The sequence below is a fragment of the Actinomyces timonensis DSM 23838 genome (assembly GCF_000295095.1).
Classification (GTDB): Bacteria; Actinomycetota; Actinomycetes; order Actinomycetales; family Actinomycetaceae; genus Actinomyces; species Actinomyces timonensis.
The window spans coordinates 421,092-476,531 of record NZ_JH806634.1 but is presented as its reverse complement, the minus strand read 5'-3'; the positions used below and the strand labels follow the sequence as shown (position 1 = coordinate 476,531).

At 71.1% G+C, this 55,440-nt stretch carries 52 protein-coding genes and 3 pseudogenes (1 of these 55 cut by a window edge); 27 read left to right on the top strand and 28 right to left on the bottom strand.

What is annotated here, in order from left to right; all coding sequences use genetic code 11:
- Both cysK and epsC read left to right on the top strand, forming a co-directional pair.
- Window positions 1–75: the final stretch of a cysteine synthase A gene (gene cysK / locus A1QA_RS0112460; RefSeq protein WP_017179240.1), read on the top strand. 864 nt of this gene lie to the left of the window's left edge; the window shows 75 of its 939 coding nt (coding positions 865–939); the start codon falls outside the window, past its left edge; it ends in the stop codon at window positions 73–75.
- Window positions 76–247: 172 nt separating this feature from the next.
- On the top strand, window positions 248–823 hold the full coding sequence (epsC, locus tag A1QA_RS0112455; protein ID WP_017179239.1) for a serine O-acetyltransferase EpsC: 576 nt from the start codon (window positions 248–250) through the stop codon (window positions 821–823).
- A 55-nt stretch (window positions 824–878) separates the two neighbouring features.
- Here the strand turns inward: epsC and A1QA_RS0112450 are convergent, their stop codons facing one another.
- The gene (locus A1QA_RS0112450; RefSeq protein ID WP_017179238.1) at window positions 879–1,934 is read right to left on the bottom strand and encodes an Fpg/Nei family DNA glycosylase; all 1,056 of its coding nucleotides are present in this window, start codon (window positions 1,932–1,934) and stop codon (window positions 879–881) included.
- A gap of 2 nt (window positions 1,935–1,936) precedes the next feature.
- A complete protein-coding gene (locus A1QA_RS0112445) occupies window positions 1,937–2,413 on the bottom strand; it encodes a ribose-5-phosphate isomerase (RefSeq protein WP_017179237.1) in 477 nt (158 codons plus the stop codon).
- Between the two features lie 92 nt (window positions 2,414–2,505).
- Between A1QA_RS0112445 and A1QA_RS0112440 the strand changes: the two genes are divergently transcribed.
- The 4 genes from A1QA_RS0112440 to pepN all read left to right on the top strand — a co-directional run bounded on the left by A1QA_RS0112440 (window position 2,506) and on the right by pepN (window position 9,764).
- Window positions 2,506–4,617 (top strand): M13 family metallopeptidase, encoded by a 2,112-nt coding sequence (locus A1QA_RS0112440; protein WP_017179236.1) that lies wholly within the window; start codon window positions 2,506–2,508, stop codon window positions 4,615–4,617.
- Window positions 4,618–4,935: 318 nt separating this feature from the next.
- Entirely contained in the window at window positions 4,936–5,892 is a 957-nt protein-coding gene (locus tag A1QA_RS15160) for an LPXTG cell wall anchor domain-containing protein (protein ID WP_051000662.1), read from the top strand.
- A 134-nt stretch (window positions 5,893–6,026) separates the two neighbouring features.
- Window positions 6,027–7,007: an LCP family protein gene (locus A1QA_RS0112430; RefSeq protein ID WP_017179235.1), complete on the top strand. Its 981-nt coding sequence runs from the start codon at window positions 6,027–6,029 to the stop codon at window positions 7,005–7,007.
- 180 nt (window positions 7,008–7,187) lie between these two features.
- A complete protein-coding gene (gene pepN, locus A1QA_RS0112425) occupies window positions 7,188–9,764 on the top strand; it encodes an aminopeptidase N (protein ID WP_017179234.1) in 2,577 nt (858 codons plus the stop codon).
- Window positions 9,765–9,920: 156 nt separating this feature from the next.
- Here the strand turns inward: pepN and A1QA_RS0112420 are convergent, their stop codons facing one another.
- Window positions 9,921–11,267, bottom strand: a complete 1,347-nt coding sequence (locus A1QA_RS0112420; RefSeq protein WP_017179233.1) for a PTS transporter subunit EIIC — start codon at window positions 11,265–11,267, stop codon at window positions 9,921–9,923.
- Window positions 11,268–11,519: 252 nt separating this feature from the next.
- On the opposite strand from A1QA_RS0112420, the gene A1QA_RS0112415 reads away from it, so the two are divergent.
- From A1QA_RS0112415 to A1QA_RS0112400, 4 genes are all read left to right on the top strand, one after another.
- Window positions 11,520–12,311 (top strand): GntR family transcriptional regulator, encoded by a 792-nt coding sequence (locus tag A1QA_RS0112415; protein ID WP_017179232.1) that lies wholly within the window; start codon window positions 11,520–11,522, stop codon window positions 12,309–12,311.
- Entirely contained in the window at window positions 12,308–12,568 is a 261-nt protein-coding gene (locus A1QA_RS0112410; protein ID WP_017179231.1) for a PTS sugar transporter subunit IIB, read from the top strand. Before A1QA_RS0112415 ends, A1QA_RS0112410 begins: the two co-directional genes overlap by 4 nt.
- A 157-nt stretch (window positions 12,569–12,725) precedes the next feature.
- Window positions 12,726–13,010 (top strand): PTS sugar transporter subunit IIB, encoded by a 285-nt coding sequence (locus A1QA_RS0112405; RefSeq protein ID WP_279625151.1) that lies wholly within the window; start codon window positions 12,726–12,728, stop codon window positions 13,008–13,010.
- Window positions 13,007–13,474 carry a PTS sugar transporter subunit IIA gene (locus A1QA_RS0112400; protein WP_017179229.1) on the top strand — a complete coding sequence of 156 codons (468 nt, stop codon included), beginning with the start codon at window positions 13,007–13,009 and terminating at the stop codon, window positions 13,472–13,474. Before A1QA_RS0112405 ends, A1QA_RS0112400 begins: the two co-directional genes overlap by 4 nt.
- Window positions 13,475–13,562: 88 nt before the next feature.
- On the opposite strand, the gene malQ is transcribed toward A1QA_RS0112400, so the two are convergent.
- Window positions 13,563–15,749 (bottom strand): 4-alpha-glucanotransferase, encoded by a 2,187-nt coding sequence (malQ, locus tag A1QA_RS0112395; protein ID WP_017179228.1) that lies wholly within the window; start codon window positions 15,747–15,749, stop codon window positions 13,563–13,565.
- A 302-nt stretch (window positions 15,750–16,051) separates the two neighbouring features.
- A pseudogene (locus A1QA_RS0112390) lies at window positions 16,052–16,285 on the bottom strand (PTS sugar transporter subunit IIB); the annotation flags it as partial.
- Window positions 16,286–16,542: 257 nt separating this feature from the next.
- On the opposite strand from A1QA_RS0112390, the gene ptsP reads away from it, so the two are divergent.
- Window positions 16,543–18,240 carry a phosphoenolpyruvate--protein phosphotransferase gene (gene ptsP, locus A1QA_RS0112385; RefSeq protein WP_017179226.1) on the top strand — a complete coding sequence of 566 codons (1,698 nt, stop codon included), beginning with the start codon at window positions 16,543–16,545 and terminating at the stop codon, window positions 18,238–18,240.
- Complete coding sequence (locus A1QA_RS0112380) at window positions 18,237–19,193, top strand: acyl-CoA thioesterase (RefSeq protein WP_017179225.1); 957 nt, start codon at window positions 18,237–18,239, stop codon at window positions 19,191–19,193. Before ptsP ends, A1QA_RS0112380 begins: the two co-directional genes overlap by 4 nt.
- Window positions 19,194–19,206: 13 nt before the next feature.
- Here the strand turns inward: A1QA_RS0112380 and A1QA_RS0112375 are convergent, their stop codons facing one another.
- From A1QA_RS0112375 to sucC, 5 genes are all read right to left on the bottom strand, one after another.
- Entirely contained in the window at window positions 19,207–19,740 is a 534-nt protein-coding gene (locus A1QA_RS0112375; protein ID WP_154652408.1) for a hypothetical protein, read from the bottom strand.
- Window positions 19,741–20,186: 446 nt separating this feature from the next.
- The gene (ettA, locus tag A1QA_RS0112365) at window positions 20,187–21,869 is read right to left on the bottom strand and encodes an energy-dependent translational throttle protein EttA (RefSeq protein WP_017179222.1); all 1,683 of its coding nucleotides are present in this window, start codon (window positions 21,867–21,869) and stop codon (window positions 20,187–20,189) included.
- Between the two features lie 196 nt (window positions 21,870–22,065).
- Window positions 22,066–24,042 (bottom strand): phosphoribosylglycinamide formyltransferase, encoded by a 1,977-nt coding sequence (gene purN, locus A1QA_RS16610; RefSeq protein ID WP_017179221.1) that lies wholly within the window; start codon window positions 24,040–24,042, stop codon window positions 22,066–22,068.
- Window positions 24,039–24,977, bottom strand: a complete 939-nt coding sequence (sucD, locus tag A1QA_RS0112350) for a succinate--CoA ligase subunit alpha (RefSeq protein ID WP_017179220.1) — start codon at window positions 24,975–24,977, stop codon at window positions 24,039–24,041. Before sucD ends, purN begins: the two co-directional genes overlap by 4 nt.
- Window positions 24,978–24,980: 3 nt before the next feature.
- Window positions 24,981–26,255, bottom strand: a complete 1,275-nt coding sequence (gene sucC, locus A1QA_RS0112345) for an ADP-forming succinate--CoA ligase subunit beta (protein ID WP_017179219.1) — start codon at window positions 26,253–26,255, stop codon at window positions 24,981–24,983.
- Window positions 26,256–26,532: 277 nt separating this feature from the next.
- Between sucC and A1QA_RS0112340 the strand changes: the two genes are divergently transcribed.
- From A1QA_RS0112340 to A1QA_RS0112330, 3 genes are all read left to right on the top strand, one after another.
- Window positions 26,533–28,932: a 6-phosphofructokinase gene (locus A1QA_RS0112340; protein ID WP_017179218.1), complete on the top strand. Its 2,400-nt coding sequence runs from the start codon at window positions 26,533–26,535 to the stop codon at window positions 28,930–28,932.
- Between the two features lie 86 nt (window positions 28,933–29,018).
- Window positions 29,019–30,314 carry a chloride channel protein gene (locus A1QA_RS0112335; protein ID WP_154652407.1) on the top strand — a complete coding sequence of 432 codons (1,296 nt, stop codon included), beginning with the start codon at window positions 29,019–29,021 and terminating at the stop codon, window positions 30,312–30,314.
- 27 nt (window positions 30,315–30,341) lie between these two features.
- The gene (locus A1QA_RS0112330; RefSeq protein ID WP_082181250.1) at window positions 30,342–31,466 is read left to right on the top strand and encodes a cytochrome P450; all 1,125 of its coding nucleotides are present in this window, start codon (window positions 30,342–30,344) and stop codon (window positions 31,464–31,466) included.
- Window positions 31,467–31,470: 4 nt separating this feature from the next.
- On the opposite strand, the gene A1QA_RS14745 is transcribed toward A1QA_RS0112330, so the two are convergent.
- From A1QA_RS14745 to A1QA_RS0112315, 3 genes are read right to left on the bottom strand one after another with little or no spacing between them, the layout of a single operon-like run.
- Window positions 31,471–31,932, bottom strand: coding sequence for a hypothetical protein (locus A1QA_RS14745; protein ID WP_017179215.1), 462 nt, complete (start codon window positions 31,930–31,932; stop codon window positions 31,471–31,473).
- A complete protein-coding gene (locus A1QA_RS0112320; protein WP_017179214.1) occupies window positions 31,877–32,914 on the bottom strand; it encodes an AAA family ATPase in 1,038 nt (345 codons plus the stop codon). Before A1QA_RS0112320 ends, A1QA_RS14745 begins: the two co-directional genes overlap by 56 nt.
- Window positions 32,915–32,943: 29 nt before the next feature.
- Complete coding sequence (locus tag A1QA_RS0112315) at window positions 32,944–34,797, bottom strand: alpha-glucosidase (protein ID WP_017179213.1); 1,854 nt, start codon at window positions 34,795–34,797, stop codon at window positions 32,944–32,946.
- A 284-nt stretch (window positions 34,798–35,081) separates the two neighbouring features.
- On the opposite strand from A1QA_RS0112315, the gene A1QA_RS15155 reads away from it, so the two are divergent.
- The 3 genes from A1QA_RS15155 to A1QA_RS0112300 all read left to right on the top strand — a co-directional run bounded on the left by A1QA_RS15155 (window position 35,082) and on the right by A1QA_RS0112300 (window position 37,237).
- Entirely contained in the window at window positions 35,082–35,798 is a 717-nt protein-coding gene (locus A1QA_RS15155; protein ID WP_017179212.1) for a hypothetical protein, read from the top strand.
- Window positions 35,795–36,481 carry an OmpA family protein gene (locus A1QA_RS0112305; RefSeq protein ID WP_244266157.1) on the top strand — a complete coding sequence of 229 codons (687 nt, stop codon included), beginning with the start codon at window positions 35,795–35,797 and terminating at the stop codon, window positions 36,479–36,481. The genes A1QA_RS15155 and A1QA_RS0112305 overlap by 4 nt, the downstream gene beginning before the upstream one ends.
- 96 nt (window positions 36,482–36,577) lie before the next feature.
- Entirely contained in the window at window positions 36,578–37,237 is a 660-nt protein-coding gene (locus A1QA_RS0112300; protein WP_017179210.1) for a sugar O-acetyltransferase, read from the top strand.
- A gap of 83 nt (window positions 37,238–37,320) precedes the next feature.
- Here A1QA_RS0112300 and A1QA_RS0112295 read toward each other — a convergent pair whose 3' ends face one another.
- From A1QA_RS0112295 to A1QA_RS0112285, 3 genes are read right to left on the bottom strand one after another with little or no spacing between them, the layout of a single operon-like run.
- Window positions 37,321–38,196, bottom strand: a complete 876-nt coding sequence (locus tag A1QA_RS0112295; protein ID WP_017179209.1) for a carbohydrate ABC transporter permease — start codon at window positions 38,194–38,196, stop codon at window positions 37,321–37,323.
- Entirely contained in the window at window positions 38,193–39,221 is a 1,029-nt protein-coding gene (locus tag A1QA_RS0112290) for a carbohydrate ABC transporter permease (protein WP_017179208.1), read from the bottom strand. Before A1QA_RS0112290 ends, A1QA_RS0112295 begins: the two co-directional genes overlap by 4 nt.
- Window positions 39,222–39,278: 57 nt before the next feature.
- A complete protein-coding gene (locus tag A1QA_RS0112285; protein ID WP_017179207.1) occupies window positions 39,279–40,559 on the bottom strand; it encodes an ABC transporter substrate-binding protein in 1,281 nt (426 codons plus the stop codon).
- A 284-nt stretch (window positions 40,560–40,843) separates the two neighbouring features.
- Here A1QA_RS0112285 and A1QA_RS0112280 point away from each other — a divergent pair, with 284 nt between their 5' ends.
- Window positions 40,844–41,761 (top strand): cation diffusion facilitator family transporter, encoded by a 918-nt coding sequence (locus A1QA_RS0112280; protein ID WP_017179206.1) that lies wholly within the window; start codon window positions 40,844–40,846, stop codon window positions 41,759–41,761.
- A 102-nt stretch (window positions 41,762–41,863) separates the two neighbouring features.
- On the opposite strand, the gene A1QA_RS0112275 is transcribed toward A1QA_RS0112280, so the two are convergent.
- From A1QA_RS0112275 to A1QA_RS0112265, 3 genes are all read right to left on the bottom strand, one after another.
- Window positions 41,864–42,760: a CPBP family intramembrane glutamic endopeptidase gene (locus A1QA_RS0112275; RefSeq protein WP_154652406.1), complete on the bottom strand. Its 897-nt coding sequence runs from the start codon at window positions 42,758–42,760 to the stop codon at window positions 41,864–41,866.
- A gap of 77 nt (window positions 42,761–42,837) precedes the next feature.
- Window positions 42,838–45,759: a UvrD-helicase domain-containing protein gene (locus tag A1QA_RS0112270; protein ID WP_244266156.1), complete on the bottom strand. Its 2,922-nt coding sequence runs from the start codon at window positions 45,757–45,759 to the stop codon at window positions 42,838–42,840.
- 156 nt (window positions 45,760–45,915) lie between these two features.
- Complete coding sequence (locus A1QA_RS0112265; RefSeq protein ID WP_017179203.1) at window positions 45,916–46,203, bottom strand: hypothetical protein; 288 nt, start codon at window positions 46,201–46,203, stop codon at window positions 45,916–45,918.
- A 229-nt stretch (window positions 46,204–46,432) separates the two neighbouring features.
- Between A1QA_RS0112265 and A1QA_RS14735 the strand changes: the two are divergent.
- Window positions 46,433–47,122 (top strand): annotated as a pseudogene (locus A1QA_RS14735) (LacI family DNA-binding transcriptional regulator); the annotation flags it as partial.
- A gap of 25 nt (window positions 47,123–47,147) precedes the next feature.
- Here A1QA_RS14735 and A1QA_RS16355 read toward each other — a convergent pair.
- The 5 genes and pseudogenes from A1QA_RS16355 to A1QA_RS14725 form a co-directional block, all read right to left on the bottom strand.
- Window positions 47,148–47,489, bottom strand: coding sequence for a hypothetical protein (locus A1QA_RS16355; protein ID WP_017179201.1), 342 nt, complete (start codon window positions 47,487–47,489; stop codon window positions 47,148–47,150).
- Window positions 47,490–47,559: 70 nt separating this feature from the next.
- Window positions 47,560–48,063, bottom strand: a pseudogene (locus tag A1QA_RS16840) (sugar phosphate isomerase/epimerase family protein); the annotation flags it as partial.
- 52 nt (window positions 48,064–48,115) lie between these two features.
- On the bottom strand, window positions 48,116–48,895 hold the full coding sequence (locus A1QA_RS0112245; RefSeq protein WP_279625153.1) for a Gfo/Idh/MocA family protein: 780 nt from the start codon (window positions 48,893–48,895) through the stop codon (window positions 48,116–48,118).
- A 181-nt stretch (window positions 48,896–49,076) separates the two neighbouring features.
- On the bottom strand, window positions 49,077–49,838 hold the full coding sequence (locus A1QA_RS0112235) for a DNA alkylation repair protein (RefSeq protein WP_244266154.1): 762 nt from the start codon (window positions 49,836–49,838) through the stop codon (window positions 49,077–49,079).
- An 87-nt stretch (window positions 49,839–49,925) separates the two neighbouring features.
- Entirely contained in the window at window positions 49,926–50,351 is a 426-nt protein-coding gene (locus tag A1QA_RS14725; RefSeq protein ID WP_017179197.1) for a hypothetical protein, read from the bottom strand.
- A gap of 132 nt (window positions 50,352–50,483) precedes the next feature.
- On the opposite strand from A1QA_RS14725, the gene A1QA_RS0112225 reads away from it, so the two are divergent.
- A complete protein-coding gene (locus tag A1QA_RS0112225) occupies window positions 50,484–51,197 on the top strand; it encodes a helix-turn-helix transcriptional regulator (protein WP_017179196.1) in 714 nt (237 codons plus the stop codon).
- 215 nt (window positions 51,198–51,412) lie between these two features.
- Here the strand turns inward: A1QA_RS0112225 and A1QA_RS0112220 are convergent, their stop codons facing one another.
- The 3 genes from A1QA_RS0112220 to A1QA_RS0112210 all read right to left on the bottom strand — a co-directional run bounded on the left by A1QA_RS0112220 (window position 51,413) and on the right by A1QA_RS0112210 (window position 52,424).
- The gene (locus A1QA_RS0112220; protein WP_017179195.1) at window positions 51,413–51,811 is read right to left on the bottom strand and encodes a VOC family protein; all 399 of its coding nucleotides are present in this window, start codon (window positions 51,809–51,811) and stop codon (window positions 51,413–51,415) included.
- A gap of 90 nt (window positions 51,812–51,901) precedes the next feature.
- On the bottom strand, window positions 51,902–52,165 hold the full coding sequence (locus tag A1QA_RS0112215; RefSeq protein ID WP_017179194.1) for a Txe/YoeB family addiction module toxin: 264 nt from the start codon (window positions 52,163–52,165) through the stop codon (window positions 51,902–51,904).
- 1 nt (window position 52,166) lies between these two features.
- Window positions 52,167–52,424: a type II toxin-antitoxin system Phd/YefM family antitoxin gene (locus A1QA_RS0112210; RefSeq protein ID WP_017179193.1), complete on the bottom strand. Its 258-nt coding sequence runs from the start codon at window positions 52,422–52,424 to the stop codon at window positions 52,167–52,169.
- A 192-nt stretch (window positions 52,425–52,616) separates the two neighbouring features.
- Between A1QA_RS0112210 and A1QA_RS16085 the strand changes: the two genes are divergently transcribed.
- Genes A1QA_RS16085 through A1QA_RS14720 form a run of 6 tightly spaced genes read left to right on the top strand, consistent with a single transcriptional unit; the run spans window position 52,617 to window position 54,619 of the window.
- On the top strand, window positions 52,617–52,838 hold the full coding sequence (locus A1QA_RS16085) for a hypothetical protein (protein WP_154652405.1): 222 nt from the start codon (window positions 52,617–52,619) through the stop codon (window positions 52,836–52,838).
- The gene (locus tag A1QA_RS0112200) at window positions 52,835–53,311 is read left to right on the top strand and encodes a hypothetical protein (RefSeq protein ID WP_017179191.1); all 477 of its coding nucleotides are present in this window, start codon (window positions 52,835–52,837) and stop codon (window positions 53,309–53,311) included. Before A1QA_RS16085 ends, A1QA_RS0112200 begins: the two co-directional genes overlap by 4 nt.
- Entirely contained in the window at window positions 53,308–53,610 is a 303-nt protein-coding gene (locus tag A1QA_RS0112195) for a winged helix-turn-helix domain-containing protein (protein ID WP_017179190.1), read from the top strand. Before A1QA_RS0112200 ends, A1QA_RS0112195 begins: the two co-directional genes overlap by 4 nt.
- 40 nt (window positions 53,611–53,650) lie before the next feature.
- A complete protein-coding gene (locus A1QA_RS0112190; RefSeq protein WP_017179189.1) occupies window positions 53,651–54,070 on the top strand; it encodes a DUF6941 family protein in 420 nt (139 codons plus the stop codon).
- Between the two features lie 2 nt (window positions 54,071–54,072).
- Window positions 54,073–54,228: a hypothetical protein gene (locus A1QA_RS16245; RefSeq protein WP_017179188.1), complete on the top strand. Its 156-nt coding sequence runs from the start codon at window positions 54,073–54,075 to the stop codon at window positions 54,226–54,228.
- 55 nt (window positions 54,229–54,283) lie between these two features.
- Entirely contained in the window at window positions 54,284–54,619 is a 336-nt protein-coding gene (locus A1QA_RS14720) for a DUF2283 domain-containing protein (protein WP_017179187.1), read from the top strand.
- Window positions 54,620–55,060: 441 nt separating this feature from the next.
- Here the strand turns inward: A1QA_RS14720 and A1QA_RS15605 are convergent.
- Window positions 55,061–55,440: integrase core domain-containing protein (locus A1QA_RS15605; protein ID WP_154652427.1), on the bottom strand; the 380-nt coding region annotated here is incomplete at its 5' end.

Here is a 55,440-nt window from a genome sequence, read left to right as displayed (position 1 = left end):
ACGATCGTCACGGTCCTTCCGGACACCGGCGAGCGCTACCTCTCCACGCCGCTGTACGCCGAGTACCTCAACTGAGCCGGCCCTCGCTCCGCGTCGCCTGAGAGCATGAGGGCACTGAGCGCTCTGCCCTGCACCGACGGCGGTGGTCCCGGGAACAGGATCGCCGCCGTCGGCGTTGGGGCATGAGGCGGCCAAGCGCGCCGCCAATCCGCGCCCGACCGGCGCGCCCCACCGATCGAGGAGAGTCATGTCCCACAGCCACCGCTCCCTGCTGGCGCAGGCCAAGGAGGACCTCGCCACCGCGCGGCGCCGGGACCCGGCCGCCCGCACAAACGCCGAGGTCGCCCTCCTCTACCCGGGCGTCCACGCCGTGTGGGCCTACCGGGCGGCGCACCGACTGTGGAACGGCGGGCACCGCTTCGCCGCCCGCGCCCTGTCCCAGGCGGCCCGGGGCCTCACCGGCATCGAGATCCACCCCGCCGCCGAGATCGGCGAGCGCTTCTTCATCGACCACGGCATGGGCGTCGTCATCGGCGAGACCGCGGAGGTCGGCGACGACGTCCTCATGTTCCACGGGGTCACGCTCGGCGGAGTCTCCATGAATCCCGGCAAGCGCCACCCCACGATCGGCAACAACGTGCAGATCGGCGCCGGCGCGAAGGTGCTGGGCCCGGTGACTGTGGAGGACGGAGCGAAGATCGGCGCCAACGCCGTGCTCATCAAGAACGTCCCGCAGGGGCATGTCGCCGTCGGCGTGCCCAGCCGCGTGCGCGACCCCAAGGTCGATCCCGAGCTCATGATCGACCCGACCATCTACATCTGATCGCGGCCCGCCCCGCAAGCGGCGCCAGCGCGCCTGCTGGCCTTGATCGATTCGCTCAGGCGCGCTGGCAGCGCGGGCACCAGAAGAGGCGCCGGCCGGCGACCTCCCGTTCCGCGATCGGCGTCCCGCAGCGCAGACAGGGGCGGCCCGTGCGGTGGTAGACGTACCAGCGCCCCGCCTCAGGATCATCCTCGGGCAGCGGGACCGGGACGTCGTCAGCATCGACGGTGGTGATGAAGCCGGTGGCCACGCCGTACTCCATGAGGGGGACGAGATCGTCCCACACAGAGCCCAGCCGCGCCTCGCTCACCCGCGCCCCCGCCCGGAAGGGGCTGATGCCGCAGCGGAACAGGGTCTCCGCGCGGTAGATATTGCCCACCCCGGCCAGGACCGACTGGTCCATGAGGAGCTCGCCGATCGCCTTGCGGCGCGCCTTGGCCGAGGCCACGAACACCGCCTTGTCCCCGTCGGCGCGCAGCGGGTCGGGGCCAAGACGACGGCGCACCGCCGCCACGCCCTCGGCGTCGAGCACCTCGCAGGCGGCCGGGCCCGTAAGGTCGGCCACCCCGTGCTCGCCCTCCAGGCGCAGCCTGACGGCGCCCCGGGGCTCCGGCGGCTCCCACTCCCCCGGAGCGGGCGCGCCAGCACCCCCCGCCGCATCACCAGAATCGCCGGGACCCGCGTCGCCTCCCTTGAGCCCAGCCAGGGCCGAGCCCCCGCCGCCGCGCAGCGCGTGCTCGCCGCGCTCCCCCACCTTGCGGCGCGGGGCGCCGATGGAGTGCGGCGCGGTGAAGGCCGAGTCGCCGTCGAAGGTCCACGAGCCGTACAGCCCCAGGTGGATGCGCAGCCAGTGGATGGAGGGATCAGCCTCCAGCGCCCCGCCCGCCAGGCTCGCGGCGCCCGCTGGGAGCGCGGCCCGTATCGAGCCGTCCTCGCCGAAGGGGAGGAAGAGGTGCTTGCCGTGGGCATGGGCGCCCAGGAGCACCCTGCCGTCGAGCAGCGCCGCGCCGCGCTCGAAGCGCCCCTGCGGGGAGGCCGCGCGCAGGCGCTGCCCGCCGAAGAGCTCGTCGAGGGCGGCGGCGAGCCGGTGGACGGTATGTCCCTCGGGCACGGTCAGGCGCGCCCGAGGGGCGCCTGCTCGCAGCGCGCCGCCTCGTAGGCGCTCAGCTGATCGATGCGGCGCTGGTGGCGCTCCGCGCCGCTGAAGGGCTCGGCGATGAAGGCGTCGATGATCGCCAGGGCCTCGTCGATCGGGTGCATGCGCCCGCCCACGCTCACCATGTTCGCGTCGTTGTGGGCGCGGGTCAGGCGCGCGGTCTCCAGGTTCCAGGCCAGGGCGCAGCGCACGCCGTCGACGAGGTTGGCGGCCATCTGCTCGCCGTTCCCGCTGCCGCCCAGCACGACGCCGAGGCTGCCGGGCTCGTCGGCGACGGCCTGGGCCGCCGCCAGGCAGAAGGCGGGGTAGTCGTCGTCGGGGTCGTAGGAGTAGGCGCCGTGGTCGACCACCTCGTGGCCAGCGTCCTTCAGGTGTGCGACGAGGGCGTCTTTGAGCTCGTAGGCGGCATGGTCCGTGGCGACATGGATGCGCATAGGCCGATTCTGCCCCAGGGCGGGGCCCGGCGCCCACCCGCCCGGGCGCGCAGATGTGCGGGCCTCGGCGGGCGCAGGGTTAGGTTGGGCGCATGACCACCACAGACAGCACTGCCGCAACCCCTGCCTCGCCCGACGCCGGCCGTGTCCTGGCGGGAGTCCTCGAGCTCGACGCCGTCGACGCCGGCCTGCGCCCGCAGGACGACCTCTTCCGATACGCCAACGGCTCCTGGATCGACGCCGCCGAGATCCCCGCCGACCGCCCCGGAACGGGTTCCTTCACGGTGCTGCGCGACGCCGCCGAGGAGGCCTGCCACGCGATCCTGCGCGACGCCGCCGCCAGCCAGGAGGCGGCCCAGGCCCACCCGACCACGCCACTGGGCAAGATCGGCGCGCTGTTCTCGACCTTCATGGACGAGGACCGCATCGAGGCCCTGGGAGCCGAGCCCCTGGCCCCCGAGCTCTCCCCCGTCCTGGAGGCGAGCAGCAAGGAGGCCCTCGCCAGGGCCCTCGGCGCGGGAGCGCGCTTCACCGGGCCCATCGACGCGGGCGTCTACAACGACATCAATGACCCGGACCGCTACACCACCTGGATGGACCAGGCCGGCCTCGGCCTGCCCGACGAGTCGTACTACCGCGAGGAGAGCCGTGAGGCCCTGCGGACCGCCTATGTCGCGCATGTGGCCACGATGCTCGGGCTCGCGGGGCTGCCCGAGCGCCTCGGCGCTGACGCGCAGGAGCTGGCCGAACGGATCATGGCCCTGGAGACTGCCCTGGCCAAGGGCCACTGGGACCGCGTGGCCTGCCGGGACATCGAGAAGACGAACAACCCGATGACCTGGGAGCAGATCGTGGACTCCTCCCCCGCCTTCCCCTGGGAGGCCTGGCGCGAGGGCGTGCGCGCGGCCGCCGCGGCGGCGGGGGTCGAGCAGACCAGCTACCTGGACAAGACGATCGTCAACCAGCCCGACTACCTCGCCCATATGGCCGGCTGCTGGGCCTCCGCCTCCTTGGAGGACCTGCGGGCCTGGGCCTGCTGGCATATCGCCCAGAGCCGGGCCACGCTGCTGTCCAGTGACTTCGTGTCCGCCAGCTTCGACTTCTACGGCAAGACCCTCCAGGGCACTGACGAGCTGCGGCCGCGCTGGAAGCGCGGCGTGGGGCTCGTCGAGTCGAACCTCGGGGAGGCCCTGGGCGAGATCTATGTGGCCGAGCACTTCCCGCCCGAGCACAAGGCCGCCATGGAGCGGCTCGTGGCCGACCTCATCGAGGCCTACCGCGCCTCGATCTCCACCCTGGACTGGATGAGCCCGGCCACCCGCGAGCGCGCCCTGGCCAAGCTCGACCAGTTCACCCCCAAGATCGGCTACCCGGAGACGTGGCGCGACTACTCCGCCGTCGTCATCACCCCCGGGGACCTGCTGGCCTCCATCCGCTCGGTGGAGGACTACGAGAACGCCCGAGCCCTGCGCAAGCTCGGCGAGCCGATCGACCGCGCCGAGTGGCATATGACGCCGCAGACGGTCAACGCCTACTACAACCCGGCGATGAACGAGATCGTCTTCCCCGCCGCGATCCTCCAGCCCCCGTTCTTCGACCCGCAGGCCGACGACGCCGTCAACTACGCGGGCATCGGGGCCGTCATCGGCCACGAGATCGGCCACGGCTTCGACGACCAGGGCTCGACCTTCGACGGCACCGGGAAGGTCTCCGACTGGTGGACGCCCGAGGACCGGGAGGCTTTCACCGCGCGCACCTCCGCGCTCATCTCCCAGTACGACGCGCTCACCCCGGCCGCCGTCGCCGCCAAGCACGAGGAGGCCGGCACTCCCTCCGACGACGTCCCGCACGTCAACGGCGCGCTGACGATCGGGGAGAACATCGGCGACCTCGGGGGCGTGGGCATCGCGCTCAAGGCCTACCGCCTGGCACTGGCGCGCGAGGGCATCGAGGGCTTCGACGCCGCGCCGGTCATCGATGGGCTGACGGCCCTGCAGCGCTTCTTCTACTCCTGGGCGCGTATCTGGCGGACGAAGAACCGCGATGACTACGCCGAGCTGCTGCTGACGATCGACCCGCACTCGCCGGCCGAGTTCCGGTGCAACGGGATCGCCAGCAATGTCGGGGCGTTCTACGAGGCCTTCGATGTCCAGCCCGGTGACGGGATGTGGCTCGACCCGGAGCAGCGCGTGTCCATTTGGTAAGACCTGGGCGCGGTGGGAGGGGCGGCGGGGAGGACTCCCCGCCGCCCCTCGGCCATCCCACAGGGCTCCACGCTTCCTGGGAGTGGGCCGAGCGCTGGCAGTGAGCGGGATTCCGCGCCGGGGGGCACAACCGGCCCCACGCCCCTCCGAGCGAGGCGCCAACCGAGACGGATGGGATGGCTGTGACTCGCGAGCCTCCTGAGGTCGAAGACAGGCTCGTCACATGGGCAATGCGCCCTTGCAACTGCAACCAGATCGGTGCAGGATCGTGACCGTCCCCAGGCACCCCATGGTGCGCCCCGACCTCAAGGAGGACCGATGCGTCTCGGACGCCCCTTTGCCATCACCGCCGCGGCCATGCTCGCCGCTGGCGCCGTCACCACCACCGCGACCGCTGACGAGTCCGGCTTCGCTTTCGGCGGCGACGTCGCGAGCATCGCCGACCCCGCCAACACCGCCTTCCCCGTGAGCGGCACCGGCTGCGAGAGCACCGCTGACAACCCCGCCACCGTGCTGGTGACCCTCGCCCAGGGCGACTCGGCCGACAACGTCAAGGCCGCGACGCCCACCACCATCAAGGTCGCCCCCGGCTCCTCCGACTGGTCCGGCACCATCGACCTGGCTGCCGCCGTCAAGGAGGTCGGCGTTGACCCGACCACCGAGCCCTGGGGCCTCGCGGCCCAGTGCGTCCAGTACGGCAAGGGCGAGGGCACGACCATCACCCAGCGCCTCATCCTCGACGCCACCCAGGCCGAGGGCACGCTGAAGCTGTCCGACGACGGCGCTGGCAACCAGACCTTCGAGTTCACCGGCTCCGGCTTCACCCCCGGTGAGACCGTCACGCTGACCCTCAAGGACGGCAACGGCACCGTCGTGGCCACCCTGGCCACCATGACCGCTGACGCCAACGGCAACGTCACCGCCACCTTCGCCGCTCCCTCCGGCATCGCCGACGGCTCCTACGACGCCGTCGTCGAGGGCTCCCGCTACGGCGAGGGCGGCACGCTCGAGTCCAAGGTGAAGGTCTCCGGCGGCGTGTTCTCCTACGAGGGCAAGGGCGGCAGCGACCTCACTGACGCCACTGACGCTCCCGCCCCGGCCGACCCGGCTGCTGCCGAGCCGGCCGCCGCTCCGGCCGGCAACGCCGCTGCCGCCGCGCCCGCCAAGGAGGGCCTGGCCAACACCGGTGCCGACGCCATGACCTTCATCATCATCGGCGGCAGCCTCGCCACCGCCGGCGGCCTGCTCCTGGCGGCCCGTCGCCGTCGCGCCTGACGCCCCACCGGGCCAGTCGAGTGACTCACTCACCTCCGGCCCCTGACCACGCGCCCGCCCGGGCCCGAAGCGCGCTCATCGCGCTGGGGACCCGGGCGGGCCGTTTCGCGCGCGGGCACCGGATCCTGACCGCCGTGATCGCGTCCCTCGTGCTCATCCTCGCCCTGGCGCTCGGGGACCTGGGCGTTCTCGCGCACCGCATCCGGCATGTGCCCGTGGCGATGCCCCATCACGCCAGCGCCCTGGCCGAGGGCGACACCACCGTCCCCTATGACGGCGAGACCTGGCTCATCATCGGCACCGATTCCCGGCTGAGCGTGCCCGGCGGGCCGGACCGCTACGGGGACGCCTCCGAGGACCGGGCCGGCGAGCGCGCCGACGTCGTCGTCCTCCTCCAGCCGGGGCCCGGGGCCCCGCGCGCCACCGTTCTGCCCCGCGATCTCACACTGTCCACCGGCGGGCTCCAGCGCGAGCGCCTGGCCACCTCCTACCTCAAGGGCCCGCAGAGCACCGTCGACCTGCTGTGCTCCTCCCTGGGCGTGACCACCACGCACCTGGTCACCATCGACATGGCCGGCTTCGCGAGCATCGTCGACGCCGTCGGCGGGCTCACGCTCGACATCCCCGAGCCCATCCGCGATGAGCTCTCCGGGCTCGACATCCCCACCGCGGGCACCCGCACCCTCAGCGGGATCGACGCGCTGGCGCTCGTGCGCTCCCGCCACCCCCAGATCCTGCGCGACGGCCAGTGGACCGCGCTGGGCGAGGCCGAGGGGGCGCAGCGGCGCAGCGAGTCCACCGGCCTCGTCATGAGCGCCCTCATGAAAGCTCTGGCCGAGCGGGCGAGCACGCCGTGGGGCGCGCACTCGCTGGCCCACACCGTGGCCGGGCGCCTCACCACCGACGAGGGCACTGGGCTGGTCGACCTCTCCCGTCTCGGCTGGGGCCTGGCCGGCGACGGCGAGGACTCCCAGGATTCCCAGGGCGCCTCCGGCCTCGATGTCATGACCGTCCCGGCTCCCACCCAGGGGGACAGCTTCATCGCGCTGCCCACGCAGGAGACCTACTCCGCGCTCTCTCACCGGGGCTACGCCCCCGGCACCTGCGCCCGCTGATGCCCTCCCCGGCCGCCAGCGCCGCGCCTGCCGCGCCTGCCCCGCCCCAGCCGCTCCTCTCCGGCGCGCCCCGCGCTGTTCACGACCCGCGCACCTCGGTCCGCGCCCGGCGCGGCGGTGAGAGGATCGGGCCGTGTCCCGCGGGGCGCGCGAGCCCCGCCCATGATGACAGGAGCGCAGATGCCCGGAATCAACCTGACCCGTGACGAGGCCCGCGAGCGCGCCTCGCTCGTGACCACCGAGAGCTACGACGTCGTCCTGGACCTGTCCGGCGCGGCGGACCCCGAGCAGCCCACCTTCCGGTCGGTGACCACCGCCCGGTTCTCCGCCACGCCCGGCGCCTCGACCTTCATCGACCTCATCGCCCCGACTGTGCGCGAGGTGCGCCTCAACGGGGCGAGCCTCGACCCGGCGGAGGTGGTCGCGGACTCCCGGATCGCCCTGGAGGGGCTGGCGGAGTCCAATGAGCTCGTCGTCGCCGCCGACTGCGCCTATATGCGCACCGGGGAGGGCCTGCACCGCTTCACCGATCCGGCCGATGACCAGACCTACCTCTACACGCAGTTCGAGGTGCCCGACTCCCGGCGGGTCTTCGCCGTCTTCGAGCAGCCCGATCTCAAGGCCTCCTTCACCTTCACGGTGACCGTGCCCGACGGCTGGACCGTCTTCTCCAACTCCCCCACCCCCGAGCCCTCGCCCACGGAGGGCGGCGCGCGGGTCTTCGCCTTCGCGCCGAGCGAGCGCATGAGCTCCTACATCACGGCGATCGTCGCCGGGCCGTACGTGGGGGCGACCGATGAGTACCGCGCCGACGACGGCCGCGTGGTGCCGCTGGGCGTGTACTGCCGCGCCTCGCTGGCCGAGCACCTCGACGCCGATGAGATCCTGGCGATGACGAAGGGCGGCTTCGCCTTCTACGAGGAGCTGTTCGGCACGCCCTACGCCTTCCCCAAGTACGACCAGGTCTTCGTCCCCGAGTTCAACGCGGGCGCCATGGAGAACGCGGGGATCGTCACCCACCGCGACGACTACGTCTTCCGCTCCCGCCCGGTGGCGGCGCGCGTGGAGCGGCGCGCGGTGACGATCCTCCACGAGCTGGCCCACATGTGGTTCGGGGACCTGGTGACCATGGAGTGGTGGAACGACCTGTGGCTCAACGAGTCCTTCGCCGAGTACACCTCCACCCTGGCCACGGCTGAGACCACGCGCTTCACGGACGCGTGGACCACCTTCCAGACGATCGAGAAGGGCTGGGCCTACAACCAGGACCAGCTCTCCTCCACCCACCCGATCGCCGCCGAGATCAGGGACCTGCACGACGTCGAGGTCAACTTCGACGGCATCACCTACGCCAAGGGCGCCTCGGTGCTCACGGCCCTCGTCGCCTATGTGGGCCGCGAGCGCTTCTTCGCCGGGATCGCCCGCTACCTGGAGGCGCACGCCTTCGGCAACGCCACCCTGGCGGACCTGCTTCGCGAGCTCGAGGCGGTCTCCGGGCGGGACCTGGGCGCCTGGACGCGGGTGTGGCTCCAGGAGGCCGGCGTGACCACGCTGCGCCTGGAGACCACCACCGATGACGGCGGGCGCATCGCGTCGGCCGCCGTCATCCAGGAGATCCCCGCCGGCTCCCCGGCCACGCTCCGCCCGCACCGCCTCGCCATCGGCGCCTACAGCCACGACGACGCCGGTGCCCTGGTGCGCGTGGAGCGCGTGGAGCTGGACGTCGACGGCGAGCGGACAGAGGTGCCGGGCCTGGTCGGCCTGGCGCGCCCCGAGGTGCTCCTGGTCAACGACGACGACCTCACCTACGCCAAGCACCGCCTCGATAGCGCCTCGCTCGCCGCCGGCCTGGACGGGATCAGCGATTTCAGCGACTCCCTGGCGCGCTCGCTCGTCCTGGCCTCGGCCTGGGACATGGTGCGCGACGGCGAGCTGGCGGCCTCCCACTACCTCGCCGCCGCCCTGGAGGCGCTGACGGTCGAGTCCCACTCGAGCGTGGTCCAGGGGCTCCTCGCCCGGATCGGCACCTGCCTCGCCCTCTACCTGCCCCCCGCGGCGCGCCGGACGGCCGCCCCGGGGACGGTCGAGGCGCTGCTGGCGCTGGCCCGCTGCGCTGAGCCGGGCAGCGACCGCCAGCTCCAGCTGGTGCGCGCCGTCGCGGCCCACGCGGTCAGCGAGGAGCAGATCGACGCCGTCGCCGGATGGCTCGATGGCAGCGCGCCCCTGCCGGGCCTGGCGGTGGACGCGGATATGCGCTGGGAGCTCCTCACGGGGCTCGTGGCCTCAGGCCGGGCGGGCGAGGCGGAGATCGCCGCCGAGGAGGCGCGCGACCGCACGACCACGGGCCGCGAGCGCGCGGCGGGGGCCCGGGCCTCGATCCCCACCGCCGAGGCGAAGGAGCGCGCCTGGCGGGCGCTCGTGGAGGACTCCTCGATGCCCAATGAGACGCAGCGCCAGGCGCTGGCCGGCTTCGGGCGCGTCGAGCGCGCGCCCGAGCTCATGGTGCCCTTCATCGAGGAGTACGCGGCCGCCGTCGAGGGCGTCTGGTCGTCTCGGACCTTCCACATGGCCGAGGCCCTCCTGGAGGGCCTGTGGTCCTGCGCGACCGTCGGCCTGCCGGGCGCCGACCCGATCGGGGCGCTCCAGGCCTGGCTGGATGCCCATGGCGATGCCCCCGCGGCCCTGCGCCGGATCGTGGCGGAGAACCTCGACGACGCGCGACGGGTGGCCCGCGCCCACGCGGCCCAGGGCGCGTAGGGGGACCGGGAACGACGAGCGCGCTCCGACGGATCAGGAAATCCGCCGGAGCGCGCTGCCGTGGAGGCGCGGCCGCGCGGGCTCAGGGCTGCTGCTCGCTCCCGCGCGCCGCCCTCCCTCCTTCCTGTGCGGTGAAGGAGAGCCAGTGGCCGCCTCTCAGCGCCTCTGCTCGCCCGGGGCCTTCTTCCCGGTCGACTCGGCCGCGGCGCTCTGGGCAGCGCTGAAGGCATCGGTCTCGTCCTCCTCGCGTCCCGGCGTGGCGAAGCCGAGGCGGATGATGAGGAAGCGGAAGAGGGCGTAGTACACCAAGGCGTAGGCCAGGCCGATGACCACCAGGAGGACCGGGCCCATGACCCCCTGGGCGGACAGATCGGCCGACTTGCCGAAGTTGAGCAGGTAGTCGATGCCGCCGGCGGAGAAGCCGAAGCCGTCCTTGATGCCCAGGGCGTTGACCAGGGCGAGCGAGGTGCCGGTGAGCACGGCGTGGATGGCGTACAGGGGGAAGGCCACGTAGGCGAAGGCGTACTCGAGGGGCTCGGTGATGCCGGTGACGAAGGCCGTCAGGGCGACGGAGGCCATGAGCGCGCCGGTCGCCTTGCGCTTCTCGGGCCGGGCGGTGCGCCAGATGGCCAGGGCGGCACCGGGAAGGGCGAACATCATGATCGGGAAGAAGCCGGTCATGAAGGAGCCGGTCCAGGCGTTCGTGCCGTCGACGCCGGAGAAGAAGCAGGTGAGGTCGCCGTGGACGGTCTGGCCGCTGGCGTTGGTGCAGTCGCCGAGCTGGAACCACGGGATGGAGTTGAGCAGGTGGTGCAGGCCGAAGGGGATGAGGAGGCGGTTGATCGTGCCGAAGACGAAGGAGGCGATGACGGCGGCCGCCCCGCCCTTGGTGCCGGCCTCCATGAGCCATCCGCCGAGCTGCTCGTTGATGAGCCAGTTGAAGGCGGGGTAGATGAGCGCGAGGACCACGCCGATCGCCAGGGCGGCCAGCGAGGTGATGATCGGGACGAAGCGCCGCCCGCCGAAGAAGGCCAGCCAGTCGGGCAGTTTGATGCGGTAGAACCGCTGCCACAGGAGGGCCGCGGTGATGCCGATGATGATGCCGCCCAGGACGCCGTAGTTGATGGTGCTCTTCGCCGGGTCGCCGTCGCCGCCCGCGCCCAGGTAGGGGGCGAGGGCCTTGAGGACGCCCTCGAGGACGAGGTAGCCGAACAGGCCCGCCACGCCCGTCGAGCCGTCGGACTTCTTCGCGAAGCCGACCGCCACGCCGACGGCGAAGATGAGCGGCAGATGGCTGAAGACGGCGTCGCCGGCCTGGGCGAGGACGTCAGCCACGGGCTGCATCCATGACAGCCGCTTCGCCACCCCGTCGGCACCGAGCATGTCCGCCTGGCCGAACCTCAGGAGCAGGCTCGCCGCGGGCAGCGTCGCGATCGGCAGCATGAGGGAGCGGCCGAGGCGCTGGGCGGCCGCGAAGGCGCCGCCCTTCTTCTTCTGAGACATGGTGACCTCCGCAGGTTCTCAGCGACGCGGCAGCGGTGCCGCGATCGGGGGGGCCGCCCAGGGACGGGCGGAGGTGGACCGGACGGTTCCGCGACGAACACGTCTGGACCACTTGGCTCCACTGAACCGCACGGGAGGTCTGATGTCAAATGGGCTCGCCGCGCTGCCCCAAGACCGCACATTGTCCCGGAGACGCGGGGCAGAATGGGACGGCACCGGCACTCCGCCCCTGGCCCCCTTCCCGAGAACGCCATGACCTCCTCATCAGCCTCATCGAGCCGCCGCTCCCGCTCGGCCCGCGCGCCCGCCAAGTACGTCGTCGTGAGGGACCACCTCCTCGCGCTCATCGCCGACGGCCTCGAGCCGGGCTCGCCCATCCCCTCCGAGAGGGAGCTGTGCGAGACCTTCTCCGTATCCCGGATGACGGTGCGCCAGGCGATCGACACCCTCGTCGTCGACGGCGCGCTGGAGCGCCACCAGGGCCGGGGCACCTTTGTCTCCCAGCCCAAGCTCGACCTCCAGCTGCGCCTGACCTCTTTCACCGATGAGATGCGCCGGCGGGGCATGGAGCCGGGGGTCGTCTTCCTGGCGGCCGAGACAACGCGCGCCACCCCCCAGGTGGCCCAGGCCCTGGAGATCTCCCCCGGCGACGACGTCTACCACCTGCGCCGATTGCGCACGGCGGACTCGACGCCGATGGCGATCGAGGAGAACTGGCTGTCCCCCTCCCTCCTGCCAGGGCTGCTCGAGGGTCCGCTCGACTTCTCCCTCTACCAGCGCCTGGGCGAGGTGGATCTCGCCCCGCAGTGGGGCGAGGACGTCATCCAGGGGCACGTCGCCTCCGCCGAGGAGGCGATCCTGCTGGGCGTGCCCGAGGGCTCCCCGGCCCTCGACATCACCCGCCGAGCCTTCCATGACGACGTCGCAGTGGACTACTCCCGCTCGCTCTACCGAGCGGACCGCTATACCCTGTGGGTGCCGGTGTCCGCCCCCCAGCCCGCGGCGTCCCGCCCCTCCGCCCTGCGAACCAGGAGTGCCTCATGAGCCCGCGCCCCCTTGATCTGGACACCCTCATCGCCGCCCTCGGCGGCGCCGACAACATCGACAGCCTGGAGCCGTGCATCACCCGGCTGCGGATCGAGGTCCATGATCCGGCGGCGGTGGACCGCGCCGCTCTTCGGGCCGTGGGCGCGCACGGGGCGACCTCCGCGGGCAGGGTCGTCCAGGTGGTCGTGGGCCCCAATGCCGACACGCTCGCCACGGAGGCCTCCGAGAAGCTCTGGCCCGACGACGGCGACTGACCCCGCCGCAGCGCCCATCCCCCTCCCCCGCCGCGCCGCGCGGGGCAGCGGGAGTGGACAGCGCCCGGCCCCCGATGCCACCATACGATTGGTATGGACCACCGCTGAGGCCGGAGTGATGGCGCTCCCGATCAACGGTATCGTTCCACCACACCCCATGATCTCCGGCCGCCCACCGCAGCCGCGCCCACCGATCCAGGAGGAGCACACCATGTCCCAGGCACAGCAGATCCTTGACGCCCTCGGCGGTTTCGACAACATCGTCGAGATCGAGCCCTGCATCACCCGGCTGCGCTGCGAGCTGGAGAACGCGTCCGTCGTCGACGAGGCCGCGCTCAAGGCCGCCGGCGCGCACGGCGTCGTCACCGTCGGCGACGTCGTGCAGGTCGTCGTCGGCCCCAACGCTGACACCATCTGCGAGGAGATCGAGGACCTCCGATGACACTGGACGTCCTCTCCCCGCTGGCCGGGAGCGTCGTCTCCCTCGATGACGTCCCGGACCCGGTCTTCTCCGGCCGGCTGGTCGGGCCCGGGCTCGCCGTCGATCCGGCCCGCGACCCCGCCTCCCCCGCCGAGGTGACCGCTGCGGCGCCGATCACCGGGCGCGTGGCGAAGATCCACCCGCACGCCTTCGTCATCACCGCCGATGACGGGCGGGGCGTGCTCGTCCACCTGGGGCTGGACACCGTCGGCCTGGGAGGCGCGGGCTTCACCGTGCACTGCGCCGAGGGGGCGCGCGTATCCGCCGGGGATCCCGTCGTGACGTGGAACCCGGCTGGCATCGAGGCGGGCGGGCTCAACCCGATCGTCCCGATCATCGCCCTCGAGGCCGATGAGGCCGCCCTGGCACTCACCGCCCCGGGCACCGCAGCGGCTCCCGGGGACGCGCTCATCACCTGGTCCTAAGCAGGCTCGCAGCCCCGGGGAGGAATGGCCTCGGGAACACCATGGGGCGGGCCCAGCCGATCGGCTGGGCCCGCCCCATTCGCGTCAGTCAGTCCCGGGGCGTGCGCCGCTGCCCCATCTCCTGGCGGATCGCCTGGAAGAGGCTCGCCAGCCTCGCGTTGCCCGGGAGGTCCTCGATGAGGACCGGCTCGCCCGAGCTGTCCGCCAGGGGGATCCTCCAGTTCGGGTACTCCTGGTCCGTCCCCGGCTGGTTCTGCGTCCTGCGCTCGCCGACGCAGTCCACGAGGGCGACGCCGATGAGCGCCGAGGGGGTGCGCACGATGTAGCGGTGGAGCGCCTCGACGATCTCGCGCTCGGAGGGGTTGGCTCCCAGCAGCCTGTGCTCGCGCAGACGCTCGATCATCCGGTTGCGCTCCAGGTCCGCCTCGGCGCGCACCTGCTCGACCGGGTCCGCCAGGAGCCCGAGGCGCTCGCGCAGGGCCACATGCTCGTCGGCGAGGTACCCCGCGGTGGGGGGAAGGTCGTGGGTGTTGACCGTGGACAGGGCGAGGCGCCGGTAGTCCTGCGGCTGCAGCGGCCAGCCGTCGCCCTGCTTCTCGAACCAGAGGACGGAGGTTCCCAGCACCCCGCGGCTGGCCAGGTAGTCGCGCGCCCAGGGCTCCACGGTCCCCAGGTCCTCGCCGATGATGACGGCGCCGGCGCGGTAGGCCTCCAGCAGCACCACGCCGACCATCGCCTCGTGGTCGTAGCGCACGTACGCGCCGGAGGCCGCGCCCATGCCCTTGGGGATCCACCACAGGCGGAAGAGCCCGATGACGTGGTCGACGCGCAGCGCGCCGGCGTGGCGCAGGACGGTGCGGACCACGTCCCGCAGGGGCTGGTAGGCGGTCTCAGCCATGTAGACGGGGCTCCACGGCGGCTGGGACCAGTTCTGCCCCAGCTGGTTGTACATGTCCGGCGGGGCGCCCACCTCGATGCCGGAGGCGAAGGCCTCGGGCTCGGACCAGACATCGGCGCCCTGGGCGTGGACGCCCACGGCCAGGTCGTCCATGATCCCCAGCGCCATGCCGGAGGCCTTGGCCTGCTCCTGGGCCCGCGCGAGCTGCTCGTCGACGATCCACTGGAGCCAGGCGTAGAAGTCGATGCGGTCGGTCAGGGCGCGGGCCTCGTTGGCCACGAAGGCCGAGGACGGGTCCTTGAGGTTCTCGGGCCAGTCGGCCATCTTGCCGTGCTTCTCGGTGAGCGCGCACCACAGGGCGAAGCGCTCCAGGCCCTCGCCCGCCTCGGCGCGGAAGCGCTCGAAGTCCCGGCGCCGGGAGCGCGAGCGCCCGGCGGAGAAGACGACCTCGAGGGCATCGCGCTTGAGCTTCCAGATGGTGTCCCGGTCGATCGGGTCGACGGTGCGGTTGGTCGCGGCGAGCTCCTCCAGGGACCACTGGATGAGCGAGCGGCGCGGCCCGGACAGGCGGGTCATCTCCGGGATGGCCTCGGGGCGGATGTAGATCGGGTTGACGAAGCGCCGGGTGACCGGGAGGTAGGGCGACGGCGTCATCTCCCCCGAGGGCTCGGCCGCGTGCAGGGGGTTGATGAGCAGGAAGTCCGCGCCCTCGTCGCCGAAGAAGGAGGCGAGCTCGGTGAGGTCGTCGGCATCCCCCATGCCCCAGGAGTCGGCCGAGCGCGCGGAGTAGAGCTGCGCCATGACGCCCCAGCCGCGCTCCCCCAGGCTCTCGGGGAGCTCAAGACGGTCAGGGGTCATCGCCAGCGCGGCCGTGGCGGTGGTGGCGGGGCGGCCCTCAGCGGCGTCGATCTCGGCCACGAGGGTGTGCCAGCCCAGCGGGAGGTCCCCGGGGATGCGGAACGAGGCGCGGCCGGTCAGAACGCCGTCGACCTCCCGCGGTCGCTCCCAGTCCTCGGCCTGCTCCAGCTCCACCGACCCCCCGGACTCCAGTTCGACGCGCGCCTTGACCGCGGCGCCGTCGGGGACGTGGACGGCCACAGGGGCCGCCCAGCCCTGCCGGCGCACGACCGTCGGCGGGAGGATGCGCCTCCAGGGGGCCAGCTCGGCATCGGCCAGCGAGTCCTTGATCTGGGCGTCGGTCGCCGCGGCGACACCGAGGGCGGCGAGCACCGCCACGAGGGTGGCGCGGGTGGGGGCGGCGCGGTTGCCGTGGTAGTCCCAGTACTCGGTGGAGACGCCGTGCATCTCCGCGAGGCGCTTGAGGTCCTCGCCCGCGGGCTCGTCAGAGGAGGTTCCAACGGGGGTCGACTCAGTCATGGGCAGTGCCGCCTGTTCTCGAGAGCGCTCTCACGCCGGGAGCGCTCGTGCGATGCCGTCGCGCTCTGGATGGATCGGGTGCGGACCCTCCCGCCGAGGTGACGCCGTAGTCAGTCGCGGTCGTAGGAACAGGATGGGCCCCGCGTGTTGCGGCAAGCCTTTCACAGTCGGCGCCGGAGTGCCAAAGCCGCCCACCGGCGCGTCGCGCCCGCGAGGGCCCGGGAAAGCCACGGACGGGGACGGCGATGGGGAAGCGGCCCGGACCGCCGCGCCGGGGCGGCCCTGCGACGGCCGCTGGCAGCTCAGAGCGACGCGATCTCGTCGGCGAGGGCGTCCGCCGTCGGGCCGACGACGACCTGCACAACAGTGCCGGAGCGGACCACGCCGAAGGCCCCTGTGGCCCTCAGCGCCTCCTCGTCGACCTTGTCCTGGTCGACCACCTCGACCCGGAGCCGGGTGATGCACGGCTCGAGGACCGTGATGTTCTCGCTGCCACCGAGGCCAGCGACAATGCTCTTCGCTGTCGCGCTCATCGCTACTCCTTCACTCGACCTTCATGCGCGGCCCGCACGTCGCCGTGCGGGAGTGACCGATACCTATTATCAGACTCCCCCGACCCCACCGAGCACGGCTCGCCACCATGTGACCTCCATCACTTTCTCGGGGACTGTGTCTCCTCCATGGGCGAAGACTCCTGCCAATCGTGATTCATGCTCCGGTTCCCCTCCCGCGAACGCGGCCAGGCGTGCACAATGGGCCCTACGACCGCCTCCATCACTGACGAGGAGCACTCATGGCGCTGTCCGACGCATCTCCCACTTCCCTGGCCGGTATCGGCGTGAGCCCCGGTCTCGTCGCCGGGCCAGTCGCCCGCATGGCACCGGGTATCCCCGAGCCCGAGGTCGCGGTCCTCGACGCCGCCCGCGACCTCGACAAGGAATGCGAGCGGATCGAGGCCGCGGCCCAGACCGTCAAGAAGGGCCTGGAGCTGTCCGCGGCGCAGGCCAAGGGCGAGGGGCGCACGCTCCTGGAGACGACGGCGCAGATGGCCGCCGACCCCACCCTCACCTCCTCCGCGCAGGCCATGGTCCGCGAGCGCAAGCTCGTGCCCGAGCGCGCCGTCTGGGAGGCCGCCGGTACCCTGTCCTCGATGCTCGAGTCACTCGGCGGCTACATGGCCGAGCGCACGCGCGACGTCGCCGACGTGCGAGACCGGATCGTCGCCGTCCTCACCGACTCCCCCATGCCCGGCATCCCCATGCTGCCCGAGCCCTTCATCCTCGTGGCCGAGGACCTGGCCCCGGCGGACACCGCGCTGCTCGACCCTGAGAAGGTCATCGCCTTCATCACCTCCGAGGGCGGCCCCACCTCGCACACCGCGATCCTCGCCCGTGCCCTGGGCATGCCCGCCATCGTGGGCACCGGCGCCGAGGTCGTCGACGCGCTCCACGACGGGGACATCGTCCTGGTGGACGGCACCAAGGGCGTCATCACGCTCAACCCCGACGAGGACGCGCTGCGCCGCGCCAAGGAGCTCGCCAGCCGCGTGCGCGTCTTCAACGGCGACGGCGCGACGAAGGACGGCCGCGAGGTCCAGCTGCTCGCCAACGTGGGCGACGCCGCGGGCGCCCGCAGCGCCGCGGAGGCGGGCGCCATGGGCGTGGGCCTGTTCCGCACGGAGTTCTGCTTCCTCGACCAGCCCGAGGAGCCCACCGTCGACGCGCAGGTCGAGGCCTACACCGGGGTCCTCGCCGCGTTCCCCGGCAAGAAGGTCGTCGTGCGGACCCTGGACGCCGGCGCGGACAAGCCCCTGCCGTTCCTCACCGACGCCACTGAGGCCAACCCCGCCCTCGGTGTGCGCGCCTACAGGACCACCCGCCGTGACCCCGACGTCCTGGAGCACCAGCTCGAGGCGCTGGCCAAGGCGGAGGCCGCCACGGACGCCAAGGTGTGGGTCATGGCCCCCATGATCTCCACGGCGGACGAGGCCAAGGCCTTCACGGACAAGGCCCGCTCCTACGGTCTCAAGACCGCGGGCATGATGATCGAGGTCCCCTCGGCCGCCCTCATGGCGGATAAGCTCTTCGAGCACGCCGACTTCGCGTCGGTGGGCACCAACGACCTCACCCAGTACGTCATGGCGGCAGACCGCCTCCTGTCCTCCCTGGCGGACCTGTCCACGGCATGGCAGCCGGCCGTGCTGCGCCTCATCAAGCAGGCCTGCGACGGCGCGGCCCCGCGCGGCCGCCCGGTGGGCGTGTGCGGCGAGGCCGCGGCCGACCCGGCCCTGGCCACCGTCCTCGTGGGCCTCGGCGTGGCTAGCCTGTCGATGACGGCCCGCGCCCTGCCGGATGTCGACGCCGTCATGAAGTCCGTGACCTTCGAGGAGTGCCAGGAGCTGGCGCGCATCGCCATCGACTCGGCCACCGCCGAGGACGCGCGCACGGCTGTGCGCGCCAAGCTGCCGATCCTGGAGGAGCTCGGCCTGTGACGACGCCGTATCCCGTCCCCTCCGCCAGCGAGGAGCCGCTCGGCTCACTCACCCGCATCCTGGCACTGGCGGAGGGCGACGGGATCGACTCGTTCCTCGGGGACTCGCTGCCCCATCTCTCAGGGCGCATCTACGGCGGCCAGGTCATCGCCCAGGGGCTCCTGGCGGCTGCCGCGACTCTTCCCGAGGCGGCCGATGAGAGCCTGCCGGTGCGCCTGCCGCACTCGCTCCACGCCTACTTCATCCGCGGCGGGGACCCCAAGCAGCCCGTCGTCTACGAGGTGGAGCGCCTTCACGACGGGCGCTCCTTCTCCCAGCGCCGCACCACCGCCCTCCAGGGGGGCCGCGCGATCCTGGCGATGATCTCCTCCTTCCAGATCGATCAGGAGGGCGCGCAGACCCAGGTCGCCGCGCCGTCGGTGCCCGGCCCGGACGAATTGGTGAGCGCCCTGGAGATCTTCCGGACGGTGGACGACCCCGCCGCCAAGTTCCTCGGGCGGACAGCCCCCTTCGATATCCGCCATGTCGAGGGCAATATCTACCTCAGCCCTGGCCCGGAGATCACCAACCGGCAGTGCCTGTGGCTGCGCTCGCGCGGGCGCATCCCGGCAGAGGCCTCCCAGACGGTGCACCGGGCGCTGCTGACCTACGTGTGCGACCAGGTGATGCTGGAGCCCGCGCTGCGCAGCCAGGGACTGAGCTGGCGCAGCGAGGGGATGAGCCTGGCCACGCTCGACCACGCCCAGTGGTTCCACCGGCACGTCGACGCCTCGGACTGGCTGCTGTTCGTCCAGGACTCCCCCACCTCGCAGGGCGGGCGCGCGGGGGCACGGGCAGAGGTCTTCGACTCCGCTGGCCGCCTCGTCTCCACGATCGCCCAGGAGGGCATGATCCGCATGCCCACAGCCACCTCGCGCGGCAGCGGAGACTGGGCCGTCCGCTTCGACGCCTGAGTCGCAGCCCCTCTCATTTCCTGCGGCGCTCCATCCTCTTGGCGCGCCTCCACGAGAGATACGCCAGGGCGAAGAGCACCCCTGCGACCACCACGCGCACGCCCAACGAGTCAGGCTCGCCATCGGGGTTGCTCTGAGCCCCCGTCTGCGGATCGAGGAGCCCCATGGCGCCAGCACCGGCGAGCATGACCATGATGACGTACCACACGCCAGGACGACTCCAGAACGATGCCCTCCTAGGGCAGTCGACGTTGCGCGGGGCAAGCATCATGGTGGATGCCGATAAGAGCATTCCCTGAGCAGCCGCGTTCACTGGCACCATGTGCGAGTCATCACGACTGATGAACAAGGCGACTCCCTGGGCATCTGCATGCGCCACGGCATCGGGCGCGAAGCCAGCGCGGGAGAAGACGATGCGGCGCTTGCCCGTCATAGGCGACGAGATCGTGAGGAAGCGCGCGATGTCCTCCAAGGTGGCGGGCGCAATCCCCGAGCGAACCTGGGCGACCGCTGTCACCGAGAGGACATCGATGCCGATGTCCGTCATCGGGTCCTGGATCGTAGCGTCCGGGAAACCGTGCGCCCTCATCCATACAGCGGCCGACTGTTCATAGGACGACATCTGTTCCCTCCCGCTTCAAGGCCCTCATCGCTGCGCGGGGCCGGGGAGAGCCTATGGCGCGGGTGCCTAGAGACCGCTCAGGAACGGCATCGTTACGGTTGCAGTCCGCGAGATGAAGCGGGCGTCGGTGACGCCGTTGGTGAGCGCGTGGACGAGGAGGCGCACGGAGGCCTCCAAGTAGCAGCGCTCCTGGTTCGCGCCGCGTCGACAGCGCCTCCAACCCCACCAGAGCACCCCCAGAGCGTCTGAAGCACCCCGCCACGGGGTGCTTCAGACGGTCTCCAGCCTCGGCTCAGTCGCGTGTGTTCGGCCTGCGGCCACCAACACGCTCGATCGCCTCGGACGCTCGAGCAAGCTCGGCGTCGCTCGGCTCAGTCGCGAGTCAGCTTCCGGTAGGTGACGCGGTGGGGGCGGGCGGCCTCGGGGCCGAGGCGCGCGACCTTGTTCTCCTCGTAGGAGGCGAAGTTCCCCTCGAACCAGTACCAGCTCGCCGGATTCTCCTCCGTGCCCTCCCAGGCCAGGATGTGGGTGGCGACGCGGTCGAGGAACCAGCGGTCGTGCGTGATGACGACGGCGCAGCCGGGGAACTCCAGGAGGGCGTTCTCCAGGGAACCCAGGGTCTCGACGTCGAGGTCGTTCGTGGGCTCGTCCAGGAGGATGAGGTTGCCGCCCTGCTTGAGGGTCAGCGCCAGGTTGAGGCGGTTGCGCTCGCCGCCGGAGAGGACGCCCGCGGGCTTCTGCTGGTCGGCGCCCTTGAAGCCGAAGGAGGCCACGTACGCGCGCGACGGCATCTCCACGTTGCCGACCTGGATGTAGTCCAGGCCGTCGGAGACGACCTCCCACAGGGTCTTCTTGGGGTCGATGCCGGCGCGGGACTGGTCGACGTAGGACAGCTTGACGGTCTGGCCGATCTTGAGGCTGCCGCCGTCGAGCTCCTCCAGGCCCACGATGGTCTTGAACAGCGTGGTCTTGCCGACGCCGTTGGGGCCGACGATGCCCACGATGCCGTTGCGCGGCAGGGTGAAGGACAGGTCGTCGATGAGGGTGCGGCCGTCGAAGCCCTTGTTGAGGTGGCTGGCCTCGAGGACCTGGTTGCCCAGGCGCGGGCCCGGCGGGATCTGGATCTCCTCGAAGTCGAGCTTGCGGGTGCGCTCGGCCTCGGCGGCCATCTCCTCATAGCGGGCCAGACGGGCCTTGGACTTGGCCTGGCGGCCCTTGGCCGAGGAGCGCACCCACTCCAGCTCGTCCTTGAGGCGCTTGGCGAGCTTGGCGTCCTTCTTGCCCTGGACCTCGAGGCGCTTCTCCTTGGTCTCCAGGTAGGTGGAGTAGTTGCCCTCGTAGGGGTAGAGGTGGCCGCGGTCGACCTCCGCGATCCACTCGGCGACGTGGTCGAGGAAGTAGCGGTCGTGGGTCACCGCGATGACGGCGCCCTTGTAGGTGCTCAGGTGCTGCTCCAGCCACAGGACGGACTCGGCGTCGAGGTGGTTGGTGGGCTCGTCGAGGAGGAGCAGGTCGGGGGCCTCCAGGAGGAGCTTGCACAGGGCCACGCGGCGGCGCTCACCACCGGAGAGGTGCTTGACCTCGGCGTCCGGCGGCGGGCAGCGCAGCGCGTCCATGGCCTGCTCGAGCTGGGAGTCGAGGTCCCAGGCGTTCGCTGCGTCGATCTCGGTCTGGAGGGCGCCCATCTCCTCCATGAGGGCGTCGAAGTCGGCGTCCGGGTCCGCCATGGCGGCGGAGATCTCGTTGAAGCGGTCGAGCTTGCCCTTGATCTCGGCCACGCCCTCCTCGACGTTGCCCAGGACGGTCTTGTCCTCGTTGAGGGGAGGCTCCTGCATGAGGATGCCGACGCTGTAGCCGGGGCTGAGCCGCGCCTCGCCGTTGGAGGGCTGGTCGACGCCGGCCATGATCTTGAGGATCGAGGACTTGCCGGCGCCGTTGGGGCCGACCATGCCGATCTTGGCGCCGGGAAGGAAGGCCATGGTGACGTCGTCGAGGATGACCTTGTCGCCGTGCGCCTTGCGCGCCTTGATCATCTGGTAGATGTACTCAGCCACTGTGCGGTGCGCCTTTCGTCGAATGCGGGAGAGGTCTTCGCGCGCAGGCCGGGCCTGCCGGTGGTCCACCGGGGCCGACGGCGCGCGCCGCGGCCCAGCCTAGAGCAGTCCCCGCCCATCGGCGACGGCGCGGCGCATGACTCCGCGCACGCGGGCGGCCATCGGGCGGCTGGGGTCGGCCCGGGCCGACGGCGCCTCAGCGCCCGGGGGCGATGAGCAGGTGGATCTGCTCGATGAGCTGAGGGGTCTCGGCGGCCTTGATGCGCTCGGTGAGCGCGGCCTCGTCGTCGCCGGCCAGGACTGGGACCTCCACCTGGGCGATGATCTCGCCGGTGTCCACGCCGGCATCCACCCAGAACAGGGTGGCGCCGGCCCGCGTGGCCCCCGCCTGAAGGGCGTCGCGCACGGCGTGGGCGCCGGGGAAGTCGGGCAGCAGCGAGGGGTGGGTGTTGAGGACGCGGCCGCCGAAGCGGGCGAGGAAGGCGTCGCCCAGCAGGCGCATGAAACCGGCGCACACGACGAGATCCGGCACGTAGCCGCTGACCGACCGGGCCAGGGCCTCATCCCAGGAAGCGCGGTCAGGGTAGTCGGCCAGGGCCACGACCTCGGCAGGGATGCCGGCGGCGCGGGCGCGCTGGAGCCCCGCGCACTCCTTGTCCGCGACGACGCCGACGATGTCCGCCCCGTAGGAGGGGTCCTCGCAGGCCTCGATGAGGGCGGCGAGATTCGAGCCGGTCCCCGACACGAGAACGACGAGGGCCGCGGGCTCGGCACCAGCGGAATCGGCGTCGTCCTCCCCCGGCGCCGCCTGCGCGGCTGGGGCGGGCGGAGCGTCATCGCGCCAGGCCTCCGGCTCGGCGCCATCCTCCGCCTGGTCATCCCATGGATCTGCCGGGGCGTCGTCGGCCTCGTCACCGGAGTCGTGGGCGGCCCGGCGCTCGCGCAGGGCCTGCGTGGTGCTCCCGGCGGCCTGGCTGGCGGCGCTCACGCCGCGCTGCGTCATCCGGCGGGTCCAGGGGTGGAGGACGAGGGCGGCAGCGAGCAGGCCGAGCCCGATCTCGACGAGGCACAGGATAACGACGGAGGAGGCCTGCGGGCCGGCGTGCGCCATGCGGCCGGGCCCAATGGGGCCGGAGGCGCCCAGGCACAGGATCGCCATCCCGGCGGCAAGGAGGAGCGCCGCGCCGGCAGCGGCGGCGAGGGCGCGCCCCAGGCTCAAAGCGGTCAGTTCGCGCCGGTGGCGCCAGCCGATGGCGATCGCGCCGAGGACGATGAGGAACGGCAGGAATCGAGCCGGCCCCCAGGTGCCGACGGGAAGCGCCCCGAGGATGGGGAGGGAGGGGACCGTGTCGGCGATGATCGTGCTGGGGGCGAAGACCGTTCCGCTCCCCACGCTGAACCCGGGGCCGAGGATCCAGGCGAGCGCCCAGATGAGGCCGGTGGGGATCCAGGCCGCCTGGAAGAGGATGAGCCCGGCCGAGGAGATGATGCCGCCACCGGCGATGGCGTCGTGGAGGAGGGAGATCCGCCCCGCCCCGGCGACGACGGCCGCCAGCACCGCCGCGAGGGAGAGCCCGAGCAGCCCGAGCGCGCAGTCGCGCGCCATGCCCAGGGATGGGCCCGCCCAGTCGGGGCGCTCGCGCCACCAGCGCTCCAGGGCGGGGATGCCACGCCCCTGGGAGTGGAGCCGGGAGCCGATCACCACCGTCGCTAGGACGAGGAGGCCCGGCAGCGCGGGCCATGCCCCGCCACTGGGGGCCGCCAGGGCCAGGAGGATCGTCGCGGTGAGACCGGCCGAGGCGATGGCCACGCCCCCGGCGGCCGGGCCCGACAGACTGGCCCGCCGGGCGGAGGAGCGCAGGAGCAACGCCTGGAGGACGGTGACGCCCAGGAGTGGCAGGCCCAGGGCGCCGCCGGGTGAGCCCGCGTCGCCGAGGTGCCCGCCCATTCCCAGGGCCCACAGGCCCGTACCGGTGCGGATCGTGGAGCCCAGTGACAGAGCGGCCGCCGCGTCGAGGGGGCGTGAGGTCATCATGACGGCGGTGGTGGCGCCCACGACGACGAACCAGGCCAGGAGGACGGCCTCGATCCCTGCGCGCAGCGCGAAGGGCCAGTCGTCGGGCAGGGCGGCGCTGCGGCGCGGCGTCGGCCGGCGCTGGGCGGACCCGCTCACGCGCGCGCGCCCGAGCGCTCGTGGTGGATGCGGCGCGCGAGCTCGGCGGTCTGGCTCGGGGTTCGCCCCACGGCGACACCGGCGGCCTCGAGAGCTTCCTTCTTGGCGGCGGCGGTGCCCGCCGATCCCGAGACGATGGCGCCGGCGTGGCCCATCGTCTTGCCCTCGGGGGCGGTGAAGCCGGCGACGTAGGCGACGACCGGCTTCGTGACGCGCTCGGCGATGTAGGCGGCGGCGCGCTCCTCGGCGTCGCCCCCGATCTCCCCGATCATGACGATGAGCTCGGTGTCGGGGTCGGCCTCGAAGGCGGCGAGGGCGTCGATATGGGTGGTGCCGATGACGGGGTCCCCGCCGATGCCGATGCAGGTGGTGAAGCCGAGGTGGCGCAGCTCATGCATGAGCTGGTAGGTGAGGGTCCCGGACTTCGAGACCAGGCCGATCGGGCCGGGGCCCGTGATGTCCGGCGGCGTGATGCCCACGTTGGAGCGGCCGGGCGAGATGATGCCGGGGCAGTTGGGGCCGATGACGCGCGTCCCGTGGGCAGCGGCGTGGGCGCGAAACGCGACGGCGTCCGCCACGGGGATCCCCTCGGTGATGACGACGACGAGGCGCATCCCGGCGTCGACGGCCTCGATGACGGCGTCCTTGGCGAAGGCGGGGGGCACGAAGACCACGGAGACCTCGGCGCCGGTGGCCGCTTTGGCCTCGGCGACGCCGCCGTGGACGGGGACCTCGACGGTGCCGGTGGGCACGGCGGCGGCCCCCGGCCCGATGGGCTCGACCTCGAAGGCGACGGTGGTGCCGGCCTTGCGGGGGTTGACTCCGGCGGCCACCCGCGTGCCGGCGCAGAGCATGCGGCGGGTGTGCTTGCGGCCCTCGGAGCCGGTCATCCCCTGGACGATGACGCTGTCGGACTCGGTGAGGAAGACGCTCATGGCTCAGGCCTCCTGAGTGGTCGGGGCAGCGGCGGGCACAGCGGGCGCTGTGGGCGCGGCGGCGTCGGGCGGCACTGCTTGACCCGCCAGGGCGCCGCGGGAGACCTGCTCGGCGATGTCGGTGACGGCGTCGGCGGCGCCGTCCATGGTCTCCACGATGGTGACGCCGGGCAGGGAGGCCTGCCGGAGGATGCGACGGCCGAGCTCGGCGTTGTTGCCGTCCAGGCGCACGACGATGGGCTTGGCGGGGCCGGTGAGGGCGCCCATCGCGGTCACGATGCCCTCGGCGACGGTGTCGCAGGAGGTGATACCGCCGAAGACGTTGACGAGGATGGCCCGCACCTGCTCATCGGAGGCCACGATGCCCAGGGCGGCGGCCATGGCCTCGGCCGACGAGCCGCCGCCCAGGTCGAGGAAGTTCGCGGGGCGCATGCCCCCGTGCCGCTCCCCCGCCCCGGCGACGACGTCGAGCGTGGACATGACCAGGCCCGCGCCGTTGCCGAGGACGCCGACCTCGCCGCTCAGGCGCACGTAGTTGAGCCCGGCCTCCTTGGCCCGGGCCTCGAGGGGGTCGACACTGGCGGCGTCGACGAGGGCCTCGTGCTCGGGGTGGCGGAAGCGGGCGTTGTCGTCGAGGGTGACCTTGCCGTCCAGGGCGATGATCCGCCCGTCGTCGGCCAGGACGAGGGGGTTGACCTCCACGAGGGTGGCGTCCTCGGCGACCATCACCTCCCAGAGGCGCTCGATGACGGCGGCGACGCCGTCGGCCATCCGCCCGGGCTCGAAGCCGGCGGCGGAGACGATCTGGCGCGCGGTCTGCTCGGTGAGGCCGTCCACGGGGTCGATGGGGACGCGCGCCAGGGCCTCGGGGCGCTCGGCGGCGAGGGTCTCGATGTCCATGCCGCCCTCGCGCGAGCACATGGCCAGGTACCCGCGCTCGGCGCGGTCCAGGAGGATCGAGAAGTAGTACTCCTCGGCGATGTCGGTCCCCTCGGAGATGAGGACGGAGCGCACGGTGTGGCCCTTGATGTCCATGCCGAGGATCGTCTCGGCCCGCTCGGCGGCCTCCTCGGCGCTGCGGGCGAGCTTGACACCTCCGGCCTTGCCGCGCCCACCGGTCTTGACCTGGGCTTTGACGACGAGGAGCTCCGCGCCGCCGCCCAGGAGGTCCTGCGCCGCGGCGCGCGCCTCCTCGGTGGTGGTGGCGACGATGCCGGGCAGGACGGGGACGCCGTGGCGGCGGAAGAGGTCCCGGGCCTGGTACTCGTAGAGGTCCATGAGGCGGTGTCCTTTCGCGCGGGTGTCGGCTCTCGTCGGGCGCGCCTGTCCCGGGCCCACCTGGGCCCTGGCCTGAGGGTATCGCGGGGCGGGGCGCTGGGGCCGAGGATCGCCCGCGAGTCCTTCAGACGCCGCGCGCGGAGGGGGGCGCCGCCCCAACGATGACGACGCCGCGTCATCGGTGTGACGCAGACCCCTGCCGCGGGACACAATAGGGCTCGACCGGACTGGGCCGGACAGGACCGGGTCGCAGCCGGACCGCATGAGAGGGAGTCCCATGACCGCCGCAGGCAACGCCGCCCCGCACCAGTTGACCCCTGCCTCCGAGGATGAGGTGGTCGACGCCGTCGTCTCCGTGACCGGGGGGAGCGACGGCGCCGCGGCCACGAGCCCCGCCGAGGAGCCGATCAGGGTCGGGGTGCTCACCTCGGGGGGCGACGCCCAGGGCATGAACGCCGCCGTGCGCGCCGCCGTGCGCACGCTACTGCGCCTGGGCGCCCAGCCCTTCGCCGTCATGGAGGGGTGGGCAGGGGCCGTCGCCGGCGGTGAGGGCATCCGGCCCCTGGAATGGGACTCGGTGGGCGCGATCCTCCACCGGGGAGGCACGATCATCGGCACCGCCCGCTCCGCGGACTTCCGCAAGCGCTCCGGGCAGCTCGACGCCGCCGCCAACCTCCTGGAGCACGGCATCGACCGGCTCATCGTCATCGGCGGCGACGGCTCTCTCACCGGCACCAACGAGTTCCGGAAGAACTGGCCGGACCTGGTGGCCGAGCTCGCCGAGACCGGGCGCATCAGCAAGCAGACCGCCCAGGCTCATCCGGCGCTCATGGTCGCCGGGATCGTCGGCTCGATCGACAACGACCTCGTCGGCGCGGATATGACGATCGGCACCGACTCCGCCCTGCACCGCATCCTGGAGGCCATCGACGACATCTCCTCCACCGCGGCCTCCCACCAGCGCACCTTCGTCGTGGAGGTCATGGGCCGCCACTGCGGCTACCTCGCGCTCATGGCGGCCGTGGCGGGCGGCTGCGACTACGTGCTCGTCCCCGAGATCCCGCCCGCCGAGGGCTGGGAGGAGGACATGTGCGCCAAGCTCTCCAAGGGCCGCCGGGCGGGGCGCCGCGAGTCGATGGTCATCGTCGCCGAGGGCGCCACCGACCGCTCCGGGAACCCGATCACCGCCGACGACGTCAAGCGCGTCCTGTCCGGGCGCCTCGGCGAGGACGCCCGGGTGACGATCCTCGGGCACGTCCAGCGGGGCGGCAAGCCCAGCGCCTACGACCGCTGGATGTCCACCCTGCTGGGATGCCAGGCGGCCCGCGAGGTCCTCCTGGCCTCCCCGGAGACGGTGCCGGTGATCGTCGTCGAGCGCCACAACCGCATCCGCTCCGTGCCGATGATGGAGCAGGTCGAGGCCACGCGGAAGGTCAAGGACCTGGTGGCCGCGGGCGACTGGGAGGGCGCCGTCGAGGCCCGCGGCCGCAGTTTCGGGGAGATGCTGCGGATCTTCGAGACGATGTCGACTCCCCCCGAGCCCGCCGATGCTGGGGCCGCCCCCTCCAAGAGGGTGGCGATCATCCATGCCGGAGGCCTCGCCCCGGGCATGAACACGGCGGCCCGCGCCGCTGTGCGCCTCGGCCTCGACCACGGCTTCACCATGCTGGGCGTGGCGGGAGGCTTCCCGGGCCTGCTCGACGGCGAGGTCCGCGAGCTCAGCTGGGACGACGTCGAGGGCTGGGTCGGCGACGGCGGTGCCGAGCTCGGCACGCGGCGGGAGGTCCCCGAGGTCGAGCAGCTCTACGCCCTGGGCCGGGCCATCGAGAAGCACGAGATCGACGCCCTGCTCGTCATCGGCGGCTACAACGCCTACCTGGCGGCGCACCGCCTGGTGACGGAGAAGGGCCGGTACCCCGCGTTCCAGATCCCGATCCTGTGCGTCCCGGCGTCAATCGACAACAACCTGCCCGGCTCCGAGCTGTCGATCGGCACGGACACGGCGCTCAACGCGACGATCAGCGCCCTGGACTCGATCAAGCAGTCGGCGGCGGCCTCGCACCGCTGCTTCGTGGCCGAGGTGATGGGCCGCAAGTGCGGGTACCTGTCCTTCATGAGCGGACTGGCCACGGGCGCCGAGGGCGTCTACCTCCACGAGGGCGGCATCCGGTTGGCCCGCCTGGCCGAGGACTCCCGGCGGATGGTGGAGGCGTTCAAGAACGGGCGGAAGCTCCACCTGCTCATCCGCAACGAGCGGGCCAGCGAGTACTACACCACGGATGTGCTGGCGAAGATCTTCGCCGCTGAGGGCGTGGGCCTGTACGACGTGCGCGAGGCCGTCATCGGGCACCTCCAGCAGGGCGGGGACCCGACGGCCTTCGACCGGCTCATGGCCACCAAGCTCGTCGCGCACGCCCTCGGCCTGCTCGCCGATCAGCTCGAGCGCGGCACGGACCACTCCAGCTACGTGGGCCTCACCGGCGGCCGGATCACCCACCACCGCCTGGAGCACATGGAGGACGACCTGGACATGGCCAACCGCCGCCCCCGCCATCAGTGGTGGCTGGGGATGCGCCCCGCCCTGGACCTCGTCTCCTCGGATCTGGGCCCGCTCGCCATCGCCGACGTCCCCGACTTCGGCGAGGCCGTGGACGCCGCCGCCACCGCCGAGGACTGACGCGCCCCGATCGCCGGCCCTGGCCCGTGCCACCGCGTATGCGCCCCGGCCGGGGCCGCGCGTCGGCGGGCGCTATCCTCACGGTGATGCCCCCCGCCTGTACGACTCCCCCTGAGGCCGCTCGTCATTCCCACCTGCCGACCGCTGCGAGGCTTGCCGTCGCGCTTGCCCTGGCCGGTGTGGCCGCGGGCCTCATCGGCATCGCCATGGCCTACCTGCTCGAGGGCTTCGAGTGGCTGTTCTACGGAGTCGCTGAGGGCTCTCTGCCCGAGCGCGTCGCCACCGCGCCCGCCTGGCGCCGGGTCGCCGCGCCCGCTGCCGGTGGCCTGCTCGCGGGCGCGCTGTGGTGGCGGGAGCGCTCCACCGGCGGCGTCGTGAGCGTCGAGCAGGTCGTCGCCGACGGCGGCGCGCCCGGCCCTGCCTCGCCATCGGGCCGCATGGGCGTGCTGCGCCCCTTCAGCGACGCCGTCCTGCAGGTCCTCACCGTCGGCGCGGGCAACTCGGTGGGACGCGAGGGGGCCCCGCGGCTCGCGGCCGGGGCGGTCGCCCTGCGCCTGGCGACGATGCTGCGGGTCGACCGCTCCTGGGTTCCGCCCCTCGTCGCCTCCGCGGCGGGCGCGGGGCTAGCCGCCATGTACAACGCGCCGCTGGGCGGGGCGGCCTACGCCGTCGAGATCGTCATGCTGACTGGGATGCGACGCCGCGGCGTCCTCCTCGCGGTGCCGCTGAGCGTCCTGGCCACGGTGGTCTCCTGGTGGCACTCGGGAGGCCGGGCGAGTCTGGCGATGCCCGCGGCCCCGCTGAGCGCGCAGACGCTCCTGGCCTGCCTCCTGGCGGCGCCCGTCGCGGCGCTCCTCGGCTGGTTTGCGTCACGGGCCTGGGCGTGGTGCAAGGCGCGCCGCCTGCCGGACACCTGGAGCCTGCCGCTGGCGATCGGCGGCGCCGGCCTGCTCACGGGCACGGCCTCCCTGTGGCTGGCCGTCCTTCCCGGCAATGGCCGCGACGCCTTCCAGGGAGCGCTCGACGCTCCCGGTGGCCGGGCGGCGCTGGTGGCGCTGCTCGGCGTCGTCGTGCTCAAGCCGCTCCTCACCGGGGCGACGCTCGGTGCGGGAGCCACCGGCGGCCTGCTGGCGCCGTCGTTCAGCCTGGGGGCGAGTGGAGGGGCGGCGGTCGCCGTCGCGCTGGGACTGGCAGGGATGTCCCCGAGCATTCCGGCGGCGGCCCTCGTGGGAGCCGGGGTGGCCCTCGCGGTCACCCAGCGCGCGCCCGTCTTCGGGGCGGTGTTCGTCTGGGAGCTCACCCACGGGCCCCTGTGGGTACTGCCGCTCCTGCTCGTGGCCTGCTGGGCCGCGGTGAGGATGATCGGTCGAAGCCGCGCGTAGAGGCCGCCACCGGTGAATACTGTGACCATGGACTCACATCGTGTCCCTGCCGGTCCTCATTCCTCCCCCGCCCAGCCCGCCGACCCCATCGACACTGCCGGGCTCGATCCCCGGGGCAGGCTCGTCGTGCGCTCCCATGAGGAGGTCAGGCGCATCGCGGCGGACACTGAGACCTACTCCAGTCACGTCTCGCGCTTCCTCCAAGTCCCCAACGGCCTCGACGGCGAGGAGCACCGCCGCGTCCGTGCCCTACTGGACCCGCTCTTCTCACCCGCGGAGATGGAGCGCCTGCGCCCGGTCCTGGAGCGCGTCGCCGCGGATCTGGTCAGCGAGCTCACCCCTGGCGCGCGGCTGTGCGCGGTGGAGGATCTGGGATCGGTCTACGCGGTGCGCGCCCAGTGCGCCTGGTTGGGATGGGATCCGGGCATCGAGGGCGAGTTGCTGGAGTGGATGCGGGACAACCATGAGGCGACGCGCTCGGGCGAGCTCGCCCGCACCGCGGAGGTCGCCTCCCGTTTCGAGGGCATCGTGCGCCGGCAGATCCGGGCGGCGCGCCAGTCCATCGCCCCGACGGTGACGGCCCGGCTGCTGGGACTGCGCTCGGGCGATGGGCGCGGCCTCAAGGAGGCGGAGGTCGTCTCGATCCTGCGCAACGTGACAGGCGGGGATCTGGGCTCGCTCGCCCTGTGCGCGGGGGTCCTGTGCCAGTGGCTCGCAGAGCGCCCCGAGCAGCAGGATGCCTGGCGCCCCCTCGACAACGGCGCCCTGGACGCCGCGATCGACGAGGTCCTGCGCATCGACGACCCCTTCACCTTCAACCGCCGCGCCGCCACCTGCCCGGTGGAGGTGGCGGGGCACCGCCTGGAGACCGGGGACCAGGTCGTGCTCGACTGGACGAGCGCGAACCGAGACCCGGGGGTCTTCAAGGACCCGGATGCCTTCGAGCCTGAGCGGAATGCCGCCAGCAACCTCGTCTACGGCGTCGGCCCGCACGTCTGCCCGGGCCGGCCTCTGGCGACGCTGGAGCTGCGGGTCCTTCTGCGCGCGCTCCTGGAGCGCTTCGCCCTCGCCCCGGGGCCCGAGGCGCCCGTGCGCGAGCAATGGCCGCTCGGCGGCTGGCAGACCGTCCCCCTCGCCCTGTCGGCGAGATAAACCCTCAGGCGTATGGCCGCAGTTGCTTGTCCGTAGTCCAGATGCCGACGGCGGACACGGGCCTCCCGGTCCGCTCGCAGTACTGCTGACGCTCGATGAGGATGCTGAGGTCGCCGCCGCCCATGGTCCTGTTCCCCGCGAGGTCGATCCACGACGCCCCTGTGCCGTCACCATTCAGGAAGGCCTGGAGGAAGGCCCCGTCCCACTGGACCTCGTCGAGCGCCCATGGGCTCTTGCCCCCAATAACCATCTCGAGGATGCTCGCGAATCGTTCCGCAGCCGCTCGACGGTCGCCGCTGGACTGGCAGATGTGGTTCCCCGCCTCGACGACCGCGGTGATGGACAGGAGGAAGAGATGCCCGGCCTTCGTCCGCGCCGCGAGGTCTTGCAGTATCTCGCGTCTCTCCTCGCTATCCTTCGACAATGAGTTCGAACAGGCGAGCGGCGTGCGAGGGATGGAGGCCATTCTCAATCTCCTCAATGGCGAGGACGCGGACTGCAGGAGATTGCCCATTCCCCCCCAACTCTCCCTGAGCGCTCTGGGGGGCGAAGAGGAGGGCAGCGGCGATGGCGAGGAATCTCAAGAGACCATCGCTCATCGACCGGGCATCTGTGCGAGCGGTCTCGGACTCCTTGAGCGCGAGCAGGACATCACGGCCGTCATCCGCCGTGACGAAGTCGAGTGATTGGACAGGGCACCCTGCGACTTCCCGGGCGAGCATCTCCATCCTGCCGAAAAGAATTGGGAATTCGGTTTTCATGAGATGCGCCAGGGCCGACAGGTTGGCCATATCCGGCTCGATCTCCCTGCGGCCCTGCGAGACATAGTCACGCATACTGGTCGCGTCCGCATTCAGGATCACCGCGCTCCGGAGCGTTTGAACAACGACGTCGGCGGCCTTGGCGCTCCGAGGATCACGGGAGATGAACTCAACTCCGCCCAGGAAAGACAGCGCAGTGCTGGATCTCGGCAACGTGAGCGCTTGCAAAGGCCCAACCGCGAGGATCAACTTCTCCGGGTCATCACTGGGTCGAGCTGTGAACAGGGAGGCCGCGCCCTGCTGGTCGGTGTCGCAGAGTCGGAGCGTCTCACCCGAAACCCTCGGTTCCGGCTCGACCTCAACCTCGATGTCGTAGAGGTAGTCGACGGCGCCAGCCTCACCGTTCACGCGCACCGTGCACCCGAGGGCGAAGGAACTCTCACCATGCGGTGCCAGACCTCGCGATCCGCCCCGCACCGGTCCTCCCTCGCGACGGCGGCCATCGAGGCTATCGCGCAGACGCTCGGGCGTGGCCAGGCGCGACAGGACGTCCAGCGCGTCGAGGACATTCGACTTACCACTAGAGTTCCTGCCGGTGAGCAGGGTCATTTCCCCCAGGGGCACGACGGCATTCCGGAAGGACTTGAAGCGGGTGAGCCGCAGCTCAGTCAGGCGCGCTGTCTCCATGCACCCATGCTACGTGCGACTCTTTCCCCTCACAGGGTCCGGCGCAGGATGAGGGAGTCCCAGGCCTCCAAGCGGTCGGGGGCGCCCCGGCCGAGGACGCCCGCCTTGTCCGCGGGCAGGGAGGCGAAGAGCACGCGCTCGGCGTCGGCCCACTCGGAGAGGTCCAGGCCCTCGGCCGCGAGCCGTGCCCGCAGCGGGCCTCCCTCGGCAAGATCAAGGGGCGTGCGGCCGTAGGCGGCCAGGAGGAGGAGCTGGCGCGTGGCGCCGTCGGCGCCCTTCCAGGAGCGCAGGATCACCCAGGTGCCGGGGCTGGCGGCGTCGAGGAGCCGGAAGGTCCCCAGGGCCATCGCGGGCTCGGCGTGCCGCAGGGCGATCAGCGCGCGGTGGTGCTCGAAGACGCTGCCCGGCACCCCCACCTGAGTGGCCGCGTTGACCTCGTCGGCATTGGGGGCGATGGGGATCCAGGGCTCCCCCGTGGTGAAGCCGGCGCCGGGGAGCGGCTCCCACTGCACGGGGGTGCGGGCGTTGTCGCGGGAGTTGGTGCGCAGGCTGTCGAAGACGGCGGCGGGGTCATCGCCCACGGCCACGCGCTCGTGGTAGTGGTTGAGGGACTCCAGGTCCCGGTAGGAGGCCAGGGAGGAGAAGACCGTGTTCGTCATGCCCAGCTCCTCGCCCTGGTAGACGTAGGGCGTGCCGCGGTGCATGTGGAGGACGGAGGCGAGGGTCTTGGCGCTCATCGCCCGCAGCTCGGGAGCGTTATCCCCGAAGCGGGAGACCGCGCGGGGCTGGTCGTGGTTGTCCCAGTAGTTCGAGTTCCAGCCGCGCTCCGTGAGCGAGCCGTCCGGCCCCTCCTCCGGCGCGAGGGCTCCCTGCCAGGAGGCGAGGTTCTCCTTGAGCGCCACGTGGTCCACGGGAATGGGGTCGAACTTGCCGCCAGGCCCGTCAGCGAGCCCCACGTGCTCGAACTGGAAGACCATGTCGAGCTCGCCTCGATCGGAGCCCGTGTAGAGGGGCGCGTCGGACAGGCGCACCCCGGGGGTCTCCCCCACGGTGATGATGTGCCCGGGGCGGGGGGCGAGGACCTCCCGGTTCATCTCCGCCAGGAACTCGTGGATCCTCGGCCCATTGGCCACGGCGTGGAAGCCGTCCCCGAAGAGGTCCCCCGGCCCCTGGGCGCCGTCAGCGAGTGGGTAGGTCTTGGAGATGAGGTTGATGACGTCCATGCGGAAGCCGTCGACGCCGCGGTCCAGCCACCAGGTCATCATGTCGTAGACGGCGCGGCGCGCCTCGGGGTTCTCCCAGTTGAGGTCCGGCTGCTTGCGGGAGAACAGGTGGAGGTAGAACTCACCGGTCTCCTCGTCCCACTGCCAGGCGGGCCCGGAGAAGAACGAGCCCCAGTTGGTGGGCTCGGTGCCGGGCTGGCCGGGCTCCAGGCTCGGGACCTCGCGGGCGGGCCGCCAGATGTACCAGTCGCGCTTGGGACTGTCCTTGCCCGCGCGCGACTCGGCGAACCAGGGGTGCTCGTCGCTCGTGTGGTTGACGACGAGGTCCATGACGAGCCTCATGCCGCGGGCGTGCAGCCCGGCAATAAGGGCGTCGAGGTCGGCCAGCGTGCCGAAGGCGGGGTCGATGTCGTGGTAGTCGGAGATGTCGTAGCCGTTGTCGTCCTGCGGGGAGCGGTAGACGGGGCTGAGCCAGACGACGTCGACCCCCAGGGAATCGAGGTAGTCCAGCCGGGAGGTGATGCCGGGGATGTCCCCGACGCCGTCGCCGTTGGTGTCCTGGAAGGAGCGGGGGTAGATCTGGTAGACGACGGCGTGGCGCCACCAGTCGGCGTCGGTGCCGACATGCTGGGGCGAGGTGACGATCGGGGGGAAGCTCATAGAGGCGATTCTGCCGCGATCAGGGCAGAAGCGCAGCGTTTCGAGCAGCAGCGCGCGAGCGGATGAGCGGAGGGCCGCGAGGAGGCCTCCGCGTGAGGCGCCGCGGCGACGCCCGGGCGACTCCACGGGGAGTTGATGGGTAGTCCCCGTGGAGTTGGGGAGTCCCCGTGGAATCGGAGCATCCTTCCCATTCAGCCAGGCCACGATTCTTCCTAGCCTCGAGGCATCCGCACCGCGCCAGGGAATCGAAGGCCCTCGCGTGCCCATCTCTTAAGGAGGATCCCATGAACCGCACCGCTGTCGATGAGCGCAGCAGCCAGCCCATTCCGTCGCGCCCCGCGCGCCGCCGCCACGCACTCATGGGCGTCGCGGTCATCACCGCGCTCAGCGCGGCGAGCCTGGGGGCCTGCAATATCGGTGGCAAGGACGAAGCCACCAGCACCACTGCCCAGGCACCGGCCGCCGATCCCGCCGTCGCCCAGGTCCTCGAGCTGACCGCCGCCAATGCCGGCGCGGATAAGCCGATCGACGTCTCCACCGAGCTCCCGAGCATCGACTCACGCACCACCACGGATGGCAAAACCCCGTTGACCGTCACGCTCAACGCCGTGACCGTGAGCGGATCCGTCACCACAGTGGTCTTCTCGGCGACGAATACCGGCAATGGAGGGAGCAGCAACTGGCAGGTCGGCGATTTCTTCTCCGACGGCGAGTACAAGTACCCCGTCGACTCCTCCGGCCATAAGTCCGAGGACAGCGTGAACGGCGACAACACCGACGGCGTCTACCTCACCGACACCACGAACCAGAAGGTCTACCGCGCCGCCTATGACACCGCCGGCGGCTGCCTGTGCTCCGGCAATCTCAACAGCGCGTTCGTCGACGACGGGCGGACGATGGTCCTCCAGACCTCCTTCGCGGCCCTGCCCGACGGCGTCACCACCGTGGATGTCGCGATTCCGGGCGCGGGGACCTTCAGCAATGTGACGGTGACACGATGAGCGCCATCGCCACAGCCCACCTAAGGCCGGCTCGCATGGCGGCCCTCGTCGTCGCCCTCGCCGGGGCTCTCGCGCTCGCTGGCGCTCTCGCCCTCGGGGGCGCCGCGAGCGCGGCCACCCCCACCCCGAGCGCCGACGACTCCTCGAAGTACTCGCCCCAGGCGTCCACCCTTCCCTCGCTCACCCAGGCGGCTCCCCCGGAGGCCGCGTCCACCGTCACGAATACCGCGGCCCCGGTGCTCGACTTCGCCCCGCCGGTCCTCGACTTCGTCGCACCGGTGGACAGCGCCGATGGCGCGGTGAGCACGAGCAAGGTCGGCAACACGACGACGGCGACGCTGTCCAACGACGTCACCTTCGACGTCGACTCCGCGACACTCACCCCGCGCGCCACCCAGGTGCTCGACTCGATCGTCTCCGGCTGGGGCGGTACTCCCCCATCCGAAGTCACCGTCGTGGGCCACACGGACTCGGTGGCCGATGACGCCCATAACCAGACCCTCTCCGAGCAGCGGGCCCAGGCCGTGGCCGACTACCTCACCTCGAAGTCCCCCGGGCTCAAGGTGACGGCCTCCGGCAAGGGCGAGACCGAGCCGGCCGCCTCGGAGACGAAGGAGGACGGCTCTGTGTCCGAGGAGGGCAAGGCGGCCAACCGCAGGGTGGTGCTCACCTGGCAGCAGTAGGCCAGCAGTTGCCCTCCAGTAGCCGCGGCGGCTCATCGCACGAGTGGCGGCCCGGTCCCACCAGGGATCGGGCCGCCACTGGCTAGGCTCGCTCCCATGGCAGACACCCAGAGCACCCAGCCAGCCGGCGCCTCCGAGCGCTTCCCCGAGGCCGCCCTTTTCTTCGTCGGCGACGAGCGCACCAACCGCGAGCGCATGATCGCAGGCGACTGGTACGTGGCCGACGACCCGGAGAACTCCCGCATCTCCTCGGCCGCGCGCCGCGCCCTCCACCTCTACGAGGAGGCCTTCAACCTCGGCGAGCCGGGAGCCGAGGAGCACCTGCGCGCCGCCATCCCGGGCCTGGGCCGCGGCTGCAAGCTGCTGCCGCCGGTGCGCGTGGACTACGGGGACCGGATCACGGTGGGGGACGGGACCTTCGCGAATTACGGGCTCGTGGCCCTCGACGTCGCCGAGATCCGCATCGGCGCGCACTGCCAGATCGGGCCGGGCGTCCAGTTGCTCACCCCAGTCCACCCGCTGGAGCCCACCGCGCGCAAGGCGGGCCTGGAGGCGGCCGACCCGATCACCATCGGGGACAACGTGTGGCTGGGCGGCGGCGTCATCGTCTGCCCGGGGGTGACGATCGGCGAGGGCTGCGTGGTGGGCGCGGGCGCCGTCGTCGTCAAGGACCTGCCGGCCTACTCGCTGGCGGTCGGCAACCCCGCCCGCGTCATCCGCTCCCTCGACGACTCCACGTTCGCGCCGCGCCACTGAGGCACATGCCGTGAGCAGCCGTCCGGCCCGCCTCCCATGTCGGGGAGGCGGGCCGGACGCCGTCTGAGCCGGGGATCAGGCGCTCACTGCTTGAGCCCGCCCGCGGCGAGCCCGGCGACGATCCGGCGCTGGAAGAGCAGCACCATGATGATCAGCGGGATCGTCATGATGACACCGGCGGCCATCTGGGAGCCGAACGGGGTGTTGAACTGCGAGTCGCCGGTGAACTTCGACAGCAGCACCGTGGCGGGCTGCATCGTCGGCTTGTTGATCATCGTGACGGCCACGAGGAACTCGTTCCAAGCGCCGATGAAGATGATGATCGCGGTGGTGAAGATGCCCGGCGCGGCAATCGGCAGGATGACCCTGCGGAAGGCCTGCCCGGGGGTGCAGCCGTCGACCATGGCGGACTGCTCGAGCTCCTGGGGCATCTGGCGGAAGAAGCTCGTCAGGTTCCACACCGCCAGGGGCAGTGAGAAGGACAGGTCGGGGACGATCATCGCCTGGTAGGTGTTGATCCAGCCCCAGTCGGTGAAGTTCTTCAGCAGCGGCACCATGATCGCCACGAGGGGGAACATGGAGGTCGCCAGCACGACGATGAGGAGGATCCCCTTGCCCCGGAAGTCGAGGCGGGCCAGGGCGTAGGAGGTGAAGGTGGCCACGGCCAGGGCGACGATCGTGACGACGATCGACACGATGAGGGAGTTGATGAGGCCCTGCCCGAAGTAGTTCCCCGAGGAGAAGACCGATTTGTAGTTCTCCAGCGAGGGGTGGGCGGGCCACCAGGAGTTGTCGAAGATCTCCGTGTCCGGGCGCAGGGAGGACACGAGCATCCAGTAGAACGGCGCCAGGCAGTAGATGACGATGAGGACGATCCCGAAGGTCGAGGCGATCTCGCCCCAGGAGTGCTTCTTGCTCGGCCGCTCGATCGCGGGCGTGGTCGATGCGGTGGCGCTCATGAGTCGCTCCTCTCTGCGGCGGCCGACGCCGGTGCGGTGCGCTTGGGCAGGAAGGCCGAGGCCGGCAGTTTCCCGTCGCTCCTCTTCTTCTTGCGTTTCTTCTCAGGCCCCGTGCCCAGGTCCGCGTGGGTGATCTTGGTGAAGGCCAGGGCGAAGGCGAACACGTAGAGGAAGAGGATGAGCGCGTAGACAGCGCCAGAGCCGTAGCGCAGGTTGGAGGCCTCGTCCTGGACGAGCATGGAGATGGTCTCGACGCTGTCCTTGCGGGGCCCGATGAGGATGTAGGGGAGGTCGAACATCCTGAGCGCGTCCAGGGCGCGGAAGAGGACGGCGACGGCGAGGGCCGGCTTGACCAGGGGAAGCGTGATCCGGGTGAAGCGCTGCCATGTGGTGGCGCCGTCGATCTTGGCCGCCTCGTAGACCTCGTCGGGAATGACCTGCAGGCCGGCCAGGGTGAGCAGCCCGATATAGGGGGCGGTCTTCCACACGTCGGTGATGATGATGGCCATCTTCGCCGTCAGGTCGCCGGAGGCCCACATGATGTGGTGGCCGAGGATGGCGTTGGCGACGCCGTTCTGGTTGAAGATCCAGGCCCACAGGATGGAGGACACGGCGGTCGGGATGGCCCAGGGCACGAGGATCGAGGCGCGCACGATGCCGCGCCCCTTCATGGCCCTGTGCATGATGATCGCCATAGCGACGCCCAGGAGCGTCTCGAGGACCACGGTGACGACGCCGAAGAGCGTGGTGTTGTAGACCGCGTTCCAGAAGCGGTCACCGGAGCCGGTGAAGATCTTCGTGTAGTTCTCTAATCCGACGAAGCGCTCGGCGTCGCCGAAGAATCCCGTCGACTTGTCCAGTTCGGGCGGAGCGAAGAAGGACTGGTAGAGGGACTGGATGACGGGGATGACGATGACGATTCCCAGGACGAGGATCGTCGGGGCGATGAGGAACCAGGCGAGGCGCGATTGCGCCCGGCTCGCCTTGGAGCGGTGCTTGAGCGCCGCCTGCAAATCCGTGCTCATAGGCTCTTCTCGTTTCCTTCTGAGTACTTGGTACGACTGCTGGATCGCGCTGGGCGCTCAGGACATGCTCTTGAGCGTCGCCTCCAAACCGGTGATCGCCGCCTCGGCGGTGGTCTGTCCCTTGATCGCCGGGTAGAAGGCGTCCTGGATCGCGGCGGTGACATCGCCGTAGTAGACGGCCTTGGGACGGCTCCTGGCCGAGTCGAGGGACTCCCGCAGGGTCGGCAGGAAGGGGAACGTCTTGAGCTGTTCCGGGTCCTCGTACAGGGAGGAGACGATCGGGGCCAGCGTCTGCGTTTCCAGGGCGTAGCGCTCGGAGTCCAGGGAAGTGAACCACTGGATGAACCGCAGCGCCGTGGCCTTGTTCTTCGAGTAGGCGGAGATCGCGCAGTTGTGGCCGCCGAGAGTGGGGACGAAATTCTTCCCGTCGATCGTCGGCAGGGGGGCGACGGCGAATTTGTCCGGGCCCAGGGACTCCGTATCGTTCTTGTACTGGTAGGCCCACTGGCGGTAGAAGAGCAGTTTGCCGGACTCGAAGGCGTTGCGGCCGTCCTCCTCCTTCCACTCCAGGGCCTCACTCGGGATGTAGCCGCCCGAGAAGGCGTCCATGAGGTTCTGGAGCCCGGCGATGGACTCCGGGGAGTTGATCGTGACCTCACCCTGCTCGTCGTAGAAGGAACCACCGGCGGTGTTGATGAACTCCGACGAGCAGCAGGTCAGCCCCTCGTACTTGGAGTACTGCCCGCCGAAGCCGCCGATGTCGGAGTGCCCCGGCAGGGCGCGCACGGCGTCGATCGCCTTCTTGATGCCCTCCCAGTCCTTGGGGGGCTCATTGATGCCCGCCTCGGCGAGGAGGTCCTTGCGGTAGTACATCATCGAGGAGTCGGTGGAGAAGGGCATCGCGAAGAGCTTGTCGCGGTAGATGCCGGTGTCCCAGACCGATTCGATGACGTCAGGGCTGGTGAGCTTCTCCTGGGGGAGCTCGATGATCCAGCGGTGCGCGGCGAACTCAGCGACCCACACGAGGTCCACCGAGATGACGTCGTAGGCGTCGGACTTCGTCTGGGCGTTGTTGATCATGGACTGGCGCTGCTGGTCCGCCTCGGAGGAGAGCTCGATGAGCGTGACCTCCTCGCCCGGGTTCTCAGCGTTCCACTGCTCGATCCTCTTCTTGACCATGCCACCGGAGTTGTCCTTGCCCTGGACCCAGGTGATCGGCCCCGTCCCGGTGATCTCAGTGCTGGCGCCGGCCCCTCCACTGCAGGCCGCCACGGCGGCGCCGGCCGCCGCCAGGGCTGACCCCTGGATGAATCGACGGCGGGGTAGCGAGCTCGTCATATGAGTCTCCTCCTTGAACCTCATCGGTGGCGGGGCGGCGAGCGCCCGCGCATCGTTCACAGACAGTGACGACTATGACCTACGCAACACTAGACCGGGCTGCTAGCGACTTCAGTCGCTCCAGCTTCACCCTTTTGTGATCTTCACCTCAACAGACATCTGACGTTTATGCTGGTGGTGGCCCATACGGGTGAGATGACGGCGGTCTCAGCGCCCGCTCGCGGTAGCCTCGCCATGACGCGCGCTCCTGGACGCGCGGCCGCTCAACTCAAGGAGGACCACTCGTGGCCCACGACCATTCCGGCGGCAAGGCCATCATCGCCGCGCTGTCCGCCAACGTCGGCATCGCCCTCACCAAGGCCGTCGCCTGGCTGCTCACCGGCTCGTCGTCGATGCTCGCCGAGTCGGTCCACTCCCTGGCGGACTCAGGGAACCAGGCGATCCTGCTCCTCGGCGGCAAGAGGGCCAAGAGAGCGGCGGACGAGCAGCACCAGTTCGGCTATGGGCGCTCCCGCTACCTGGCGGCCTTCATCGTCTCGATCGTCCTGTTCACCCTGGGCGGCCTGTTCGCCCTGTACGAGGCCTGGGAGAAGTTCAGCCACCCGCACGCCATCGACTCATGGAAGTGGGTGCCTGTGGCGGTCCTCGCGGTGTCGATCGGGCTGGAGGGCTTCAGCCTGCGCACCGCTCTGCACGAGGCCCACGGCGCGCGCGGCCAGCGCGGCCTGCTGGGCTACATCCGCGACTCCCGAGCACCAGAGATCCCCTTGGTCCTCCTGGAGGACATCGGCGCGCTCCTCGGCCTCGTCTTCGCCCTGGGCGGCGTGTCCATGACGCTGCTGACTGGGGACGGGCGATGGGACGCCGTCGGCTCAGCGGCGATCGGCCTGCTGCTCGTCGTCATCGCCATGTTCCTGGCCTTCGAGATGTCCTCCCTGCTGCTGGGAGAGTCGGCGACGCCGGAGCACCGCGACGCGATCCTCGCGGCCATCCCGGGCGGGGCGCTGGAGTCCGTGGTCTACCTGCGCACGATCCACACCGGGCCCGAGACGCTGCTCGTGGCGGCCAAGGTGGCTGTGCCTCTCGAGGCGGCGGGCGTGTCGATCGCCGAGTCGATCGACGCCGCCGAGGCCCGGGTGCGCGAGGCGCTGCCGGGGGTGTCCGCGACGATCTTCCTGGAGCCCGACATCCGCCGGGCCTGAGCCGCGCCTCCCCCGGCCCCTACTCCAGCCTCAACTGCGCCGCGCGCCATCGAGCGCGCGGCGCAGTCTTCTTTCCCTCACCGGCGGGCGGGGAAGGGCTCCTCACTCGGCGCGCGTGAGCCGGCCCCGGCGATGAGCCATGACAAGCAGCGTGATCCCGGTGATGAGGCCGACGATGACTGTCACGAGTGATCCCTCCATGCCCATGGTCCCGCCGGTGAGGAGTTCCGGGCCGGACCATGAGGCCCGGGCGAGGCCCCTCGTGCCGTCGATGCCGGAGATGGTGGAGCCGAAGACCCCTCCCTGGACGGCGTTCCAGGCGATGTGTATCCCGATCGGCAGCCACAGGCGCCCCGTCAGGAGGTAGGCGCCGCCCAGGAGAAGACCGGCCTCCAAGGCAATCGCGATGATGCCGAGAGTGGTGGCGCCGGCGTTGAGGATATGGCTGGCGCCGAAAAGCGCGGAGATGATTCCCAGTGCCCATAGTGGGCCGACGAAGCCGGTCAGGATCCGTTGGAGCGTTCCCCGGACGAGGATCTCCTCGCCCACACCGGCGAGGATCCCGCTGCCCAGCCCGCCCAGGGCCCCGGTGTCCCAGCGGATATCGCTGGCCTGGTAGACGCCGAGAAGAGCGAGGATGCCCATGGAGATAGCGACGACCGCCGCGCCGAGTGCGAGCCCCTTGCCGATCTCGCGCAGGGCGCCGAGGGGCGCGAGCTCGGGGACGCCGTCGCGCCGGAGGCGCTGCATGGCTGCTCGATAGGCCACCAGGCAGACCAGTGCTGCAGCGATAGAGCCGGCCAGGAAGGCGACCGGGTGCGACAGGACCTCGGTGGGCGACGTGGATGAGAGCCGCCCTCCGCCGGTGGCGCCGATGCCGATCACCATGGTGAGGAGCAGCGCGATCTGGCCCAGAAGGTACGCGAGGAAGCCGAGGAGGAGCTGGAGCCCCCACAGTCGCATATCCGTTGACGAGTGCTGTCTCATCGCGCGTCTCATAGGGCCATTGTGGCCTGGGGCAAGGCGGGCGTCAGTCGTCCGTGGGGAGGAGATGCCCCGGAGGACGGGGCGCGGCGTCAGGCCTTGGCCAGGGGCGCCAGGCGCAGCATGAGGCGCTTGACGGCGCGCGCGCCGTCGATGGTGAACTCCACGCGGGCGACCTTCGATCGGCCCTGCCCCTCCAGGGCGACGACTGTGCCGACGCCGTAGGAGTCGTGGCGCACGGAGTCTCCCACGCGCAGGCCCTGGACCGCCGCGGGGAGCTCCTCCTCTCCCCCGCCGCTGGCGGCCTTCTCGCTGCCGTCGAGGCGGACCGGGGCGGATCCCTTCTTCTCAGCGGCCCGCTTGGCGGCGCGGTCCTTGGCGGTCTCCACGCGCCCGATCTTGCCGGTGCGCGCGGGGCGGGCACCGATCGGGGGCGCGAAATCGTCGTCGTCGGAGTGCCAGGAGCCCCGGGAGCGGGAACCCCTGTAGCCGCTGCCGCCGTCGCCCCAGCTGCTCCCCCAGCCGGTCCCGCCCCCGCGCAGGGCGTCCATGGAGGAGGCCAGGCGCTTCCAGTCCATGGTCTCGGGCGGGATGTCGTCGAGGAAGCGGGAGGCGGGCATGGCGCTCGTCTGCCCCCAGGCGGAGCGCACGGCGGCGCGGGTGACGTAGAGGCGCTCGCGCGCGCGGGTGAGGGCCACGTAGGCCAGGCGCCGCTCCTCGGCGAGCTCGGAGTCCTCAGCCAGCGCCCGGGAGTGCGGGAAGGTGCCGTCCTCCATACCGGTGACGAAGACGACCGGGAACTCCAGGCCCTTGGCGGTGTGGACGGTCATGAGGGTGATCTGGCCCTGCTCGGCGGCCTCGCGGGCCTGGGCGGCGGCCTCCTCGCCGGCGGCGTCCTCGGCGGAGGGGAGCTGGTCGGAGTCGGCGACGAGGCTGACGCGCTCGAGGAAGTCGGCGAGGGTGCCGTCGGGGTTCGCGGCTTGGAAGTCCGCCGCCACCGAGTGGAGCTCGGCGAGGTTCTCCACGCGGGTGGCGTCCTGCGGGTCGTCGGAGGCGCGCAGCTCGGCGAGGTAGCCGGAGGCGTCGAGGGCGGAGTCGAGGATGTCGGCGACGCCGTCGCCCGCGGCCTGCTGGTGGCGCAGGCCCTCGAGGAGCTCGTGGAAGCGGGTGACCTGTGTGCGGGCGCGGGTGGCCAGGCCCTCGACCTCCGGGGCCCCCTGTGCCTCGGCCTCGGCCTCGGTCAGGCCCGGGCGGGGCGCCCCGGCGGCGTCGGCGATGGCGTCGGAGAAGGAGACGCGGTGGCGCGCGCCGTGCTCGGCGAGCGCGGCCTCGGCCTTCTCCCCCAGGCCGCGCTTGGGGACGTTGAGGATGCGGCGCAGGGAGACGTCGTCGTCCGGGTTGTCGACCGCGCGCAGGTAGGCGATGGCGTCCTTGATCTCGCGCCGCTCGTAGAAGCGGGTGCCGCCGATGACCTTGTAGGGCTGGCCACCGCGGATGAAGACCTCCTCCAGGGCGCGGGACTGGGCGTTGGTGCGGTAGAAGATGGCGATATCGCGGGGGCGCACGCCGTGCTCATCGGCGAGGCGGTCGATCTCGGAGGAGATCCAGCGGGCCTCGTCGTGCTCGGAGTCGGCCACGTAGCCGGTGATGGGGGCGCCGGGGCCGGAGTCGGTGAAGAGGTTCTTGGGGCGGCGCCCGGTGTTGCGGGAGATGACGGCGTTGGCGGCGTCGAGGATGTTCTGGGTGGAGCGGTAGTTCTGCTCCAGCAGGATGGTGCGGGCCGAGGGGTAGTCCTGCTCGAACTCCTCGATGTTGCGGATGGTGGCGCCGCGGAAGGCGTAGATGGACTGGTCGGAGTCCCCCACCACGGTGAGCTCGGCCGGGGGCAGGGCCGAGCCCGCGCCGGAGGTGCCGGGGCCGCCGACGAGTTCGCGCACGAGGACGTACTGGGCGTGGTTGGTGTCCTGGTACTCGTCGACGAGGATGTGGCGGAAGCGGCGCCGGTACATCTCCGCCACCGCGGGCTTGTCCTGGAGGAGCTGGACCGTGCGCATGATGAGATCGTCGAAGTCCAGGGCGTTGGCGGAGGCCAGGCGTGAGGCGTAGGCGGTGTAGACCTCGGCGAGGTAGCGCTCGAAGGGGTTGGTGGTCACCGCCTTCTCCGCGTACTCGGCGGGGGTGACGAGCTCGTTCTTGAGGTCGGAGATGCGGTGGGCGAAGGTCTTGGGGGTGAAGCGCTTGGGGTCGATGCCGAGCTCGCGCACGATGAGGGTGATGAGGCGCGTGGAGTCGGCGGCGTCGTAGATGGAGAAGGTGGAGCGCAGGCCGGCGGCCTCGTGCTCGCGGCGCAGGATGCGCACGCAGGCCGAGTGGAAGGTGGAGACCCACATGCGCCCCCCGGCGGGCCCGACGAGGGACGCCACGCGCTCGCGCATCTCGGCCGCGGCCTTGTTGGTGAAGGTGATCGCCAGGATCTCCCCGGGACGAGCCCGCCCGGTGGCGCGCAGATGGGCGATGCGGTGGGTGAGGACGCGGGTCTTGCCGCTCCCGGCGCCGGCGATGATGAGCAGGGGGGCTCCGGCGTGGGTGACGGCGGCGGCCTGGGCCGGGTTGAGACCGGTGACGAGCTCCTCGGGGCGGAGAGCGCCGGGGGAGTCCCAGGCTCCGGCGCCGTGGCCGCGGGGGTCGGCAGTGGCGGTCCCCTCGGCAGCGGCGCGGGCGCGGGCAGCATTCGCCTGCGCCCGGGCGACGAGATCGGAGACCTCCGCCTGGCGCTCCTCCCAGGTGGGGGCGACGGCGTCGGCATCCTCCGGCGGCGCGCTCTCCTCGGGCTCCGGGGCGCCGTCGTCCGGGGGCTCGACGCTGGCCCAGGAGTCGTCGTCCCAGCCGGAGGCGCTGGGGGCGAGCGAGGGCAGGGCGGCCTCCGCCGGGGGGCGGGCGGCGCCCGCCCCCGAGCCCGCCGCTGCGCCGGGCATGGTCAGGCCGGAGAAGAGGGTGTTCATCGCGTTGCTCATCGTGAGCCCAAGCCTAGGCCAGGGCGCTGACATGAATCGGGCTCGCCCACTGCGACAGCCCGAGGCGGTGGCGGCGCTCGGCGCCCCGGCCCCCTCTCTCCGCTGGCAGCGACGCGGCGGGGGCGGGACCGTGGTGGTCCCGCCCAGTCGCTGTTTTCAGATGCCGCGCGAGGCGGCGCGCATGACAATGCCGGCCGTCACGAGGCCGATGGCGAGAACGCCGAGGACTGTCGAGGCGCCCGTGCGCGCCAGGGAGCCGGGCTGGGAGGCGGCGGGGGCGGCGTCGGTCTTCGGAGCGGTGACGGTGACCGTGGCAGCCTGGGTGCCGCTGGCGGAACCGCTGTCGGTATTGCTGGGGTCCGCGGCGAAAGCAGGCGAGGCCACGAGGCCGAGCGAGAGCGCGACCGCGGCGCCACCGGCGGCAAGACGGGGAAGCTCGCTCATTCGGGAACCTTCGATTCAGGGAATAGAGGTGTCGGCATCCTACGGTCGCCCACGGCCTCCCCGGACCACTCGTGCCCCCACGGCTATCATTGATGCCAATCCGTCACCCGGCGCGCGCTGCTCGCGCTCCTCCCGCGCCTGACCGAGGCATCCCGGAACTACCGCTCCTCCCAGCGGTGACCGGCTCACCCGGCGCGCGGGCAGGGAGCGCTAGTACCTCGAGGACGCGCTCGCCTCGGACTGCGCCGCCGTCCTCATCGCCCCGTTCACCCCTGACGCCCTGACCCTGCTGGATGACGGCCGCTCAGGGACGCGCCCCCCACTCGTGCTCATCGATGAGCCGGTGGCCGGGTCGTCAGTGATGAGCGTGTCCGTGGACAACCGGGGTGGCGGGCGCATGGTGGCGGAGCACTTCGCGGCGCTGGGCCGCCGACGCGCGGCGGTGCTGGGGGCGCCCGAGGGCATGCCCACCTCGTCGGCGCGGATCGAGTCCTTCGTCCAGCGCGCCACCGAGCTCGGGCTGGGCGTTCCCGCGATCGGCACCGCCGAGCGGCGCACGGGCGACGCCGTCGACCAGGCCGTGCGCATGCTGGATGCCCACCCCGGTATCGACTGCTTCTTCGCCGGCGACGACCTCCTGGCCATCCACCTGCTGGGCGCGCTGGCGCGCCGGGGGCTGAGGGTGCCCGAGGATGTGGCCGTCTGCGGTTTCGACGATATCCCCTGGGCTGCCCTGGTCTCCCCGGCGCTCACCTCCGTGGCGCAGCCCGCGCGCGAGCTCGGTCGGCGGGCGGTCGCGGCCGTCCCCGGGCTCCTGGAGGGAGAGGAGCCCGGGGATCTTGTGCTGCCCGTCGAGCTCGTGGTGCGCGAGTCGACGGCGGGCACGGGGGTCGGCCGCCAGGGACCGGGCCGGCCGTGATCTGGCCCGCCTGGGGCACCGCGGCTCAGATGTCCTGGGGCTTCCAGCTCGCCGGGGCGACGGGCATGACCTCGCGGAGCAGGGCGACTGTGGCGGCGACGCCCTCGACGGCGTCGAGCAGGACGTCCTCGTGCTCGATGGACAGCACGCCGTCGTAGCCCGCGGCGCGCAGATCGGCCAGGAAGCGCCCCCAGAACTGGCGCCCGCCGGGGCGCCCCAGGCCGAGCGTCACATAGTTCCAGGCGCGGTCGGCGGCGCGCTCGACTCCCTGGGTGTCCAGGAGGCCGTTGACGGCGGTGATCCGCTCGTTGATGCGGGCGTCCTTGGCGTGGACGTGGTGGATGGCTCCGGCCAGCGCGCTGGTCATGGCGCAGGGGTCGGCCCCCCATCCACATGGGGTGGGAGGGGTCGAGATTCGCTCCCACCGTCTTCCCCACGGCGTCCCGCAACCGAAGGAGGGTGGCCGCGTTGTAGACCAGCTGGGACCCGTGCATCTCGACGGCGAAGCGCACCCCGCGCTCCCGGCCGTACGCGGCCAGTTCCCGCCAGTAGGGGATGGCGACCTCGTTCCACTGGTAGTCCAGGATCGCCTGGGTCTCGGGCGGCCAGGATGTGGTGACCCAGTTGGGCGTGCTGTCCCCCGCCGCTCCCCCGGGCAGCCCGGACATGAGCACGACGGTTCCCACGCCCAGCATCTGCGCCAGGTCGACAGTGCGGTGGATGAGCTCATCGACCCGCTCGCCGATGACGGGGTGGAGCTGGTTGCCGTTGATGTTGAGGGCGCTGATGCGCAGCCCCCGCTCGGCGATGGCCCCGGTGAAGCGGTCGCGCGCGGCGGCGTCGGACGTCAGCCCGGCCAGGTCGAGGTGAGGAGCCGACGACCAGCCCCCGGTGGGCAGCTCGATGCTTGTGATGCCCAGGCCGGCGACGGCGTCGAGCATCTCCTCGAAGGGCAGGTGGGCGAGTGAGTCGGTGACGATCCCCAGTTCCATGTCAGGCCCTCCCGGCGAGAACGTCGTCGACCGCGGGCACGGCCACGCGGGCGCCGTCCTGCTCCATGGAGCGCACCACGGACTCGGCGAGCACGGTGGCGCGCAGGGCGTCGCGGGCGGTGGCGCCGCCCTCGGGCGGGCGGTGCTCCAGACTGGCCTCGACCCAGGCGGCGAGCTCGGCCCGGTAGGCGGCGGCGAAGCGCGGTCGCCAGTCGGCCGGGTAGGCCGAGCGCCGCGCGAGCTCGGTGGAGACGATCACCTCATCGGCCTCCACGAGCGCGGGAACGGGGGGCAGTTCGACGGAGGCGCGCTCGCAGACGAGCTCGCAGCGCACGTCGTAGCCGTACTGGGCATGGACCTGGAGCTCAACGGTGTGCAGGACTCCGGCGGCGTCGCGCAGGGCGAGGTAGCCGGGATCGAAGCGGCGCATGAAGCCGACCGTCATGAGCGGCGCGGGCAGGGCGTCATGGGCGCGCACCACCTCGACGGCCTCGGCGGCCGTGGGCACCAGCGGCTTCTCGCACAGGACGGGCAGGCCCGCTTCGAGGCAGGCGAGGGCGAGAGGGGCGTGGAAGGGGTCCGGGGCGGCGATGATGACGGCGTCGACGGCGCCCGAGGAGATCATCTCCTCGCCGTCGCCGAAGACCCGCGGGCCGCCGAGGGAGGCGGCCAGCGCCTCGGCGCGGGGGACGTCCGCGTCGGCGATGGCGGCCAGGCGGGCGCCGCGCACGCCCCGGGCGAGGTTGTGGGCATGGTCGGAGCCCATGACCCCGGTGCCGATGATGCCGATGGAGAGCTACTCGCTCATGATTCCTCCTTGAATTCCGGTGAGCGTGCGACGAGTGGCTGCGCACAGAGGCGTAAACGTTTACGCGCTTCCGCTCAAGAGGTTGATCACTCACCCTCCGCCACGTCGACCCGCCAAGCGGGCTTTCCACACGCGTCGGTCGGGAGCGTTCGCTTCACAGGTGCTTGAGGGCCTCGCGACAGCTGAGCGGGGACAGGCCGGGGTGGTCGGCGACGAAGGCGCGCACCCAGTCACCGTCGGTGCGGGCGTAGTCGCGCAGCGCCCAGCCGATGGCCTTGCGGATGAAGAACTCGCCGTCGTCGATATTCGCCTCGATGACGCTGGTCAGGAGCGCCAGGTCGGTGTCCGCCTTGTGCTGGAGCTGGCAGATGATCGAGCTGCGGCGCACCCAGAGGTCGGGGTCGACGGCCCAGGCGCGCATGCGGGCGGCCGCAGCGGGGTGGGCGCGCACCACGAGGCCGACGGCATGGGAGGTCTCATCGACGAGGTCCCACCACTGGCCCGTGCGCAGGAAGTGCTCGTAGAGGGCGAGGGATTCCATGCGGGCGGCGTGCGGGGCCGAGTGCTTGGAGCGGACGATGGCCAAGGCGGCGTTGCGCTCCTCGCGGTGGGTGGCGCCGTCCCAGAGCTCGCGCAGCGCGGCCTCCCATGTGGCGGCCTCTCTCCAGAGATCCGGATAGCCGGCGGCGAAGCTCTGGGCGATCTTGCGGGTCTTGGGCACGCCGACCCCGTGCATCGGCATCGTCGATTTGAGGTAGGCGCGTTCCTGCTCGGCGCGGGCCGGATCGCCTGCGGCGGCCAGGGCCTCGCGGAGGTCATGGATGAGTGCGCTGGCGCCCGTCTCGCCCGGTCTCAATCCTTGCTCCGAGCACATGCGGTGCGCGCCCATGGCCCGCATCGCTTCCTCAGTCTCCATTGTTTGAGCCATAGCGCTAGTGTTCCAGATCCGGCCCAACCTGGCAGCGCTCTACTCCCTCACCGCGTCTCGCGTCGAGCCGGCCCCTCACCGCCCCCGCTTGGGGCGCGCGGGGAGCGCGGCGGCAACCGCGGAGAGCAGCTCGCGCACATCGTCGGGGCTCTCGCGCAGCAGCTTCGGCGGGAGGAGCCAATGCTCCTTGGCCCCGGGGTACGGGCTGGCGGGACGGGTTAGCCGGGCCAGGAGGCGATCAGCGCTGGAGCGCTTGATATAGACGCCCCCATCCCCGACAATCCCCAGCGGCTTGTCGTCGAGGTAGACCGTCCACGCGCCGAACATGGCGCGCGCCCGGGCCTCGAGGGGCTCGAGGGCCTCAAGGAGCTCCTCGACAAGCGCCCTGTCAGCCGCCTTGGAGGCTTCCTTGGCCGCCGCCTCCGCCGCCCCGGCCCCGGAGGGGGCTCCCCCGTTCACGGCTCCGTCGCGTCCTCGGCGCTTGTCCTGCTCGGCACTCATGCCGGCCCTCCTTCCTCGCGCGCTCCTTGGCGTTCCCACAGTAGACGCGCGGAGCCGCGCGATCTTGGATGGAATGGACAGCCTCGACGTCTCCCTCGCGCGGGCAGCCGGCCCCTATGCCAGGATGATCGAGTGTTCACTGAGGCCTACCTGGGACCCGGGGCGGTGGTGTGGCGCTCCCAGAATGGAGCCCCCGCTGAGGTCCCGGCCGATGGCTGCGTCGACCTCATCGCCGATGGCGATGCCGTGTGGGTATGCGGCCCGCAGACCCGTTGGTTGCGCTCGTCCGAGACCGATGCGCAGGGGATGCTCGGGCTGAGGATGTCCGCGGGGACGGGGCTGCGCCTCTTACCAGAGTGCCTGCCAGCGCTGCGGGACCAGGTTGTCCACCTTGACTCTCTCGATTCCACGCTCTGCGGCTCCGCTCCCCTGCGCGATCTCATGCTGAGGGCGTGGGAGTCAGCGGAGCCGCGCGCCGAGCTCGCTCCCCTGACGCCATCGCTGGGAGACCCTGAGCCGTGGACGGTCCTCGTATCGAGGGCAGCGGATGCGGGCCTGGGAGCCACTGAGGTCGCTCTGCGATTGGAGTGCTCGGAGAGGACTCTGCGCCGTCGGATGCTGAGCGCCTTCGGCTATGGCTATGCGACCCTGCGGCAGATCCGGCGGGCCGAGCGCGCCCGGGCGCTCATCGCGGGCGGCATGGGGCTGGGCCGGGTGGCGGCAGACGCGGGTTACGCCGATCAGGCCCATATGTGCCGGGACTTCGCGCGCCTGGTGGGCGCGAGTCCGGCGCGGATCGCGGTTCGGCACGCTCAGAACGCGCTGCCCTCGTCCACTTCCACATGATTCCAACGTTTTCCAGAATCGATGAAGTGCTCGCAAGTCCTCGAATGCGCATCGGCGGCGCTGATGCACATGGGAGATTCTCAGCGCGTCGAGGGCCTGGAGCAGAACCTTGGAATCATGCGGCTTTCCGTCTTGGCGCGAGGCGCTGAGCGTGCCGATCCACTAGGTCTCCGCCCCGACCCCGTCCCCAAGCGTCCGGCGGGCACGAGCCCGGATCAGTGGGAGGGCAGGACGGCGAAGAGGTCGATGGCGTTGCCGTCGGGGTCCAGCACGGTGGCGTAGCGCTGGCCCCAGAAGGCGTCCCACGGCTCGACGGCCCCCTCGTAGCCAGCGGCGGTGAGCCTGGAGTAGAGGGAGTCGACCTCCTCGGGGCTCTCCTGGCGGAAGGCGAGGGCGATGCGGTGCCCGCCCTCGGCCGCGGCGTAGTCAGGGTGGAAGGAGCGGATGACATCCACTGTGTCCCAGGCGAGCGCGGTGTCGTCATCCAGGCGGGCGTCCACATGCGGCTCGGCCTCAGCCCCCTCGGGGATCGGCACACCGAGCGCGCGGTAGAAGGCGAGGGAGGCGGCCATGTCGCGGGTGACGATCCCGATGAATCCCAGTGTCAGTGCCATGGGGCGAGAGTAGCGGGAGCAGCGGACCACGCCTTGGAAGGAACGGCCGGGGTGGAGGAGGCGACACGCCTAGAACGGCAGGCCGCGGTCTCACTCGCCGTAGTGGTGGCGGCAGGCGACGACGTGAATATCGCCAGCATCGTCGACGCGGTAGACGAGCCGGTGCTCATCAGTGATGCGTCTCGACCAGTAGCCAGACAACTGGAATCTCAGGGGCTCGGGCTTGCCGATCCCATCATGCCCCGACCGCTGTATGTCGCGCAGGAGGAGATTGATGCGCTTGAGCACCTTGCGGTCGTTCGCCTGCCACCACAGGTAGTCCTCCCACGCGGAGTCGTCCCATGCGAGGCCCACGTCAGTCGTCCTCGATGAGCTCGTGGTAAGTGTCCTGGCCAGTCCGGGACCGAGCGACCGACGCGAGAAGGCGCTTGGCATTGGCAGGGTTGCGCAGCAGGTAGTCGGTCTCCTTGAGGGACTGGTACTCGGCGAGGGAGACGATGACGGCGGGCTCCCGGCCAGCGCGCGTGATGACAACCTCCTCGCAATCGTCGACGACGGAATCGAGCACCTCCGCGTAGCGGGCGCGAGACTCGGTGTAGCTCATGGTCTTCATAGCGACAGGCCTCCTAGAGCGGAAAGTACAGAAAAGTGTACGCCCCGCTGAGGCGCGCGCTCGCGGCGCAACACCCTCGAAAGACGCGAAAGAAGTCCCCGCACCACAACTACTTGTCAGTTTGGAAAGTACTTGCTACTCTCATGCCATGCGGACAACCGGCCCGCTCAGCAGATCCCCCCGGAGGCCACCATGCAGACCGCCACCCCGAACCCCAGTTGGACTACCCGCTTCGAGGGCCCAGCAGGGCGAGTGCTCATCGCCGTCGCCCTCATCTCCCTCCTCATCACCTCCATCATCGGCATGTTCCGAGAGGACCCCATGATGATCGCCATGCCCCTCATTGGCATCGTCCAGTTCCCGATGATCGCGATCATCGAGCGTCACACCCGCGCCCCCAAGGAGGAGGCATGAGCATGCGCCCCCAGCACCCCGAGGCCACTGACCCGACGCCGTCGGCGGGCATTGACGCCGAGCGCGCTCGTGAGCTCCTCGGCCAGGCGCACCAGGCCGATAGCGCCACGCGCGCAGGAGCTAGCCAGGCGCCCAGCGCGTTCCTCCTGGCCCTCGGCGCCCTGTGCTCCATGTCCGTGGTCGCCATGCACCTGCTCACCGGCACCGACCAGCACCTGGTCTGGTTGGTGATCGCGGTTTCCTTGGCCTGGATCATCATCCTCAGCGTCGCCATGTTCTCCTCCGTCCGGTACGTCAAAGCGGGCTTTGGCCGGCGCTGGGCGCGGACGATCATCGCCTGGGCCATCCTCTGGGGGATCAGCATGATCGGCATGACCAGCATCTGGAAGGGCGAGCTCTGGTTCACCCTCACCTCGATCATCGCGCTGACCGCGCTGACCACGTGGGGCGCATGGCGAGAGGCCCGCCAATGAGCGCCGAGCCGCATCCCCGCCATCAGCTCAACGAGGCGCTCATGCATCCCGTGCGCTTCTCCCTCGTGGCCTCGCTCGCGGCCGCCGAGGAGATCGACTTCCCGACCCTGCGCGACATGCTCCAGGTCTCCGACTCCGTGCTGAGCCGCCAGGGCTCGCAGCTGGAATCACTGGGGCTGGTGCGTATTCGCAAGGGCTACGTCGGCAAGCGCCCCCGCACCTGGATGTCACTGACCAAGAGCGGCCGCCAGGAATGGAACGCACACCTTGCCGCCCTGCGCGCCATCGCCGGCGAGTGAGTCCGATGACAGCCCTGGTTCAGTCCCATAGGATTCCGCCATGCTCGACCTCGACTACGCCTTCCTCGCGGACTATGCCACGATCCAGAACGGCACCCTGACTGCGGTCGGCGCATCGCTGACCAGCCTGGAGGTTGACTCGCTCCCCTCCGTGGCGATGTTCTCCATCGCGGGCCGCCTGCGCTGCGATGAGCCAACGAGGGATGCTGTCAGCATGAGCCTGCGCATCATCGCGCCAGGTGACGAAGGCGCGTCCATCGAGGCGACGAGCATCCTTGACGCCTCGGAGAGCACTCATCCCCCTTACCGAGGTCATCGCCGAGGCATCGTGTTCGCAGTGCAGGTGAGCTTGCCGCTTCTCACACCCGGCCTTTACCAGGTGGAGGTCGATCTTGAGGACACCGACGGGATCGACCGCGTGCTGCGTTTCGACGTGTCACAGCCGTCACCTGAGGACTGAAAGTGGCCATCTCCTTCGTCTGGTCCCACCATGGCTCGAGCCGAGCGCGTCAGCGCGGCATCAGCGATGAGGCCATCAGCGCCGCTCTCAACAACCCAGCCTTGACGATGCCCGGCAATGGAACAGTCACAATCATCACGTGCTTCATCAAGGGCTGAATCGCCAACGGCTGATCGGCTACTGTGGCCCCCTACCCGAGGAGACACTGAGACCATGACCAACCGGAAGATCACGGTCGATCCCGCCGTCGGCACGTGCTACATCTCCCTGTCCACCAACCCCATCGTTCAGACCGACGAGTTCTCCGACGACGTGCTCGTCGACCTTGACGAGTACGGGGTCGCTGTCGGCATCGAGATCCTGCGCATGACGGCGGTCTTCCCCTTGACCGATCTGCGCAGCAAGCTGCACATCCACTCGCGCGACGAGTCGTTCCTGGCGTCGCTCCTACCGACGCTCAGCCACTCCCTGCGCTTCACTGCCGCTTCGGCGCCCGACGCCGAGGTGAAGGCACGTACTGCGGTCGATAGAGGAATGGTCTTCGTCTGACCCAACCGCCCCTCGCGCTCTGAGACCACATCGCAACTCTCTGCGGATTCCATCCAGGTCAGGAGACAGCCTGGCTCTCACGCTACGGAGATACACTCCCACGAGTGCACGGCGGACACCCCGCCGGCCTCGCAAAGGAGCCCCGCTTCGTGACTGCTCAGGCCTCTGGCCAGCCCGACCAATTGCATAGCACTCAAACCCACGTCATGGTCGTCCCATGACGTGGGTTTTTGTATGGAAACCGGGGTGTTTTGGCTGGTTTCGGCCAGATCTGGGACCCCACGGCGAGCTGAGCGGGCCGCGACGTGAGCCGGTCGAGGGGCGACGAGGTCGGTTGTTCCGACTTCGTCGCCCCTTTCGACTTCGTCGTCGGTGGTGGGCTCTGGCCCAGCGCGTTCGGCGCCTCCTATGACCTTCGTCTCTCCCTCCGTGCCCTCCACGTCATCGGTTGCTCGCCATCTCAGGATGCTGTCGAAGGGTGGGAGGCAGGTGGCGGTGGTGGTGAGCTGGTTGGTGTCTTGGTCTGGCACGAGGTAGTGTCAAGCCCCGGGTTTTGTGGAGGCTTGTTTGTCTGGTTCCGGCTAGCGCGGGTTGGCGCTGTCCGGGGTCTGGTGGCGCCGCCTCGGCGAGTCCGGCGCCGGCGTCGGTGTCGGTGGTGGGGGCCTGGAGGGCCCAGGCGGCCTCGTGCTCAACGGGCGTCTGCATGGAGATCGCCCAGTGGGGCCGGGCCGTGTTGTACCAGTGCACCCACCGCGCGGTGGCGATCTCGACGTCCTGAAGGTCCCTGAACAGCCCATGGGGCCTGACCAGCTCGGCCTTGT

Bases quoted from the DNA above. Each gene is read 5' to 3' on its own strand.
- malQ (WP_017179228.1), bottom strand. From the start codon at position 15,749: ATGACTGAGTCGACCCCCGTTGGAACCTCCTCTGACGAGCCCGCGGGC.
- A1QA_RS0112220 (WP_017179195.1), bottom strand. From the start codon at position 51,811: ATGGCACTGACACTGGGATTCATCGGGATCGTCACCCGCGACATGGCC.
- A1QA_RS0112400 (WP_017179229.1), top strand. From the start codon at position 13,007: ATGACACTGGACGTCCTCTCCCCGCTGGCCGGGAGCGTCGTCTCCCTC.
- A1QA_RS0112330 (WP_082181250.1), top strand. From the start codon at position 30,342: ATGGACTCACATCGTGTCCCTGCCGGTCCTCATTCCTCCCCCGCCCAG.
- A1QA_RS16355 (WP_017179201.1), bottom strand. From the start codon at position 47,489: ATGACCAGCGCGCTGGCCGGAGCCATCCACCACGTCCACGCCAAGGAC.
- A1QA_RS15160 (WP_051000662.1), top strand. From the start codon at position 4,936: ATGCGTCTCGGACGCCCCTTTGCCATCACCGCCGCGGCCATGCTCGCC.
- A1QA_RS0112285 (WP_017179207.1), bottom strand. From the start codon at position 40,559: ATGACGAGCTCGCTACCCCGCCGTCGATTCATCCAGGGGTCAGCCCTG.
- A1QA_RS0112295 (WP_017179209.1), bottom strand. From the start codon at position 38,196: ATGAGCGCCACCGCATCGACCACGCCCGCGATCGAGCGGCCGAGCAAG.
- ptsP (WP_017179226.1), top strand. From the start codon at position 16,543: ATGGCGCTGTCCGACGCATCTCCCACTTCCCTGGCCGGTATCGGCGTG.
- A1QA_RS16085 (WP_154652405.1), top strand. From the start codon at position 52,617: ATGCAGACCGCCACCCCGAACCCCAGTTGGACTACCCGCTTCGAGGGC.
- A1QA_RS0112290 (WP_017179208.1), bottom strand. From the start codon at position 39,221: ATGAGCACGGATTTGCAGGCGGCGCTCAAGCACCGCTCCAAGGCGAGC.
- A1QA_RS0112265 (WP_017179203.1), bottom strand. From the start codon at position 46,203: ATGAGCGAGCTTCCCCGTCTTGCCGCCGGTGGCGCCGCGGTCGCGCTC.
- pepN (WP_017179234.1), top strand. From the start codon at position 7,188: ATGCCCGGAATCAACCTGACCCGTGACGAGGCCCGCGAGCGCGCCTCG.
- sucD (WP_017179220.1), bottom strand. From the start codon at position 24,977: ATGAGCGTCTTCCTCACCGAGTCCGACAGCGTCATCGTCCAGGGGATG.
- A1QA_RS14725 (WP_017179197.1), bottom strand. From the start codon at position 50,351: ATGAGTGCCGAGCAGGACAAGCGCCGAGGACGCGACGGAGCCGTGAAC.
- A1QA_RS14720 (WP_017179187.1), top strand. From the start codon at position 54,284: ATGACCAACCGGAAGATCACGGTCGATCCCGCCGTCGGCACGTGCTAC.
- A1QA_RS0112200 (WP_017179191.1), top strand. From the start codon at position 52,835: ATGAGCATGCGCCCCCAGCACCCCGAGGCCACTGACCCGACGCCGTCG.
- A1QA_RS0112190 (WP_017179189.1), top strand. From the start codon at position 53,651: ATGCTCGACCTCGACTACGCCTTCCTCGCGGACTATGCCACGATCCAG.
- A1QA_RS0112420 (WP_017179233.1), bottom strand. From the start codon at position 11,267: ATGTCTCAGAAGAAGAAGGGCGGCGCCTTCGCGGCCGCCCAGCGCCTC.
- A1QA_RS0112445 (WP_017179237.1), bottom strand. From the start codon at position 2,413: ATGCGCATCCATGTCGCCACGGACCATGCCGCCTACGAGCTCAAAGAC.
- A1QA_RS0112270 (WP_244266156.1), bottom strand. From the start codon at position 45,759: ATGAGCAACGCGATGAACACCCTCTTCTCCGGCCTGACCATGCCCGGC.
- A1QA_RS0112315 (WP_017179213.1), bottom strand. From the start codon at position 34,797: ATGAGCTTCCCCCCGATCGTCACCTCGCCCCAGCATGTCGGCACCGAC.
- A1QA_RS0112375 (WP_154652408.1), bottom strand. From the start codon at position 19,740: ATGACGGACATCGGCATCGATGTCCTCTCGGTGACAGCGGTCGCCCAG.
- A1QA_RS0112410 (WP_017179231.1), top strand. From the start codon at position 12,308: ATGAGCCCGCGCCCCCTTGATCTGGACACCCTCATCGCCGCCCTCGGC.
- sucC (WP_017179219.1), bottom strand. From the start codon at position 26,255: ATGGACCTCTACGAGTACCAGGCCCGGGACCTCTTCCGCCGCCACGGC.
- A1QA_RS0112415 (WP_017179232.1), top strand. From the start codon at position 11,520: ATGACCTCCTCATCAGCCTCATCGAGCCGCCGCTCCCGCTCGGCCCGC.
- A1QA_RS15155 (WP_017179212.1), top strand. From the start codon at position 35,082: ATGAACCGCACCGCTGTCGATGAGCGCAGCAGCCAGCCCATTCCGTCG.
- epsC (WP_017179239.1), top strand. From the start codon at position 248: ATGTCCCACAGCCACCGCTCCCTGCTGGCGCAGGCCAAGGAGGACCTC.
- A1QA_RS0112340 (WP_017179218.1), top strand. From the start codon at position 26,533: ATGACCGCCGCAGGCAACGCCGCCCCGCACCAGTTGACCCCTGCCTCC.
- A1QA_RS0112210 (WP_017179193.1), bottom strand. From the start codon at position 52,424: ATGAAGACCATGAGCTACACCGAGTCTCGCGCCCGCTACGCGGAGGTG.
- A1QA_RS0112195 (WP_017179190.1), top strand. From the start codon at position 53,308: ATGAGCGCCGAGCCGCATCCCCGCCATCAGCTCAACGAGGCGCTCATG.
- A1QA_RS0112300 (WP_017179210.1), top strand. From the start codon at position 36,578: ATGGCAGACACCCAGAGCACCCAGCCAGCCGGCGCCTCCGAGCGCTTC.
- A1QA_RS0112335 (WP_154652407.1), top strand. From the start codon at position 29,019: ATGCCCCCCGCCTGTACGACTCCCCCTGAGGCCGCTCGTCATTCCCAC.
- A1QA_RS14745 (WP_017179215.1), bottom strand. From the start codon at position 31,932: ATGGCCTCCATCCCTCGCACGCCGCTCGCCTGTTCGAACTCATTGTCG.
- A1QA_RS0112320 (WP_017179214.1), bottom strand. From the start codon at position 32,914: ATGGAGACAGCGCGCCTGACTGAGCTGCGGCTCACCCGCTTCAAGTCC.
- A1QA_RS0112440 (WP_017179236.1), top strand. From the start codon at position 2,506: ATGACCACCACAGACAGCACTGCCGCAACCCCTGCCTCGCCCGACGCC.
- A1QA_RS0112305 (WP_244266157.1), top strand. From the start codon at position 35,795: ATGAGCGCCATCGCCACAGCCCACCTAAGGCCGGCTCGCATGGCGGCC.
- A1QA_RS0112235 (WP_244266154.1), bottom strand. From the start codon at position 49,838: ATGGAGACTGAGGAAGCGATGCGGGCCATGGGCGCGCACCGCATGTGC.
- A1QA_RS0112275 (WP_154652406.1), bottom strand. From the start codon at position 42,760: ATGAGACGCGCGATGAGACAGCACTCGTCAACGGATATGCGACTGTGG.
- A1QA_RS0112405 (WP_279625151.1), top strand. From the start codon at position 12,726: ATGATCTCCGGCCGCCCACCGCAGCCGCGCCCACCGATCCAGGAGGAG.